The sequence below is a fragment of the Modicisalibacter coralii genome (genome assembly GCF_004117855.1).
Lineage (GTDB): Bacteria > Pseudomonadota > Gammaproteobacteria > Pseudomonadales > Halomonadaceae > Modicisalibacter > Modicisalibacter coralii.
Genome location: NZ_QWBW01000033.1, coordinates 1 through 51,274, shown reverse-complemented (window position 1 = coordinate 51,274; position 51,274 = coordinate 1). Strand labels below are relative to the sequence as shown.

At 67.8% G+C, this 51,274-nt stretch carries 48 protein-coding genes; 37 read left to right on the top strand and 11 right to left on the bottom strand.

Translation table 11 applies throughout. The features are described from left to right. The 4 genes from D0901_RS16885 to D0901_RS16870 form a co-directional block, all read left to right on the top strand. A partial coding sequence (locus D0901_RS16885; protein ID WP_129141469.1) for a TRAP transporter large permease subunit occupies positions 1-701 on the top strand: 701 nt, incomplete at its 5' end. A 10-nt stretch (positions 702-711) separates the two neighbouring features. Beyond that, positions 712-1,860 (top strand): galactonate dehydratase, encoded by a 1,149-nt coding sequence (gene dgoD, locus D0901_RS16880; RefSeq protein WP_129141468.1) that lies wholly within the window; start codon positions 712-714, stop codon positions 1,858-1,860. 166 nt (positions 1,861-2,026) lie between these two features. Beyond that, on the top strand, positions 2,027-2,713 hold the full coding sequence (locus tag D0901_RS16875; protein WP_129141467.1) for a 2-dehydro-3-deoxy-6-phosphogalactonate aldolase: 687 nt from the start codon (positions 2,027-2,029) through the stop codon (positions 2,711-2,713). Further along, positions 2,710-3,630, top strand: a complete 921-nt coding sequence (locus D0901_RS16870; RefSeq protein WP_129141466.1) for a 2-dehydro-3-deoxygalactonokinase — start codon at positions 2,710-2,712, stop codon at positions 3,628-3,630. The genes D0901_RS16875 and D0901_RS16870 overlap by 4 nt, the downstream gene beginning before the upstream one ends. 152 nt (positions 3,631-3,782) lie before the next feature. Here the strand turns inward: D0901_RS16870 and D0901_RS16865 are convergent, their stop codons facing one another. Continuing rightward, on the bottom strand, positions 3,783-4,295 hold the full coding sequence (locus tag D0901_RS16865) for a gluconokinase (RefSeq protein ID WP_129141465.1): 513 nt from the start codon (positions 4,293-4,295) through the stop codon (positions 3,783-3,785). A 377-nt stretch (positions 4,296-4,672) separates the two neighbouring features. Here D0901_RS16865 and D0901_RS16860 point away from each other — a divergent pair, with 377 nt between their 5' ends. From D0901_RS16860 to hrpB, 3 genes are all read left to right on the top strand, one after another. Beyond that, positions 4,673-5,551, top strand: coding sequence for an HAD-IIB family hydrolase (locus tag D0901_RS16860; RefSeq protein WP_129141464.1), 879 nt, complete (start codon positions 4,673-4,675; stop codon positions 5,549-5,551). Beyond that, a complete protein-coding gene (locus D0901_RS16855) occupies positions 5,548-6,768 on the top strand; it encodes a glycosyltransferase family protein (protein ID WP_129141463.1) in 1,221 nt (406 codons plus the stop codon). Before D0901_RS16860 ends, D0901_RS16855 begins: the two co-directional genes overlap by 4 nt. A 254-nt stretch (positions 6,769-7,022) precedes the next feature. Continuing rightward, positions 7,023-9,521 (top strand): ATP-dependent helicase HrpB, encoded by a 2,499-nt coding sequence (hrpB, locus tag D0901_RS16850; protein ID WP_129141462.1) that lies wholly within the window; start codon positions 7,023-7,025, stop codon positions 9,519-9,521. On the opposite strand, the gene D0901_RS16845 is transcribed toward hrpB, so the two are convergent. The 3 genes from D0901_RS16845 to D0901_RS16835 are packed head-to-tail and all read right to left on the bottom strand — an operon-like array spanning position 9,518 to position 11,754. Continuing rightward, the gene (locus D0901_RS16845; RefSeq protein ID WP_129141461.1) at positions 9,518-10,264 is read right to left on the bottom strand and encodes an amino acid ABC transporter ATP-binding protein; all 747 of its coding nucleotides are present in this window, start codon (positions 10,262-10,264) and stop codon (positions 9,518-9,520) included. The genes hrpB and D0901_RS16845 overlap by 4 nt on opposite strands. After that, positions 10,261-10,935 carry an amino acid ABC transporter permease gene (locus D0901_RS16840; protein ID WP_129141460.1) on the bottom strand — a complete coding sequence of 225 codons (675 nt, stop codon included), beginning with the start codon at positions 10,933-10,935 and terminating at the stop codon, positions 10,261-10,263. The genes D0901_RS16845 and D0901_RS16840 overlap by 4 nt, the downstream gene beginning before the upstream one ends. Before the next feature lie 60 nt (positions 10,936-10,995). Beyond that, complete coding sequence (locus tag D0901_RS16835) at positions 10,996-11,754, bottom strand: amino acid ABC transporter substrate-binding protein (RefSeq protein WP_129141459.1); 759 nt, start codon at positions 11,752-11,754, stop codon at positions 10,996-10,998. Between the two features lie 236 nt (positions 11,755-11,990). Between D0901_RS16835 and D0901_RS16830 the strand changes: the two genes are divergently transcribed. The 4 genes from D0901_RS16830 (at position 11,991) to D0901_RS16815 (ending at position 15,179) form a co-directional block, all read left to right on the top strand. Beyond that, positions 11,991-12,857 (top strand): MBL fold metallo-hydrolase, encoded by an 867-nt coding sequence (locus D0901_RS16830; protein WP_129141458.1) that lies wholly within the window; start codon positions 11,991-11,993, stop codon positions 12,855-12,857. A 77-nt stretch (positions 12,858-12,934) separates the two neighbouring features. Continuing rightward, positions 12,935-14,221, top strand: coding sequence for an NAD(P)/FAD-dependent oxidoreductase (locus tag D0901_RS16825; RefSeq protein WP_203234888.1), 1,287 nt, complete (start codon positions 12,935-12,937; stop codon positions 14,219-14,221). A 98-nt stretch (positions 14,222-14,319) separates the two neighbouring features. Further along, positions 14,320-14,781 carry a YeeE/YedE family protein gene (locus D0901_RS16820; protein WP_129141456.1) on the top strand — a complete coding sequence of 154 codons (462 nt, stop codon included), beginning with the start codon at positions 14,320-14,322 and terminating at the stop codon, positions 14,779-14,781. After that, positions 14,778-15,179, top strand: coding sequence for a DUF6691 family protein (locus D0901_RS16815; RefSeq protein ID WP_129141455.1), 402 nt, complete (start codon positions 14,778-14,780; stop codon positions 15,177-15,179). The genes D0901_RS16820 and D0901_RS16815 overlap by 4 nt, the downstream gene beginning before the upstream one ends. A 4-nt stretch (positions 15,180-15,183) precedes the next feature. Here D0901_RS16815 and D0901_RS16810 read toward each other — a convergent pair whose 3' ends face one another. Both D0901_RS16810 and D0901_RS16805 read right to left on the bottom strand, forming a co-directional pair. Further along, positions 15,184-16,665 carry a sensor domain-containing diguanylate cyclase gene (locus D0901_RS16810; RefSeq protein WP_129141454.1) on the bottom strand — a complete coding sequence of 494 codons (1,482 nt, stop codon included), beginning with the start codon at positions 16,663-16,665 and terminating at the stop codon, positions 15,184-15,186. 475 nt (positions 16,666-17,140) lie between these two features. Next, positions 17,141-18,943 (bottom strand): sugar phosphorylase, encoded by a 1,803-nt coding sequence (locus D0901_RS16805; protein ID WP_129141453.1) that lies wholly within the window; start codon positions 18,941-18,943, stop codon positions 17,141-17,143. Positions 18,944-19,268: 325 nt separating this feature from the next. On the opposite strand from D0901_RS16805, the gene D0901_RS16800 reads away from it, so the two are divergent. Genes D0901_RS16800 through D0901_RS16785 form a run of 4 tightly spaced genes read left to right on the top strand, consistent with a single transcriptional unit; the run spans position 19,269 to position 22,511 of the window. Next, positions 19,269-20,177: a beta-keto acid cleavage family enzyme gene (locus D0901_RS16800; protein ID WP_129141452.1), complete on the top strand. Its 909-nt coding sequence runs from the start codon at positions 19,269-19,271 to the stop codon at positions 20,175-20,177. Further along, positions 20,174-21,127, top strand: a complete 954-nt coding sequence (locus D0901_RS16795) for an L-carnitine dehydrogenase (RefSeq protein ID WP_129141451.1) — start codon at positions 20,174-20,176, stop codon at positions 21,125-21,127. Before D0901_RS16800 ends, D0901_RS16795 begins: the two co-directional genes overlap by 4 nt. 29 nt (positions 21,128-21,156) lie before the next feature. Further along, complete coding sequence (locus D0901_RS16790) at positions 21,157-21,630, top strand: thioesterase family protein (protein ID WP_129141470.1); 474 nt, start codon at positions 21,157-21,159, stop codon at positions 21,628-21,630. Between the two features lie 44 nt (positions 21,631-21,674). Then, positions 21,675-22,511, top strand: coding sequence for an alpha/beta hydrolase fold domain-containing protein (locus D0901_RS16785; protein WP_129141450.1), 837 nt, complete (start codon positions 21,675-21,677; stop codon positions 22,509-22,511). A 12-nt stretch (positions 22,512-22,523) separates the two neighbouring features. Here D0901_RS16785 and D0901_RS16780 read toward each other — a convergent pair whose 3' ends face one another. Both D0901_RS16780 and D0901_RS16775 read right to left on the bottom strand, forming a co-directional pair. Continuing rightward, positions 22,524-23,510 carry a GlxA family transcriptional regulator gene (locus D0901_RS16780; protein WP_129141449.1) on the bottom strand — a complete coding sequence of 329 codons (987 nt, stop codon included), beginning with the start codon at positions 23,508-23,510 and terminating at the stop codon, positions 22,524-22,526. Positions 23,511-23,531: 21 nt separating this feature from the next. Next, complete coding sequence (locus D0901_RS16775; protein ID WP_129141448.1) at positions 23,532-24,473, bottom strand: ABC transporter substrate-binding protein; 942 nt, start codon at positions 24,471-24,473, stop codon at positions 23,532-23,534. A 174-nt stretch (positions 24,474-24,647) separates the two neighbouring features. Here D0901_RS16775 and nrdR point away from each other — a divergent pair, with 174 nt between their 5' ends. The 15 genes from nrdR to D0901_RS16700 all read left to right on the top strand — a co-directional run bounded on the left by nrdR (position 24,648) and on the right by D0901_RS16700 (position 41,591). After that, complete coding sequence (gene nrdR / locus D0901_RS16770) at positions 24,648-25,130, top strand: transcriptional regulator NrdR (RefSeq protein WP_129141447.1); 483 nt, start codon at positions 24,648-24,650, stop codon at positions 25,128-25,130. A gap of 37 nt (positions 25,131-25,167) precedes the next feature. Beyond that, complete coding sequence (gene ribD / locus D0901_RS16765) at positions 25,168-26,301, top strand: bifunctional diaminohydroxyphosphoribosylaminopyrimidine deaminase/5-amino-6-(5-phosphoribosylamino)uracil reductase RibD (protein ID WP_129141446.1); 1,134 nt, start codon at positions 25,168-25,170, stop codon at positions 26,299-26,301. A gap of 195 nt (positions 26,302-26,496) precedes the next feature. After that, positions 26,497-27,681 carry a bifunctional 3,4-dihydroxy-2-butanone-4-phosphate synthase/GTP cyclohydrolase II gene (ribBA, locus tag D0901_RS16760; protein ID WP_129141445.1) on the top strand — a complete coding sequence of 395 codons (1,185 nt, stop codon included), beginning with the start codon at positions 26,497-26,499 and terminating at the stop codon, positions 27,679-27,681. Between the two features lie 26 nt (positions 27,682-27,707). Then, complete coding sequence (gene ribH / locus D0901_RS16755) at positions 27,708-28,190, top strand: 6,7-dimethyl-8-ribityllumazine synthase (RefSeq protein ID WP_129141444.1); 483 nt, start codon at positions 27,708-27,710, stop codon at positions 28,188-28,190. Beyond that, positions 28,187-28,687 (top strand): transcription antitermination factor NusB, encoded by a 501-nt coding sequence (nusB, locus tag D0901_RS16750; protein WP_129141443.1) that lies wholly within the window; start codon positions 28,187-28,189, stop codon positions 28,685-28,687. The genes ribH and nusB overlap by 4 nt, the downstream gene beginning before the upstream one ends. A gap of 13 nt (positions 28,688-28,700) precedes the next feature. Further along, positions 28,701-29,657, top strand: coding sequence for a thiamine-phosphate kinase (thiL, locus tag D0901_RS16745; protein WP_129141442.1), 957 nt, complete (start codon positions 28,701-28,703; stop codon positions 29,655-29,657). Beyond that, on the top strand, positions 29,654-30,127 hold the full coding sequence (locus D0901_RS16740; protein WP_129141441.1) for a phosphatidylglycerophosphatase A family protein: 474 nt from the start codon (positions 29,654-29,656) through the stop codon (positions 30,125-30,127). Before thiL ends, D0901_RS16740 begins: the two co-directional genes overlap by 4 nt. Positions 30,128-30,303: 176 nt before the next feature. Beyond that, positions 30,304-31,578 (top strand): DUF945 family protein, encoded by a 1,275-nt coding sequence (locus D0901_RS16735; protein ID WP_129141440.1) that lies wholly within the window; start codon positions 30,304-30,306, stop codon positions 31,576-31,578. Positions 31,579-31,678: 100 nt separating this feature from the next. Then, positions 31,679-34,108 carry an endopeptidase La gene (gene lon / locus D0901_RS16730; RefSeq protein WP_129141439.1) on the top strand — a complete coding sequence of 810 codons (2,430 nt, stop codon included), beginning with the start codon at positions 31,679-31,681 and terminating at the stop codon, positions 34,106-34,108. A gap of 112 nt (positions 34,109-34,220) precedes the next feature. After that, entirely contained in the window at positions 34,221-35,225 is a 1,005-nt protein-coding gene (gene thiB, locus D0901_RS16725) for a thiamine ABC transporter substrate binding subunit (RefSeq protein ID WP_129141438.1), read from the top strand. Further along, positions 35,201-36,919 (top strand): thiamine/thiamine pyrophosphate ABC transporter permease, encoded by a 1,719-nt coding sequence (thiP, locus tag D0901_RS16720; protein WP_129141437.1) that lies wholly within the window; start codon positions 35,201-35,203, stop codon positions 36,917-36,919. Before thiB ends, thiP begins: the two co-directional genes overlap by 25 nt. Then, positions 36,912-37,571 carry an ATP-binding cassette domain-containing protein gene (locus tag D0901_RS16715; protein WP_129141436.1) on the top strand — a complete coding sequence of 220 codons (660 nt, stop codon included), beginning with the start codon at positions 36,912-36,914 and terminating at the stop codon, positions 37,569-37,571. Before thiP ends, D0901_RS16715 begins: the two co-directional genes overlap by 8 nt. 166 nt (positions 37,572-37,737) lie before the next feature. Then, positions 37,738-39,582, top strand: coding sequence for a dihydroxy-acid dehydratase (gene ilvD, locus D0901_RS16710; protein ID WP_129141435.1), 1,845 nt, complete (start codon positions 37,738-37,740; stop codon positions 39,580-39,582). A gap of 386 nt (positions 39,583-39,968) precedes the next feature. Further along, positions 39,969-41,033, top strand: a complete 1,065-nt coding sequence (locus D0901_RS16705) for an oxidoreductase (protein WP_129141434.1) — start codon at positions 39,969-39,971, stop codon at positions 41,031-41,033. 225 nt (positions 41,034-41,258) lie between these two features. Continuing rightward, positions 41,259-41,591 (top strand): hypothetical protein, encoded by a 333-nt coding sequence (locus tag D0901_RS16700; protein ID WP_129141433.1) that lies wholly within the window; start codon positions 41,259-41,261, stop codon positions 41,589-41,591. Between the two features lie 79 nt (positions 41,592-41,670). Here the strand turns inward: D0901_RS16700 and nudE are convergent, their stop codons facing one another. Beyond that, positions 41,671-42,249, bottom strand: coding sequence for an ADP compounds hydrolase NudE (gene nudE / locus D0901_RS16695; RefSeq protein ID WP_129141432.1), 579 nt, complete (start codon positions 42,247-42,249; stop codon positions 41,671-41,673). 126 nt (positions 42,250-42,375) lie between these two features. Here nudE and yrfG point away from each other — a divergent pair, with 126 nt between their 5' ends. The 5 genes from yrfG (at position 42,376) to msrB (ending at position 46,817) form a co-directional block, all read left to right on the top strand. Beyond that, positions 42,376-43,029 carry a GMP/IMP nucleotidase gene (gene yrfG, locus D0901_RS16690; protein ID WP_129141431.1) on the top strand — a complete coding sequence of 218 codons (654 nt, stop codon included), beginning with the start codon at positions 42,376-42,378 and terminating at the stop codon, positions 43,027-43,029. Between the two features lie 18 nt (positions 43,030-43,047). Then, positions 43,048-43,443, top strand: coding sequence for an RNA-binding S4 domain-containing protein (locus D0901_RS16685; RefSeq protein WP_129141430.1), 396 nt, complete (start codon positions 43,048-43,050; stop codon positions 43,441-43,443). 56 nt (positions 43,444-43,499) lie between these two features. Next, the gene (hslO, locus tag D0901_RS16680; protein WP_129141429.1) at positions 43,500-44,375 is read left to right on the top strand and encodes an Hsp33 family molecular chaperone HslO; all 876 of its coding nucleotides are present in this window, start codon (positions 43,500-43,502) and stop codon (positions 44,373-44,375) included. A 212-nt stretch (positions 44,376-44,587) separates the two neighbouring features. Then, a complete protein-coding gene (locus D0901_RS16675; protein WP_129141428.1) occupies positions 44,588-46,168 on the top strand; it encodes a phosphoenolpyruvate carboxykinase in 1,581 nt (526 codons plus the stop codon). Between the two features lie 145 nt (positions 46,169-46,313). Then, entirely contained in the window at positions 46,314-46,817 is a 504-nt protein-coding gene (msrB, locus tag D0901_RS16670; protein ID WP_129141427.1) for a peptide-methionine (R)-S-oxide reductase MsrB, read from the top strand. 8 nt (positions 46,818-46,825) lie between these two features. Here msrB and D0901_RS16665 read toward each other — a convergent pair whose 3' ends face one another. After that, complete coding sequence (locus D0901_RS16665) at positions 46,826-48,508, bottom strand: methyl-accepting chemotaxis protein (RefSeq protein ID WP_129141426.1); 1,683 nt, start codon at positions 48,506-48,508, stop codon at positions 46,826-46,828. A gap of 142 nt (positions 48,509-48,650) precedes the next feature. Then, the gene (locus tag D0901_RS16660) at positions 48,651-49,505 is read right to left on the bottom strand and encodes a LysR substrate-binding domain-containing protein (protein ID WP_129141425.1); all 855 of its coding nucleotides are present in this window, start codon (positions 49,503-49,505) and stop codon (positions 48,651-48,653) included. 115 nt (positions 49,506-49,620) lie between these two features. On the opposite strand from D0901_RS16660, the gene D0901_RS16655 reads away from it, so the two are divergent. Together D0901_RS16655 and D0901_RS16650 are read left to right on the top strand one after the other, a co-directional pair. Beyond that, positions 49,621-49,872, top strand: a complete 252-nt coding sequence (locus D0901_RS16655; protein ID WP_129141424.1) for a DUF1127 domain-containing protein — start codon at positions 49,621-49,623, stop codon at positions 49,870-49,872. 177 nt (positions 49,873-50,049) lie between these two features. After that, on the top strand, positions 50,050-51,274 hold a 1,225-nt coding region (locus D0901_RS16650; protein WP_325051848.1), incomplete at its 3' end, for a Tex-like N-terminal domain-containing protein.

The following is a 51,274-nucleotide window of genomic DNA, read 5'->3' as shown; positions in this document are numbered from 1 at the left end:
ACCCCAAGCTCGGCCCGCCGCTGACCGACGCCGATCGCGACGAGGGCTTCTCGAGCCGCGGCCAGGCGCTCAAGGCGATCGTCGTCCCGGGGCTGATCGCCTTCCTGGTGCTGGGCTCGATCTACGGCGGCGTGGCCTCGGTCACCGAAGCCGCGGCGATGGGCGTGTTCGGCGTGCTGCTGGCGGTGATCGGGCGCGGCGAGTTCTCGTTCAAGACCCTGCACGAAAGCCTCGGCCAGACGCTGATGACCTGCGGCATGATCATCTGGATCGGTATCGGCGCGGCGACCCTGGTCGGGGTCTACAACCTGATGGGCGGCAACCGCTTCATCTCGCAGCTGATCCTCGGCCTCGACGTGCCGCCGATCGCCATCCTGCTGGTGATGATGGCGATCCTGCTGGTGCTGGGGATGTTCCTCGACTGGATCGGCGTGGCGATGCTGACGCTGCCGATCTTCGTGCCGATCGTCGACCAGCTGGGCTACAGCCCGATCTGGTTCGGCATCCTGTTCGCGGTCAACATGCAGGTGTCGTTCCTGTCGCCGCCGTTCGGCCCGGCCGCCTTCTACTTGAAGGGCGTGGCGCCACCGAGCGTGAGTCTCAAGGACATCTTCGTCTCGCTGTTGCCGTTCATCGCCATCCAGCTGGTGGTGCTGTTCGCGCTGCTGTTCTTCCCCGAGATTGCCATGTGGTTAGTCTAAAAGGACCATCATGAAAATTACCCAACTCAAGACCTGGCAGGTGCCGCCGCGCTGGCTGTTCCTCAAGATCGAGACCGATGAAGGGTGCTACGGCTGGGGCGAGCCGGTGGTCGAGGGGCGCGCGGCGACCGTCGAGGCCGCGGTACACGAACTCGCCGACTATCTCGTCGGCCAGGACCCGCACCGCATCGAGCACCTGTGGAATACGATGTACCGCGCCGGGTTCTATCGCGGTGGTCCGATCCTGATGAGCGCCATCGCCGGCATCGACCAGGCGCTGTGGGACCTCAAGGGCCGCGACCTGGGTGTGCCCGTGTATCAGTTGCTGGGCGGCAAGGTGCGCGACCGCATGCGCATGTACGCCTGGACCGGCGGCGACCGGCCGAGCGACGTGGGCGAGGGCGCCAGGGCGCTGGTCGAGCAGGGTTTTACCGCCTTCAAGATGAACGGCACGCCGGAGCTTGCCATCGTCGACTCGCATCGCAAGATCGACGAGGCGGTGGCCCGGGTCGCCGAGGCCCGCGAGGCGGTGGGGCCCGACGTGGGCATCGGCATCGACTTCCACGGTCGTGTCCATCGGCCCATGGCCAAGGCGCTGCTGCGTGAACTCGAGCCCTATCACCCGATGTTCGTCGAGGAGCCGGTGCTGCCCGAGCACCTGCCGAGCCTCAAGCAGATCGCCACCGGGCTGGGCTACCCGATCGCCACCGGCGAGCGGCTGCATACCCGCTTTCAGTTCCGCGACCTGCTCGCCGAGGGCATGGTCGATGTGGTGCAGCCGGACCTGTCGCACTGCGGCGGCATCAGCGAGGGCATGAAGATCGCTTCGCTGGCCTCCTGCTACGATGTGGCGCTGGCGCCGCACTGCCCGCTGGGGCCGCTGACGCTGGCCGCCTCGCTGCACGTGGATGCCGTCAACCACAATGCCTTCATTCAGGAACAGAGCATGGGCATCCACTACAATCGGGACAACGACGTGCTCGATTACCTGGTGGACAAGTCCGCGCTGTCGATCCACGACGGCTTCTGCGCGATCCCCGAGGGTCCGGGGCTGGGCGTGGAAATCGACGAGGCCTTCGTCGAGGAGCGCGCCAAGGTGGGGCATCGCTGGCGCAATCCGGTGTGGACGCATGAGGACGGGTCGATCGCCGAATGGTGACCGATGGGCGTGAGCCATCTGCGCTCGGTCATGCGGCGTTGAAAACGCCCCAGGCTTACTCATTTACAAGAGTAAACTCCGTCGTCTGGGTCGTTTTCTCCTTGTCTGACCTTCGCTCGAAAGGCTCACCCTCCATCGGTGAGCCTTGAAAAACTTGGAGGCAACTATGAACGAGACGCGCCGGGCCGCCCTGCAGGCGGCTCTCAAGGACCTGCCGCTGGTGGCGATTCTGCGTGGCGTGCGGCCGGACGAGGTCGACGCCATCTTCGACGCGCTGGTGACGGCGGGTTTTCGGATGATCGAGATTCCGCTCAACTCGCCGCGCCCCTGGGAGAGCATCGAACGGCTCGCCAAGCGCTGCCCGGATGACGTGGTGATCGGCGCCGGCACGGTGCTCGACCCCGAGGCCTGCCAGCGGCTGGCGGATCTGGAAGCGCCGCTGGTGATCACCCCCAACACCGATCCGGCGGTGATCGGCGAGGCGGCCTCCCAGGATTTGGCGCCGATGATCGGCTGCATGACGCCCACCGAGGCGCTGACGGCGGTCCGCGCCGGAGCCACCACGCTCAAGCTGTTTCCGGCCGGCAAGCTGGGTACCGGCTACTTCAAGGACATCAAGGCGGTATTGCCGCCCGACCTGCCGGTACTCGCCGTGGGGGGCATCGATCTCGACAACATGGCCGAGTGGGTGGCCGCCGGGATCGACGGTTTCGGCTTCGGCGGCAGCGTGTACAAGCCCGGCTGGTCGGCCGACGAGGTGGGCGAGCGAGGCCGCGCGCTGATCGCCGAATGGCGCCGTATCAATGAAGGCCTCAACCAGGCCTCGGAGCTCGAGCGTGAGGCGGACGCATGACGGCCGGTGACGAGCGCCTGATCGCCATCGACTGGGGGACCAGCAACTTCCGCGCCTTCCTGGTCGACCGCGCGAGTGGCGAATGCCTGGAGACCCGGCGCTCCGATGCCGGACTGCGTTCGCTGTCGAGTGCCGAGTTCCCCCACTACTGCGCCGCGCAGGTGGCGGCATGGCGCGAGGGCGCGGGCGCCAGGAGCGTACCGATCTATCTCGCCGGCATGGTCGGCTCGAAGCGTGGCTGGAGCGAAGCGCCGCAGCTCGACCTGCCGGTGTCCGCCGAGGACTTGGCCGCAAACGTGGTCGCCGCGCCGGGCCTCGACAACGCCTGGATCGTGCCCGGCGTCAAGGTGGTCCGCGACGACCACGTCGACGTGATGCGCGGCGAGGAGATCCAGGCCTTCGGCGCCCTGGCGCTGTGCGAGACCGACACCGCCCTGTGCTGCCTGCCGGGTACCCACAGCAAGTGGGCCCGACTCGAGGCCGGGCGGATGATCGACTTCATCACCGCGATGACCGGTGAGCTCTACCATGCGGTGCGTTTCCACACCTTGCCCGGCGAGCCGGCCCGCGAGTCCGCCGAGTTCGATGCCGGGGCCTTCGACCAGGGGCTGACGGCGGCCGCGCACCCGGCGGGACTGCTGCATGCCTTGTTCGAGGCGCGCAGTCGGCACCTTTATGCCGGGCTTCCCGCCGAGCGGGTCGGCAGCTTTCTCTCCGGGGTGATGATCGGCAGCGAAGTGCGTACCCAGCGCCGGATCCACCCCACGGCCGGCGAAGTCCTGCTGGTCGGATCGACGACACTCAATGCGCTCTATCGGCGGGCGCTGGAAGCCAGTGATTTCACCGTGCGCGAGATCGACAGCGACGCGGCGACCCTGGCGGGGCTGTGTGCACTGGCCGACCGACATAAAGTCTGAGGAGCTGGACGGAATTTGTGGGAGGGAGCTTGTTCCCGACGATATCGGATCATGGTGCAAAAACGGGCGATACCAAAGATCACTTGCCGATACCCCCGATACGAAAAAGGCGACGCATGAGGCGTCGCCTTTTTCGTGAATAGCGCCGTGGGTCAGTGGCGTTTCAGATGCTCGATGAACCGCGAAACGATCATGGCGGGATCGGTGCGAATATCGATGCGAAAGGCCTCGGTCTCGTCGGGCATTTCGAGCGTGCTCAACTGGTTGTCGAGCATGTGCTCGCCGGCGAAGAAATGCGCGCCGCGGGAGTTCAGCCGCTCCAGAAGGACCTCGCGAGTGCCGTGAAGATAGAGAATCTCCAGGTCCGGCGCGCCCTCGCGCAGGCTGTCGCGGTAGCGATGCTTGAGCGCCGAGCAGCCGATGACCAGCGGTTTTCCCGCCTCGCGGTAACGCCGATAGAAATTCGCGAGTGTCTCGAGCCAGCCCTCGCGGTCGGCATCGTTCAACGGCTCCCCGCGAGACATCTTGGCGATACTGGTCGGGCTATGATGATCGTCGGCATCGATGAATTCGGCGCCGATGGCCGAGGCGAGATCCCGGCCGATGTGCGACTTTCCCGAGCCGGAAACGCCCATGACCAGAATGCAGGGTGAAGTGTTTTTCATGCAGAAACGTCCGCGGTCGAATGGCGACTTTTCAGCCTGATGATAGCATTTTTCACGTCGGGATATGAGACGATTCCGGTGCTTTTACACGTTGGTTGATGCCCGGCTTGGATCCTGGATGCACCATCATTGTGCAACGGAGCCCGTTCAGGCGCTCGCCGCACCGGACGGGGGCGAAGTCTGCCCGAAAAGAGGGTGCCTTGGGGGGAGCCGGGCCGCATCGACTATCGTGAGGGATGGTGCAAGGGCCTGGACTGGCCCGGCTCAGGCCCGCCCCAAGGCCCGATCGGGCCTGAGTGGCACAATCTGTGCTAGGACGCATTACCACGATGCGCGACCGTCGGCGACGGATCGTCGGTCGTTCATGGAGGACCGTGATGACAAACGCCATGGCAGCCCAGCGATTACGCCTGATCTTCACCGATCTGGATGGATCCCTGCTCGATCATTACACCTACGACTGGTCGCCGGCGGAGCCCTGGCTACGACGCCTGCGCAAGACCGCCGTGCCGGTGATTCCGGTCAGCAGCAAGACCCGCGCCGAGCTGGTGCCGCTGCGCCGTGAACTGGCGCTCGAGGATGCGCCCTTCATTGCCGAGAACGGCGCGGTGATCGGCCTGCCGCCCAGCTGGCAGCATGCCCGTCTGGATCGCGACCCCGCCGACCCCAGCGGGTTGTGCATCAAGACCCCGGGGGTGGACAACGATTTTCTGCGTCAGCGCCTCGAGGTGCTGCGCGACCGGCTCAAGCTGAACTACCGCACCATGAGCGAAATGACCCTCGACGAGGTCGTGCGTGCCACCGGCCTGAGCGAGGAGGGCGCGCGTCTGTCGCGTCAGCGCGAGGGCAGCGAGCCGCTGATCTGGGACGATAGCGACGCGGCCCTGGAGACCTTTCGCGGCGCCCTGCAGAACGACGGCCTGACGCTCACTCGCGGCGGGCGCTTCTGGCACGTCATGGGTAACGTCGACAAGGGCCAGGCGATGCGCTGGCTGGTGGCACGCTTCGAGGCGCTGCGCGGCGACACGCCGACCACGCTGGGGCTGGGCGACGGGCCCAACGATATCGCGCTGCTCGAGGCGGTCGACCAGGCGGTGCTGATCCGCGGCGAGCATCGCCACCCGGTGGACGTCGCCAACCCCGCGTTGTATCGCACCCGGGCCTCGGGGCCGCAAGGCTGGTGCGAGGGGCTGGACCACTGGCTGGGCAAGACCTTCTTCGAGCCATCCGCCCCGCATGAGGACGAGCCTCTATGAGCGATTTTTATCAGAACGGCATCATCACCAACTTTCACAACCTGACGCATCGGCCGGTGGAGGCGCTCGAGGCGGATCTGAAGCGCTTCGCCAGGCGGCGGCCGATGGGGTTGATCCTGCCGTCGCTGTTCTCGGAACTGGAAGGGCCGGCGCTGGGGCGGATCGTCGACGAACTGGCCAAGGTGGAGTATCTCGACGAGATCGTCATCGGCCTCGATCGCGCCGATCGCGAGCAGTTCCTCCACGCCCGCGAGTTCTTTTCCCGGTTGCCGCAGCACCATCGCATCCTGTGGAACGACGGGCCGCGCCTGCAGGCGCTGGATGCCGAGCTGGAGGCCGAGGGCATATCGCCCCAGGAGCCGGGCAAGGGGCGCAATGTCTGGTACTGCGCCGGCTACATGCTGGCCTCGCGGCGTACCCAAGCGGTGGCGCTGCACGACTGCGACATCGTCACCTACGACCGGGGGCTGCTGGCGCGGCTGATCTACCCGGTGGCGCATCCGCAGTTCAACTACGAATTCTGCAAGGGCTACTACTCGCGGATCGCCGGCGGCAAGCTCAACGGCCGGGTGGCTCGGCTGATGGTCACGCCGATGATCCGCGCGCTGAAGAAGGTCTTCGGCCCGCTGCCCTACCTGGATTACCTGGACAGCTACCGCTACCCGCTGTCGGGGGAGTTCTCGATGCGTACCGATGTGCTCGATGGCATCCGCATTCCCAGCGATTGGGGGCTGGAGATCGGCGTGCTCTCCGAGGTGCATCGCAACTATTCCACCAAGCAGCTCTGTCAGGTCGACATCGCCGATATCTACGATCACAAGCATCAGCCGGTCTCCGAGGTCGATCCCCACGCCGGGCTCAACCGCATGAGCCTGGATATCGCCAAGGCGCTCTATCGCAAGCTGGCGACGCTGGGCGTCGAGATTCATGCCGAGACCTTTCGCACCATCAAGGCGACGTACTATCGCATCGCCCTGGATTTGATCGAAGCCTACGACAACGATGCCGCCATGAACGGTCTCAAGCTCGACCGCCACAGCGAGGAGCAGGCGGTGGAGCTGTTTGCCGCCAACATCATGGAAGCGGGGGCGGCCTTTCTCGACAACCCGCGCGACAAGCCGTTCATCCCCAGCTGGAATCGGGTGCAGGCGGCGATTCCCGATCTGCTGGAACGCATGCACGAGGCGGTGGAGCTGGACAACCAGGGTCGCGTATAGCCAGGCGTCGGGGTCGGCGCCGCCATCGTCGGGAACGAGTTCCCTCCCACCAGAAGTCGGTACCTGTCAACGTTGTGGGAGCGAACTGGTTCGCGATGAAACAGCCACCGCTGTAGGAAACGAGTTGCCTCCCACGAAACCAGCAAGGACTCGCTCTTGTGGGGCGAATTCATTGGCGATGCGGCTGGCGCGTTTTTCCCTGTCGGCAGACGATGGTAAAAGTAGCGCTCCCGTCGAACCGACCCGGTAGGCCGATGACCGCTTCCGACACCTCTTCTTTCGATGCGCCTGCTGACGGCGCCCTGCCCATCGACGCGCACCTGGCCGAGATCCGGGGCGCGCTGGATGCCCACTCCCGTGCGCTGCTGGTCGCCGAGCCCGGGGCCGGCAAGACCACTCGCGTGCCGCTGGCGCTGCTGGATTCTGCCTGGTGCGCCACGGGCAAGCTGTTGCTGCTCGAGCCGCGACGTGTCGCGGCCCGGCTGGCGGCGCGCTACATGGCCGAACGACTCGGCGAGCCGGTGGGGGAGACGGTGGGCTATCGCATGCGCGGCGAGACCCGGGTCGGCGAACGCACGCGGCTGGAGGTGGTGACCCAGGGTGTGCTGACGCGACTGATCCAGGACGACCCGATGCTCGAGGGCGTCGCGGGCATCGTCTTCGACGAGTTCCACGAGCGCAGCCTGGAAGCGGACCTGGGGCTGGCCCTGACGCTGGACGTCCAGACCGGCCTGCGCGAGGACCTGCGGCTGCTGGTGATGTCGGCGACGCTCGATGTCGGGGCGCTCACCGGCGTACTCGGCGAGGTGCCGCTGGTCGAGTGCCCGGGGCGGAGCTTCCCGGTGACCACCCACTATCGGGCCTTGAACACCCGCGATGCCACGGCGACCCAGCAGGCCGGGGTGGTGCGCGAGGCGTTGGCGCGCGAGGCGGGCGACGTGCTGGTGATCCTGCCCGGGGTCGGCGAGATCCGCCGGCTGGCGCGGGAACTGACCGGGCTGCCGGCCGGCGTCGTCCTCCATGAGCTGCACGGTCGCCTGTCGCTCGAGACCCAGCAGCGGGCGCTGAGCCGCGATCCCGACGGGCGGCGGCGGGTCGTGCTGGCCACGGCCATCGCCGAATCCAGCGTCACGGTGGACGGCGTGCGCATCGTCATCGACAGCGGTTTCGCCCGCGAGCCGGTCTTTCAGCCGCGCCTCGGGCTGACGCGGCTGGCCACCCACCGGGTCAGCCGGGCGAGTGCCGATCAGCGCCGTGGGCGTGCCGCCCGCCAGGGCCCCGGTGTCTGCTATCGGCTGTGGGCCGAGGAGCAGCCATTGCCCGCTCACGCTGATCCCGAGATCCGCCAGGCCGATCTGGCCCCGCTGGCCTTCGAGCTGGCCCGCTGGGGCATCGTCGAGCCCGACGCGCTCACCTGGGTGACGCCGCCGCCGGCCGCGGCACTGGACGCCGGGCGTTCGCTGCTCAAGCGCCTGGGCGTGCTCGACGACGCCCATCGTCTCACCGCGCTGGGGCGGGCCTGCGCGCATTACCCGGTCCACCCGCGCCTGGCGGTGATGCTCGAACGGGCCGGTGAACTCGACGCGCGACCGTTGGCCTGCTGGCTGGCAGCGCTGCTGGAAGGGCGTGCGGGCGGCGAGGACCGGGATCTGGCCACGACGCTGGCCAGGCTCCCCGATGGCCGGGCCAAGGGCACCGAGCGGCAATGGTATCGCGACGCCCGGCGCCTGGCCGATACGCTCGCCTGCGGCCTGAGCGTCGATTCGCTGGCGCCCCTCGGCGAGCTGCTGGCGCTGGCCTATCCCGAGCGGGTCGCGCTGCGTCAGGCGCCGGGGCGTTTCAAGCTGGCCGCGGGCAGCCTGGCGCTGCTCGATGCGTCACACCCGCTGGCGCATGCCGAGGCACTGGTGGCGGTGGAGCTCGACGGCCAGGCCCAGGGGGCGCGGATATTTCGTGCCGCCGCGCTCGAGCCGTCGCGCCTCGAGGCGCTGTTCCCCGAAACCCGCGACTTTCGTCCCCGCCTGACCTGGAGCGAGACCGAAGGGCGGCTGATCGGCGAGGAGGTCAGGGCGTTGGGCGAACTGACAATCGAGCGCCGGCCGCTGCGCGAGATGCCCGACGCGGCGATTCGCGAGGCGCTGCTGGCGGCGGTGCGCCGCCGTGGCCGGCTGGCGTTCGACGCCGGGGCCGAGCAGTTGTGCGCCCGGGTGGCGCTGCTGCGTCGCGAGTTCGGCGAGACGTGGCCGGACTGGTCGCGGGAACGGCTGCTCGCGACCCTGGAGGACTGGCTGAGCCCCTATCTCGACGGCATCCGCCGGCTCGAGCGTCTCGATGCGCTGCCCTTCGCGCGGATCCTGCTCGACCGGCTCGACTGGTCGAGCCGCCAGGCGCTCGACGAGCTGGCACCGACCCATCTGCCGGTGCCCAGCGGCTCGCGCATTCGCCTGGATTACGTGAGTGGCCGAGCCGGCGGCGCTCTCGATGCAGAGCCGGTGCTGGCCGTGAAGCTCCAGGAGCTGTTCGGGCTCGGCGAGACACCGCGCATCGCCGGCGGGCGCGTGCCGGTGGTGCTGCACCTGCTGTCGCCGGCCGGGCGGCCACTGCAGGTGACCCGCGACCTCGCCAGCTTCTGGAAGCGGGGTTACTTCGAGGTGCGCAAGGACATGCGCGGGCGCTACCCCAAGCACCCCTGGCCCGAGGATCCGCGAACGGCGGTCGCCACCGCGCGGACCCGGCGGCGGGCGCCGGACTAGACGGCCGCCTGGGGCAGGATCTTCCGCAAAAACTGCCGGGTGCGTTCGTCGCGGGGCTGGGTGAACAGCTCGTCGGGCGGGGCCTGTTCGACGATGCGTCCCTCGTCCATGAACACCACCCGGTCGGCCACGTCGCGGGCGAATTGCATCTCGTGGCTGACCACGATCATCGTCTGGCGCTCGGCGGCGAGCTGCTTCATCAGGCCCAACACCTCGTCGACCCACTCCGGGTCGAGCGCCGAGGTCGGTTCGTCGAAGAGTATGACATCGGCATTGGCGGCCATCGCGCGGCCGATGCCCACGCGCTGCTGCTGGCCGCCGGACAGCGAGGCCGGGTAGGCGTCGGCCTTGTCGGCCAGGCCGATGCGCTCGAGGATCTCGCGGGCCCGGGCGTGGGCCTTTTCCTTGGGTAGACGGTCGACCACGATCATTCCTTCGCTGATGTTCTCCAGCGCCGTCTTGTTGGCGAACAGCGCATAGTTCTGGAAGACGAAGGCGGTGCGCCGGCGCAGGGCGAGGATGTCGCGCTGCGTCGCCCGGGTCACGTCGACGCGCAGGTCGCCGACGGTGAGATGCCCGGCGTCGGGGCGCTCGAGGAAGTTGATGCAGCGCAGCAGGGTCGACTTGCCGGTGCCCGAGGGGCCGACCACGACGATGATCTCGCCGCGTTCGAGCGACAGGTCGATGTTCTCGAAGACCGTCTGTGCGCCGAAGCGCTTGGTGATGCCCTGGAGTTCGATCATCGCTGATAGGCTCGGTTGAGACGGGTTTCCAGCCGACGCTGCAGCCAGGAGAGGGCTTCGACGACCACCCAGTAGATGATCGCCACGACCAGGAACGCCTCGAAGTAGAGGAAGCTGCTCGCGGCTTCCTTCTGGGTGGCGCCCATCAGTTCGGTGACCCCCAGCGTGAAGGCCAGCGAGGTGGCCTTGATCATGTCGATGAAGTAGTTCATCAGCGTCGGGGTGGCGATGCGTGTCGCCTGGGGCAGCACGATGCGCCGCATCAGCTGGCCCTGGGTCATGCCGATCGACAGCGCGGCTTCCGTCTGGCTGCGATCGACGCCGACGATGGCGGCGCGGATCGATTCGGCCATGTAGGCCGAGAAGTGCAGGGTCAGGCCCATGATGGTCGCGGTGACGCCGTTGATCGCCACCAGGAAGGTCAGCAGCTGTGGCAGGCCGTAATAGAACAGGAACAGCTGCACCAGCAGCGGCGTGCCGCGGAAGAAGGAGATGAACAGCATCGCCAGGGCGTTGAGCCCGCGCAGCCGGCGCACGCGCACCACGGCCAGCAGGCAGGCCAGCACCAGGGCGAAGATCATGCCGGCGACGGCCATCTCCAGCGTCAGCGGCAGATAGCCGAGCAGGATGGGCACCAGTCCCAGCATGTAGTCGAGATCGAGCGCGTGCATGGCGGTCAGCCTGAACCTTGAATAGGGGAAGGGCGACCGGCGGGGCCGGTCGCCGTGTCATCAGGGTCGGGTGATGTCGGTCCCGAACCACTTCTCGGAGATTCGCGTCAGGGTGCCGTTGTCGCGCAGCGTGTCCAGCGCCGCGTCGATACGGTCGCGGTCGGCCCGGCCGGCCTCGTCGTCGCGGAAGGGCAGCGCGTTCTCGATACGCGAGAAGGGCTTGCCGGCGAGCTGCAGCGGCAGCGGCTTGTCCTTGATCACCTGGGTGGCGCTGACCCGGTCCATGACGAAGGCATCGGCACGGCCCAGGGCGACGTCCTGCTCGATGTTGGACTCGTAGGTCTTGATGTCGATCTGATCGGCATAGGGCAGCTCGCGCAGCAACTGCTCGTAGTTGGAGCCGAGGTTGACCGCCACGGTCTTGCCCTTGAGATCCTCGACGCCCTGGATGGCGTCGTTGCCCTTGCGCACCACCACCTGAGCGCCGTCATAGACGTAGGGATCGGTGAAGGCGTACTTGGCCTTGCGCTCCGGGGTGATGGTGATCTGGTTGGCGATGGTGTCGATACGCCCGGAGTCGAGCATGCCGGCCAGGCCCGAGAAGCTCGCGGTGACGAACTCGATGTCGTCGCCGGTCTGCTCGCCGATGGCGTTCAGCACGTCCACTTCGAAGCCCTTGAGCTGATCCTGCTCGACGAAGGTGAAGGGATAGTACTTGCCGGACATGCCGACCCGCAGGGTGTCGGCCTGGGCAATGCCGACGCTCGCGCCGAGCGCCAGGGCGATGGCGGCGGATTGGACGATGCGTGTCAGGGTCATGGACCGCTCCTCGTGGATGGAATGCAGGGAGTGTAGCGCAAATGGCCAATTTGGAATAATAGGAAGAGTCTATATTCCTTTTGGTTTTCTTAAATCGGCCGCATGCCCCTGTCGGGCGATCGGCTGCCGTCCGGGTGGTGAATAGCCGGGATTTCATATATTCAAAAAAAGAATAATGTTAGAACTTAAAATGCGTTATGCTGGTGGCATCTCGATCGCGTAAGAGGAGTCATCTCATGCGCTCTCCCGTCGTTACCCACTTCTTCGACGAGCCCACCAACACCTTCAGCTACGTGGTCCGGGATCCGGAAAGCTCGGCCTGCGCGATTCTCGACTCGGTACTCGACTTCGATTATGCCGCCGGACGCACCGACGTGCGCTCCGCCGACGCGATCATCGAGTTCGTCGAGCGCAAGGGGCTCACGGTCGAATGGATCCTCGAAACCCACGTTCACGCCGACCATCTCTCCGCGGCGCCCTACCTGCACGAAAAGCTCGGCGGCAGGACGGCCATCGGCGCCCATATCACCGAGGTCCAGGAGATCTTCGGCAAGGCCTTCAATGCGGGCACCGAGTTCGCCCGCGACGGCAGCCAGTTCGACCGGCTGTTCGCGGAGGGCGATACCTTCGCCATCGGTCATCTGGAAGGTCGTGTGCTGCATACGCCGGGGCACACGCCGGCCTGCCTGACCTACGTGATCGGCGACGCGGCCTTCGTCGGCGATACCCTGTTCATGCCCGATTATGGCACCGCGCGCTGTGATTTCCCCGGTGGCGATGCACGCACGCTGTATCATTCGATCCAGAAGGTGCTGGCGCTGCCCGACGAGACACGGCTGTTTCTCTGTCACGACTACAAGGCGCCGGGCCGGGATACCTATGCCCACGAGACCACGGTGGCCGACCAGCGGGCCGGCAACGTGCACGTGCATGACGGGGTCAGCGAGGAACAGTTCGTCGCCATGCGCCGCGAGCGTGATGCCACCCTGGGCATGCCGCGGCTGATCCTGCCCTCGGTGCAGGTCAACATGCGCGCCGGCCATCTGCCCCCCGCCGAGGACAATGGCCAAGTATATCTCAAGGTGCCCATCGACCGCTTCTGAACCCGCCGATGCCTCGTTCGGCCCCACGGTGGCCGGGCGAGGCATGGCCACGAGAACGATCATTCCCGGAGTTCGCCATGTCTTCCAACGAATCCGCCGCGGTCCCCGCCGGCCGTCACGACGTGCTGATCATCGGTGGCGGGGCCGCCGGCATCGCGCTGGCCGCCAGTCTGCACAAGCGCCGTGAGAGCCTGGATATCGCCATCATCGAGCCCGCCGAGATCCACGATTACCAGCCCGGCTGGACCCTGGTCGGCGGTGGGGTCTTTACCCCGGAGCAGACGCGTCGCGCGATGCGCGATGTCATGCCCGATTTCGTGACCTGGTACCGGCATCGCTGCGATCAGGTGGCCCCCGACGCGCATCGGGTCGTTCTCGATGACGGTCGCGTCCTGGGCTATCGCAGTCTGGTGGTGGCCCCCGGGCTGGTGATCGACTGGTCGGCCATCGACGGGCTCGAGGCGACCCTGGGCGAGCATGGCGTGACCTCCAACTATCGCCGCGATCTGGCGCCCTATACCTGGTCGCTGGTCCAGTCGCTGTCGTCGGGTCGTGCCTTGTTCACCCAGCCGCCGATGCCGATCAAGTGCGCCGGGGCGCCGCAGAAGGCAATGTATCTGGCCTGCGATGCCTGGCGTCGCCGGGCCGTGCTCGGCGGCATCGACGTCAGCTTTCACAATGCCGGTGGCGTGCTGTTCGGGGTGGCGGACTACGTGCCGGCGCTCGAGCGCTATGTCGAACACTACGGCATCGACCTGCACTACCAGGAGAACCTGGTGGCGGTGGATGGCCCCAATCGAGTCGCCCGCTTTCGGGTCACGCGCGAGTCGGGCGAGGAAATCGTCGAACGGCGCTTCGACATGTTGCACGTGGTGCCGCCGCAGCGCGCTCCCGACCTGGTGCGCCGCTCCGTGCTGGCCGATGCGGCGGGCTGGCTGGATCTCGACGAGGCCACGCTCCAGCACCGGCGCTACCCCGATGTCTTCGGCCTGGGCGATGCCAGCGGTACCGGTAATGCCAAGACCGCGGCGGCCGTGCGCAAGCAGGCCCCGGTGGTCGCCGAGAACCTGTTGGCCCGGCTCGACGGTCGTGCCTTGGAGGCGGGTTACCTGGGCTACGGCGCCTGCCCGCTCACGGTCGAGCGTGGCCGGGTGGTGCTGGCGGAGTTCGGCTACGGGGGCAAGCTGCAACCGACCCTGCCCCATTGGCTGGTCGAGGGCACGCAGGCGACCCGCATTGGCTGGATGGTCAAGGCACACTTGCTGCCCCGCCTGTACTGGAACGTCATGCTCAAGGGGCACGAGTGGCTGGCGGCGCCGGCCACGCTGGAGAAGGTGGCCGGACGGGTCGCCGAAGAGCGTTAGGCCATGGCGATCGGGCGCCCATGATGCCCGTGGCGGACGCTTCACGGCGTGACGCCACCGACAACGACACGTCAAGACCCACAAGGGAAGGAACCAGAATGGACACGATGGCGAGCCTGCAAGGGCTGATCGGCGGCGTGCTGATCGGTCTTTCGGCGGTGTGGCTGATGGCGACGCTGGGCCGCATCGCCGGTATCAGCGGCATTCTCTCGGGGCTGCTGTGGGAACGTCCCGCCGGTGACACTGCCTGGCGGCTGGCGTTTCTGGTCGGGCTGATCAGCGGGCCCTCGCTGGTGATGCTCGCCGGCGGCGGGGCGGGCAACGTGGTCGCTGAGCCGGGCGCGGTGATCGGCGCCCCCGTCGGCGGTGTGACGACGATGCTCGTCGCCGGCCTGCTGGTGGGACTGGGCACCGGGATCGGCAGCGGCTGCACCAGCGGCCACGGGGTGTGCGGCATGGCGCGACTGTCGCCGCGTTCGCTGGCGGCGACCGTGACGTTCGTGGCCGTGGCGATGGCCACGGTCTATGTGGTGCGTCATTTCCCGGGAGGAACGCCATGAAGACGCTGCCGGGCTACGTGGCCGGGCTGCTGTTCGGCCTGGGGCTGGCGATCGGCGGCATGACCGATCCGACCCGAGTGATCGGTTTCCTGGATGTCGCCGGCGACTGGGACCCGACGCTGATCTTCGTGCTCGGCGGCGCCGTGATGACGACCTTCATCGGTTACCGTCTGGTCTGGAAGCGTGGCGTGCCCTGGCTGGCGCCGCGCTTCGCGTTGCCCACCCGCCGCGACCTGGATGCCCGCCTGCTCGGCGGCGCGGCGCTGTTCGGTGTCGGTTGGGGGCTCTCCGGCTACTGCCCGGGGCCGGCCGTGGCCTCGCTCGCCGGGCCGAGCCTGCCGCTGGTGGCGATGCTGGTCGCCATGGCCGCCGGCTGGTGGCTGGCCCGCCGGGTGTGAGGGCTCAGCCGCGGTCCGCGGTCCTTTTGGCGTTCGACGGTGCCGCGGCCGATCGCTGCCGCTTGGCCTCGAGCAACCGGTGGTCGGCCCGGCTGAAGGCCTGGGCCACGGTTTCGTCATCCGTCAGGGTGACCACGCCGAAGGTGGCCGATAGCCCATGACGCAGCGGCGGGACGTGGACCTCGCCGAGGCGCTGCTGTAACCGGTCGGCCAGGTGGCGGGCGGCCTTGCCGTCGTGCCCCGGCAGCAACAGCAGGAATTCATCCCCGCCGAAGCGGCCGAAAAGGTCCTTTGCGCCCAGCGCGGCGCGCACGGCCTGACACAATCGGATCAAGGCCTTGTCGCCCACGTCGTGGCCATGGGTGTCGTTGATGGCCTTGAAGTGGTCGAGGTCGAACACGATCAGCGACACGGGGCTGCCGCGGCGCCGTGCCTCGGCGTGGATCCTGACGGCGCGTTCGAAGAAATGGCCACGGGTGACGACGCCGGTCAGGCCGTCGCGGAAGGCCAGTTCGCTGAGCTGGCGGTTCTGGGCGAGCAGGGCGGGAACGGCGAAGCCGAAATAGCCGCTGGCAGCGATCACGCAGATGGCGAACTGATAGGTCAGCGACTGTTCGATCAGCCCCAGCGCCGCGACCCACAGGGCCGTCAGGGTACTGAACAGCGCAATGCTCGTCGCGCCGCGAAGCGGCGTTTCCGTGTAGACGATCCACATCTGCGGGATGATCAGGAAGAACACCCCGAAGGCGATCTCGGGCGAGCGAAAGTGCGCGTCGAGCAGCATGACCAGGCTGAGTAGGGTCAGGCTGATCAGCAGCTTCCCCAGGAACCCGCGCCGGCTCGTCGTCGCGGTGGCGAACGTCAGTCCACCGAACCACGTTTCGACGCCGGGATAGCGCCAGCTCAACAAGGCCAGGAACAGGGGCGTCAGGACCAGCACGCCGGCCATGTCGCCGACCCACCAGGGCAGCCACAGTTCCTGGAGGACGACGCCCTCCAGCAGGCCGGCCGTGCACAGCGCGGCCACGCCGAGCAGCGTCGCGCACAGCGCCGACAGGCAGCCGACGATCAGGAACAGCGGCACCACCACCGGTACCGAGACCGTCTCGCGGGTACGGATCAGACTCTTGAGCAGCCAGGCACCGAGGCCGTAGCTGGCGCAGTGCGCCAGCCCGAACAGCACGCCGGCGTACAGCAGTTCCTGCCAGGGCAGGTGCGAGGCGTAGAGGCGATCGACCCAGAAGGTGGCGACGATCGCGCAGACCATCAGGGCGGGAACGGCGCGCCGGCCCAGCATCAGCAAGGCGGCGAAGCTCAGCCCGGCCGGGGGGAACCACAGGCTGGCGTGGGGGGCGAATTCCATCAGCGTGGAGAGCCGCCAGACCAGCAGCCAGACCAGAATCAGGCAGAGCTGGCGCAGGCGGCGCGCGGCCGCGAGGTCGGCCTGGCGCCAGCGACATGCTTGCCAGGAGGCCCATGGTGACATGAGTGACGGTCCTCGGAGGGTGTTTACAAAATGCCTGCGCTCGACAATACGGCGTTAAAATCGGCCTCAAAATGCTCATTTACCCCGTGTAAACTCCGCTTTTTCGGTCGATTTTGCCTTGTCTTGCCTTCGCTCGCCTAATTTGTAAACACCCTCTCGGTGTGACGATATGGCCGGCAGCGCCAGGGTGGCGGATTGAGGGCACTTTACCGGCAAGCCGGTGGCTCTGGCGACCCGAGTGCGCCAATCTTTCGTGAACGTTACCGTGGTCGGGACGCTGGCACCGGGCGGGCGTGCTCCCGAGCCGGCAAGACCCCGCTTGCGGCATCGACCGGGGGACGTGATGAATGGGGGCGTGCCCCCGCCGTCGGGAACGAGTTCCTTCCCACGGGCTATCCCGTGCCCGGGCCCTAGGCGGGCGCTCGAGGCCGGGGCGGGTGGGGGCGAATTGATTCGTGACGGCTGTGAACGGGGCTCATGTCGGGGTCTGCACCAGCCACAGGCTGCGGTAGGGGCGCAGGATGTCGCGCTCCTCGGGCCGCGGCCGGTACGGTGCGCCGTTCTTCAGCACGTCGCGCCACTCGCCGTCGGCGAGTTCCGGCAGGCTCAGCGGCTGACGCTTGTCGCTGATGTTGTAGATCGCCAGCAGCCGGCGGCCGTCGGGCAGTGGCCCGCGTTCGACGGCGAACAGCCCGTCGGGGGTGTCAAGCACGCGCTGCGGCGCCTCGGGGTGAAAACAGGGCTCGCCGGCACGCAGCTTGAGGCGGCGCTTGAGCGAGAAGAAGGCCTCGCGGGTCGGGGTGCTGCGGCTGTCGATCAGTTCGTCGAGTTCCTCGCGAGCCCAGTGCCGCCGGTTGATGGCGCGCAGGTGGCCGCTGCGCTCGACGCCTTCGTGGTCGTTGAGGGTGGCGGTCAGCGAGTGGAAGTAGATGCCCGGGATGCCCTGCAGGGCGAGCAGCAGGTTCTGGCTGCACAGGAAACGTTCCACCTGCCAGGCGTCGGCGCCGCGCCGGGTGCCCTTGAGGGCGTCGAAGTAAGTGATGTTGATCTCGTAGGGCGAGTCCTTGCCGTCGGGATTGGCCTTCATGCTCACGTAGCCGCCGAAACGGTGCATCAGCTCGAGCAGGACATCGACCTCGTGCTGCGGCAGCAGCCCTTCGAGGGCGCGCACGCCGATGCCGTCGTGGCTGGCCGTGAAGTTGAAGTAACTGCAGCCGGCGGGCAGCGTCGGCAGGCCGCTGGCCCAGGTCTTCAGGGCGGTGGCGTCGCCGCTGGTCAGGGTGTGCACCAGTAGCGGCGGCAGCGTGAACTGGTAGATCAGGTGCGCCTCGTCGGGCGTGTCGTCCGGGCCGAGCCGCTCGAGGCCGAAGTAGCTCATGTTCTCGCGGTGCGGCACGTTGGTCTCGGTGATCAGCAGCGTCCCCGGTGCGACGTGATCGAGGATCGCCCGCAGCAGGCGCACGATGGCATGGGTCTGCGGCAGGTGGATGCAGGCGGTGCCGATCTCCTTCCACAGGTAGGCGATGGCGTCGAGGCGGATCATCCGCGCGCCCTGCTCGACGTAGTAGAGCATGATGCCGACGAACTCGAGCAGCACGTCCGGGTTGGCGAAGTTGAGATCGATCTGGTCCTCGGAGAAGGTCGCCCAGACATGACGGGTGCCGCGACGGGTCGACACCGGCACCAGCAGCGGCGAATTGCGCGGCCGGGTGACCTGGGAGACGTCGGTGGTGGGATCCATCTCGATGAAGTAGTCGCGCCCCGGCTGAGTGCCGGCCAGGTAGTCGACGAACCACAGCGACTCGCGGGAGACGTGGTTGATCACCAGGTCGACCATCAGGTCCCGCTTGTCGGCCAGGCGGCGAATGTCCTGCCAGTCGCCGAGGCTCGGGTTGACCTCGCGATAGTGGACCACGGCGAAGCCGTCGTCGCTGCTCCAGGGGAAGAAGGGCAGCACGTGCACGCCGCTGAAGGTGTTCGACAGGCGTTCGTCGAGGAAGTCGTCGAGCACTTCGAGCGGGGGGCGCTCGCCGTCGAGCAGGGTGTCGCCGTAGGTGATCAGCCACTGGTCGCGTTCGCTCCACAACGGGCGCGGGGCGGCATGGGCGGCACCGTGGTGGTGCGACAGCAGGGTCAGCAGGCGGCGCAGCACCTCTTCGGTGCGCTCGCCATAGACCTCGCCGAGGCGCGCCCGCGCCCGTTCGACGAAGGCGGCCTCGTCCAGCGCGCCGGCGGGAGTGGGAGGTAGCGCCCTGGGCGCCGGATCGTCGTTGGCCATCGGCTGTTTCTCCTGTGTTGTGCCCTCCGCGCCGCATCGTCGGGGGCTCGTGTCAGGCTCGCGGGATCGGTGCCATTTGGCAAGCGCGCCCGATGGGCGGGGCGTGTTCGGTCGTCGCCATTGCACTAGCCCATTGCAGAAGCCGTGCCAGATCCCGGGGCCCTTCGGCAATCGGCGTCGCAAAGACGTCAACGGCGTTCAGGAGGGCGGATCCCGTCACGCTCCGTGCTGTCGTCTGGTGTGGGTGAGTCGTCGCCAGGGGTCAAGTCGCTTCCGTCGCGTGGCGCCACACTGGGGGCGTTTTCTACAGCCAGGAGCGAGCGCCATGCAATCCAGGGTCATTCTCACCTGTGCGGTCACCGGGGCCGGTGACACCACCGCCAAGAACCCCCACGTGCCGATCACCCCCCGGCAGATCGCCGACGACTGCATCGCCGCCGCCAAGGCCGGCGCCAGTGTCGCCCACATCCACGTGCGCGATCCCGAGACCGGCGGCATCAGCCATTCCCGGGAGCACTTCCGTGAAGTCATGGAGCGGGTCCGCGAGGCGGATACCGACATCGTCATGAACATCACCGCCGGCGGCGGCGGCGACTGGGTGCCGGATGCCGAGGACCCCTACCGGGGCGGGCCGGGCAGCGACATCCAGACGCCCGCCGAGCGCCACGCGCCGGTCGGCGAGTTGCTGCCGGAGCTGTGCACGCTGGACTGCGGCAGCCTCAACTTCGGCGACAGCGTCTACATCAATACCGCCGACTGGCTGCGCGAGCATGCGCGGCTGGTGCAGGCGGCCGGCGTCAAGCCGGAGCTGGAATGCTTCGATCTGGGCCACGTCTGGTTCGCCCGTCAGCTCCAGGCCGAGGGCCTGATCGACGGCGATCCGCTCTATCAGTTGTGCTTGGGCATCCCCTGGGGCGCCGAGGCCGATACCGAGACCATGCTGACCATGCGCAACAAGCTGCCGTCGAACGCCCAGTGGGCCGCCTTCGGCATCGGGCGCGCGCAGATGCCGATGGTCGCCCAGGCGGTGCTGCTCGGCGGTCATGCGCGGGTCGGCCTGGAGGACAACCTGTATCTGCGCAAGGGCGTGCTGGCGCGCAACGCCGATCTGGTCGAAAAGGCCGCCGATATCATCGAAAACCTCGGCTCGCGGGTCATGACCCCGGCCGAGACGCGCGCGCATCTCGCGCTGCGCGACCCGGTCACCGGCAAGCAGGCAGGAGGTGAGGCATGACGTGTCTGGCCGTCATCGGAACCGGGGTGATCGGCAATGGCTGGATCGCGCGAGCCCTGGCACAGGGCTGGGACGTGGTCGCCTTCGACCCGGCCGCGGGCGCCGAGGGGCGCACCCGCGACGCCGTGGCCCGGGCCTGGCCGTCGCTGACCCGCCTGGGGCTCGCCGAGGGCGCGGACCCGGGTAGGCTCGCCTTCGTCGACAACCTGGAAGCGGCGGTGGCGAACGCCGACCTGATCCAGGAGAACGTCCCCGAACGGCTCGAACTCAAGCGCGAGATCCTCGCCGCGCTGGACGCCGCGGCGCCGGCGGGAGTGCCGATCGGCTCGTCGACCTCCGGCTTCAAGCCCAGCGATCTGCAACAGGATTGCGCGAATGCGCCCGGCCGGGTGATCGTCGCCCACCCCTTCAACCCGGTCTATCTGCTGCCGCTGGTGGAGCTGGTCGGCGGCGAGGCGACCGGCGCGGATCACCTGGCCCAGGCCGAGGCGCGCTACCGCGAGCTGGCGATGCGCCCGCTGGTGGTGCGCCGCGAGATCGAGGGCCATATCGCCGACCGGTTGATGGAGGCGCTGTGGCGCGAGGCGCTGCACCTGGTCAACGACGGCGTGGCGACCACCGAGGAGATCGACGCCGCGGTGGTCTACGGCTGCGGGCTGCGCTGGTCGCTGATGGGTACCTTCCTGACCTTCCACCTGGCCGGCGGCGAGCAGGGCATGCGCCACATGCTCGAGCAGTTCGGCCCGGCGCTGAAGCTGCCCTGGACCAAGCTCGAGGCGCCGGAGCTCACCGACACTCTGATCGATCGCGTGGTCGAGGGTTGCGAGCATCAGGCGGCGGGCCGCAGCGTCGATGCGCTGGAGTCGCGGCGCGACGAGTTCCTGGTGCGCCTGCTAGCCTTGGTCGAGGAGTACTGGCCGGAAGCCGAGGGCCTGGAGGGGCGACTATGAGCGAGGCGGCTATGAGCGAGACGTCGGCGTTGCGCGTGCTGGAGACGCGAGTGGCACCGGAATGGGTCGACTACAATGGCCACATGAACGACGCCGCCTACGCCAGGGTCTTTTCGCTGGCGGTCGAGGCGTTGATGGAGCGGCTCGACCTGGGGGAGGCGGGGCGCCGGCGCCATGCCTACACCCTCTATACGCTGGAAACGCACCTGTGCTATCGCCGGGAGGCGCATCGCGACCAGCCGCTGGTCGTCAGCGTGAGGGTGCTGGACCGCGACGCCAAGCGGCTGCATCTGTTCTTCACCCTCGACGATGTCGATGGGCAGTGTCTGGCGACCAGCGAGCAGATGCTGATGGGCATGGCCACCGACAGTGGCCGGCCGGGGCCGTTTCCGCGGGACGTCGAGGCGTGCATCGCCGGGCTGCCGGGGTGCGATCCCGCCGACTGGCCGACGCTGGCCGGTCGGCGCATCGGTATCCCGCGGCGCGGCGACGCCGCATCGTGAACGACACGGCGCTGTCCGGCAGCGCCGCCGCCGAGGAGGCTGCCATGACCGTCGACGACTTCATCCGGCGTTTCGAGCAGGGTCTGCGCGAGGTCGGCGCGGCCGACGACATGCTCACCGCGCGCCGCCGCTACGAGGCCCTGTGCCGTTCCTTCGCGCCGCAGGATCCCGCGGGGCTGGTCTGGGAAGATGATCAGGTCGACGGTGTCGGGGTGCGCCGCTACCGACCCGACGCCGCGACAGCGGGTATCGTGCTCTATCTGCATGGTGGCGGCTGGAATCTGGGCTCGATACACAGCCATCACGGTATCGCCGCCGATCTGGCGCGGCGGCTCGGCCATGTGGTGGTGAGCGTCGACTACCGCCTGGCGCCCGAGGCCGACTACGGGCAGGCGCTGGACGACTGCCACGCGGTCGTCGAGGGTATCCGCCCGGTCGCGCTGATCGGCGACAGCGCCGGGGCGCGGCTGGGGCTGGATCTGGCGCGCCGTCTCGGCTGGCAGCGCCCGCTGGGGCTCATCTACCCGCCGGTGGGCACGCCCGATGCCGAGACGCTGGGGCCCGATGCCCCGCTGCTCGCCCGCGACGAGCTCCTGGCGAGCTGGCGCGCGATCGCCGACGATGTCCCCGCGCTCTGCGAGGCGCATCCACCGGCGATGCGCATCGAGGCCTTGGCCGTGGAGCACGACCCGCTCACGCGCCCCTTCGAGGCGGCGATCGAGCATTGGCGGGCGCAGGGGGCCGAGATCCGCTATCACCGCGCCCCCGACATGGTCCATGGCGCGCTGCATGCCCATGCGCAGCTTGCGGGGATGAACCGGGCCTGGGCGGCCTTCTGCGAGGGGCTGCGCGAGGCGTTGGTCGCGACCGGGTCGCGGTAGCGCTCGCCTCATTCAAGCGGTGGGGCGCTGGCGGCTCTGGCGCGGCGACAGGCCGTAGTGCCGGCGGAAGGCCCGGGCGAAGCTCGAACTCGAGGTGAAGCCGCTGGCCAGCGCCACGGCGAGGATGTCGAGGTCGGTCTCGGCGAGCAGGTGCCAGGCCCGGTCGAGGCGCAGCGCCAGGTACCAGGCGCTGGGGGTGCTGGCGAGTTCCTCGTCGAACAGGCGCTGCAGTTGGCGCAGCGACACCCCGCAGTGGCGAGCGATGTCGGCGATCGGTCGCGGCTGTTCCAGATGGCGTTCCATCAACGCCACGGCTTCCACCAGGTCCCGCTTGTGGGTGCCCAGGCGACGCGCCAGCGTCATGCGCTGCTGGTCGTCGCGGGCGCGCAGGCGTTCGTGAACCAGCTGCTCGGAGACATCGATCGCCAGTTGGCTGCCGTGGCGCCGGGCGATCACGTCGAGGGCCATGTCCATGGCTGCGGTCCCGCCGGCGCAGGAGAAGCGTCGCGCCCCCAGCTCGAAGAGTTCGTCCGAGGTGCTGATCATCGGGTAGCGCTCGCGAAACGCCGGCAGGCTCTCCCAGTGCAGGGTGACCCGTTCGCCGGCCAGCAGGCCCGCCTCGGCGAGCAGGAAGCAGCCGGTATCCACCCCGCCCAGCACGCAGCCGGCGGCATCCAGGCGGTGCAGCCAACGCATTACCGCGCGGCTCAGGCGCCGTTCGGGGGCGAAACCGCTGCACACCGCCAGCGAGGGCAGGCTGTGCAGCGTCTCGATCGACGCATCGACGAGCAGGGTCATGCCGTTGGAGGCGGTGACCGGCTCGCCGTCCTCGCTGATCAACGCCCAGTCGAACAAGGGCGGTCCGGCGCCCTGGCGGCCGGCGATGCGATTGGCGATGCGCAGCGGTTCGACGGCCGAGAAGAAGGCCATCATCGAAAACTGCGGCAGCAGCAAAAAGCCGATCGTCTCGGGGAGGGGGCCGTCATGCTCGAGGCGCATCGCGTTCCTCCCCGCCGGCGCTCAGTCGAACCGGGCCCTCACTGTGTCGATCGCCGGCTCGCCGTTCTTGGCCTCGACGCCCTCGAGCCAGCGGCCGACGGTGTCCAGGTGCGTGGCGATCCACTGGCTGGCCACCGCGTCGGCGTCCTTTTCCTGATAACTGTGGGCGTAGACCCATTGGTTCTGATCCTCGATGTCCACCACGAACTGCGAGAAGAAACGATAGACGTCCGGGTCGCGTTGCTCGAGATCGGCGGGCAGCACGGTCCACACGGTGCTCTCGATGCCGGCCACCCCGGCGCCGTCGCTGTCCTCCAGGTAGCGCAGGTCGTAGCTGATGTTCATCCAGTGCGGTTCCCAGCCGATGAAGGTGACCCACTCGTGGTTCTCGATCTTCTGACCGGCCTGGGCCAGCATCGCCGCCGTGGAACTCTCGCGCAACGACCAGTCGCCGAGCCCGGCGAGGTCGCCGTCGATCGCCGCGTTGACGGCGTTGTTGATGCCGGTGCCGGCCTCGATGCCGAGGATCTCGCCGTCGAATTGGTCACGGTGCGCGGCGAGGTCGGCCACCGTGTGCACCCCGGCGTCGTAGACATAGTCGGGGACCACCAGGCCGGACATGGCGCCATCGATGTTGGCGGCCGCCTTGACCACCTTGCCCTGCTCGACCAGGGGCTCGACCATGTCCTCCTCGACCGGGTACCAGCCGCCGAGATAGGCCTCCAGATCGCCCTGGGCGACGCCGTTGAGGATCACGCTGACCGCCAGGCCGCTCTGTCGGGTCTGGTAGCCCATCGCCTCGAGCAGCTCGGCGGCGACCTCGCTCTTGACCGTGACCCCGGGCCAGGGCGGCACGCCGAAGCGCACGGTGTCGAGATCGGCCATCGCCGGCAGGCTCATGCCCAGCGGCACGAGCGCGGCGGTGGCGGCGAGGGAACGGGGCAGCAGGGGGCTGATTGTCATGTCGTGTCTCCTGGCTATGAGGGTCATCGTCAGATTACGTGACGGAGGTCCAGGTTTTTGTCCCCAGGCGCCAGATAAGCGACGCAAGGCGCCGAGATCGGCGAGAGACGCGATTTCCGCCTCGTGCGACATCCCGTTACAATGCAGGCTCGTACCGTCGATGGATGCCGAGCGATGCACTGTCCCTTCTGTGGCAAGAACGATACCAAGGTCACCGACTCGCGCCTGGTCGCCGAGGGGGATCAGGTGCGTCGCCGCCGCCAGTGCCTCGGCTGCGGGGAGCGCTTCACCACCTACGAGACCGCCGAGCTGGTCATGCCGCGGGTGATCAAGGCCGATGGCTCCCGCGAGAGCTTCGATGCCCGCAAGCTGCGCGACGGCATGCTGCGGGCGCTGGAGAAGCGTCCGGTGAGTGCCGAGTCGATCGAGGCGGCGGTGGAGCGGATCCGCCAGCGCCTGCGGGCGCGCGGTGAGCGCGAGGTCGAGGCCCGCGAGATCGGCGAGGAGGTGATGCACGCGCTCAAGCGTCTCGACCAGGTCGCCTACATCCGCTTTGCCTCGGTCTATCGCCGGTTTCAGGATCTCGACGAGTTCCGCGCCGAGATCGATCGGCTGGCCCAGGAGCCGAGCTTTTCCCCCAACGACGACGAGCGCTGATCCGCCGGCGTCACGTCGACAACGTCCAAGGATTCCCATGCCCAAGGCGACGCCCGAATCCCGCATGGCGCGTGCGCTGACGCTGGCGCGGCGCGGTCTCTATACCACCGACCCCAACCCCCGCGTCGGCTGCGTGCTGGTCAAGAACCGCAAGGTGGTCGGCGAGGGCTGGCACCGGCGTGCCGGCGAGCCGCATGCCGAGATCCACGCCCTGCGCGATGCCGGCGAGGCCGCCCGCGGCGCCACCGCCTACGTGACCCTGGAACCCTGTTCCCACCAGGGACGCACCGGCCCCTGCGCGCAGGCGCTGATCGATGCCGGGGTCAAGCGCGTGGTCGCGGCGATGGGCGATCCCAACCCGCAGGTGGCGGGGCGGGGCTTCGCCATGCTGCGCGAGGCGGGCGTCACGGTGGAGGTGGGGCTGCTGGAAGGCGAGGCGCGCGCGCTCAACCCCGGCTTCATCGCCCGCATGGAACGGGGCCGGCCCTTCGTGCGGCTGAAGATGGCGATGAGTCTCGACGCCCGCACGGCGATGGCCAGCGGCGAGTCGCAGTGGATCACCGGGCCCGCCGCGCGGCGTCAGGTCCAGCGCCTGCGGGCGCGCTCGAGCGCGGTGATGACCGGCGTCGAGTCGGTGATCTTCGACAATTCGCGGCTCACCGTGCGTGCCGAGCAACTGGGCCTCGACGCCGACGAGGCCGCCCTGGCCGCCAGCCGCCAGCCGCTGCGGGTGATCGTCGACTCGCGACTGCGCCTGCCGCTGGCGGCGGCCTGCCTGCGCGAACCCGGGCGCACCCTGGTGGCGACCTGTGCCCGGGACGAGGCACGCCGCGCCGTGCTGGAAGAGGCCGGCGCCGAGGTGCTCTGCCTGCCGGCGCTGGAGGGACGCGTCGATCTGGACGCGCTGCTGCGCCACCTGGCGGCCGAGGAGGGCTGCAACGAAGTGCTGCTGGAGACCGGTGCGACGCTCGCCGGGGCGATGCTCGACGCCGAGCTGATCGACGAGCTGCAGCTGTTCGTCGCGCCGACCCTGCTGGGTGGCGAGGCACGGCCGCTGTTCGCGCTGCCGGGGCTCGAGCGCATGGCCCAGCAGCGGCCGTTGCGAATCGACGACATCCGCGCCGTGGGCCGCGACTGGCGAATCATCGCGCGGCCCGAGCGCATACGGTGAGCCGTGTCACGAGGACTGGCGCGCTTGCCTGCAGACAGGTACCCTGACCGCCGACCCGAGGGACGCATCGCCCGCCCGGTGGCGCGCTCACGCGACAACCAGGGCCATGAGCGGTGTTCGCCCTGACCCGACGGCGTGACGGCGAAACGCCGGCGTCGCCATTCGACAACGCCGTCCGACATGACCGGAGACCCCATGGCGCTTTCACCCTCTCACTCCTCCGAGCCACAGACCGACGGTGGACTGGCGCGTATCGAAGCGCTGGTCGAGGACATCCGCCAGGGCAAGATGGTGATCCTCATGGATGACGAGGATCGCGAGAACGAAGGCGATATCATCATGGCCGCCGAGAAGGTCGAGGCCGAGCACATCAACTTCATGGCGCGTCATGCGCGCGGACTGATCTGCCTGCCGATGACCCGCGAGCGCTGCGAGCGTCTCAACCTGCCGCTGATGGTGCGCGACAACGGCTCCGGCTTCGGCACCAAGTTCACGCTGTCGATCGAGGCCGCCGAGGGCGTGACCACCGGCATCTCCGCCGCCGACCGGGCGCGCACCGTGCGGGCCGCGGTCGCCCGTGACGCGACGGCCGCGGACATCGTCCAGCCGGGGCACATCTTTCCGCTGATGGCCGAACCCGGCGGCGTGCTGCGGCGCGCCGGGCACACCGAGGCGGCCTGCGACCTGGCGGCGATGGCCGGCTTCGAGCCCAGCGGGGTGATCTGCGAGGTGATGAGCGAGGACGGCAGCATGGCCCGCCGGCCCGAGCTCGAGCGCTTCGCCGCCGAGCACGGCCTGAAGATGGGCACCATCGCCGATCTGATCCACTACCGTATCCACAACGAACAGACCGTCGAGCGCGTCGACAGCCAGCCGGTGCAGACCGCGTTCGGCGAGATGACGCTCAACGTCTTCCGCGATCGTATCCAGGGCGCCCACCACCTGGCCCTGGTCAAGGGCGAACCGCGTGCCGACGTGCCGACCACCGTGCGCGTGCACCTCGCCGACAGCCTGCGCGACCTGCTCTCGCTGCAGAAGTCGGGCCAGGCCAACTGGACCGCGCACAACGCCCTGGCGCGTGTTGCCGAGGCCCAGGCCGGGGTCTTCGTGCTGCTCGACGACGGCCGCGATTCGCTCGACTTCAAGTCCCAGCTCGACATCTTTCTCGGCCGTCAGCGTCCGCCGCGCTCCAGTGATTCCGACGGGGCCGGCAACTACCTGATGATCGGCACCGGCTCGCAGATCCTGCGTCAGCTGGGGGTCGGCCAGATGCGCCTGCTCAGTTCCCCCTGGAAATTCTCGGCCCTGTCCGGCTTCGATCTGGAAGTGGTGGAGCGCCTGGATGCCGATTCCGCCACCGCTGGCGAGTCGCTAGAATAAGCCCCTTTTTTGCCCAGGACATGGCTATGCAACCGATATCCCAAGTCGAAGGTTCCTTCACCGATGTCGACGGTCGTTACGTGATCGTCGTGGGTCGCTTCAACCATCACGTGGTCGACAGCCTCGTCGAAGGGGCCGTGGACAGTCTGGTGCGCCACGGCGTCGACGAGGACAACATCGACATCGTTCACGTGCCCGGTGCCTGGGAACTGCCGCTGGCGGTCAAGCGCGCGCTGCGCATCGTCAAACCCGACGCGGTGATCGCGCTGGGCGCGGTGATCCGCGGCGGTACCCCGCATTTCGAATATGTCGCCGGCGGCTGCAACGCCGCGCTGGGCAATCTCCAGCTCGACTACGAGACGCCGGTCGCCAATGGCGTGCTGACCGTCAATTCCATCGAGCAGGCGATCGAGCGTGCCGGCACCAAGGCCGGCAACAAGGGGGCCGAGGCGGCGATGGCGGCGATGGAAATGGTCTCACTGATGAAGCGTTTCGGAGGCGAGGCATGACGAGTCGCAACCCGACCGGCACGGATGCGCGTCAGGCGCGCCACGCCGCTCGCGAGCTGGCCATTCAGGCGCTCTACCAGTGGCAGATGACCGGCAAGCCGGTGGCCACGGTGGAGGCCGAATTTCGCAGCCAGGTGGCCGACGAGGACCTCGAGGATCACGAGAACTGGCACAAGGTCATGCAGCTCGCCGATCTGGCCTTGTTTCACGAGCTGTTCCACAACGTGGTGCGCCATCGCGAGACGCTGGACGCGACCATCGCGCCGCTGCTCGACCGGCGACTCGTGGATCTCGACAGCATCGAGCTGGCGATCCTGCGCCTGGGCGCCTACGAGCTGTCGCACCGTCTCGAGGTGCCGTACCGCGCGGTGATCAACGAAGGCGTCGAACTGGCCAAGTCGTTCGGTGCCACCGACGGTCACAAGTACGTCAACGGCATCCTCGACAAGCTGGCCAGCCGTCTGCGGTCGGCCGAGGTCAGCGCACGCCGTCGTTGACGTGACGCGTCTCATGCCCAGCGAATTCGAGCTCATCGCCCGCTACTTCGCGCTGCCCTGTCAGGCGGCGGGACAGGGCGTCGTGCTCGGTCCCGGTGACGATTGCGCGCTGCTGTCGCCGAGCCCCGGGTCGACGCTGGCGGTGAGCGTCGACACCTCGGTGGCCGAGGTGCACTTTCCCGGCGATGCCCCCGCCACGGCGATCGGGCACCGGGCGCTGGCCGTGGCCCTGAGCGATCTGGCGGCGATGGGCGCGCGGGCACGCTGGTGCGTGATGGCGATCACCCTGCCGGCGGTCGACGAGACCTGGCTGGAGGCGTTTTCGGCGGGGTTTCATACGCTTTGCCGGCGCAGCGGGGTGGCGCTGGTGGGCGGCGACGTCACTCGCGGTGCGCTGAGCGTGGCGGTGACCGTGCACGGCGAGGTGCCTGTCGATGCGGCGCTGCGACGTGACGGCGGCCGCCCCGGCGACGTCCTGGCGGTGACCGGCACCCTGGGTGGCGGGCGTGGCGGCCTCGACGCCTGGCAGGCCGGGCTGCGCGATCTCGACGATCCGTTGCTGCGTGCCTATCTGCTGCCCGAGCCGCGGCTGGCGGCAGGGGAGGCGCTGCGCGATCTCGCCCATGCGGGCATCGACGTCTCCGACGGGCTGCTCGCCGATCTCGCCCATCTGTGCCAGGCCAGCGGCACCGGGGCTGTGCTGGATACCACGGCCTTGCCGCTGACCGCCGGTCTGACGGGGCGGCTCGGCGAGGCCGACGCCATCGATGCCGCGTTGCGCGGCGGCGACGATTACGAACTGCTCGTCGCGCTGCCGCAATCTTCCCTGGATCGGGCCCGGCAGCGGCTCGCGGCCCGTGACCTGGCCCTGACGCCCATCGGCCATCTGACCGCGACGCCAGGCATCACCGGCGTGCCCGCGTCCTCGCGGCCGAGTGGATGGCAACATTTTCCCGGAGGCATGACATGAATCGGGCCCCCCGGAGTGTCTGGCGTCGTCCGACGCACTTCTTCGCCTTCGGCCTGGGCAGCGGTGCCGTGCCGTTCGCCCCGGGCACCTTCGGCACCCTGGCGGCGATTCCCTTCTATTGGCTGTTCTCCGGCATGCCGCTTTCCTGGTATCTGGGGATGGTGCTGGTCACCGGACTGATCGGCATCTGGCTGTGTGACAAGACCTCGCACGATCTCGGTGTGCACGACCATTCGGGGATCGTCTGGGACGAGTTCGTCGGCTACTGGCTGACCATGGCCGCGGTACCGTTTTCCTGGCAGGCCGCGCTGTGGGGCTTCGTGGTGTTCCGGGTCTTCGACATCATCAAGCCCTGGCCGATCCGCCTGGTCGACCGGCGCGTCGCCGGTGGCTTCGGCATCATGTTCGACGACATCCTCGCCGGGGTATATGCGTGGAGCACCATGCACCTGTGGCTCTGGCTGCATTGAGAGGATGTCTCCAAAAGGGCTGCACTCGGCAATACGGCGTTAAAAATTGACTCAATATGCTCATTTACATGCATGTAACTGGATCGCCAGACCGGTCCTCTTTCTCGTCAATTTTTGCCTTGTCTTGCCGTCGCTCGCCTGTTTTGTAGACACCCTCTGAGAGACAGGGAAAATCGATGCGTAAGCGGTGGCTGGCAGTGGCAGCGGTAGCCGTGCTGGGGGTTGGCGGTTACCTCGCCGCCCTGGCGTACTCGAGCACGCTCTTCGAGCGCGAGCTGGCGCTCGGTCTGGCGCGTGTCGAAGCCCAGGGCGACTGGCGGATCGTCCGCGATGACGTCGAGCGGGGCTGGTTCCACTCCCGCGGGCAGATTGCCGTGAGCGCGGACGCCGGCGAGTCGCCCTGGACGCTGTCGATACCCTACCGGGCCAGCCATGGCGTGCTGCATACCCGTCTTCACGGCAGCCTGCAGGTGCTGCAGTCGGTGCCGGGGTCCGCCGAGATGCGCACCCTGTTCGGTGATCGGCTGACGGCCGCGCGGCCCCGCTGGACGGCGACGGTCGGTCATCTCGATCGGCGCGGCGAGGTGCGCCTCGACGTGCCGGCCTTCGAGCTCACCGGCGATGCCGGGCGCTTCGCCTTCACCGGCGCGGAGCTCGATCTGGAAGGCCGCATCGACGACCTGCGCCTGACCGGGCAGGTCTCGCCGGTGCGCTGGCAGCGGGACGCGACGGAACTCAGCGTCGGGCCGCTGTACATCAACAACCGCTACCGACTCGTCGATCGTCGTCGCATCTATCACCAGCGCAACGAGCTGATCCTCGACCGCCTCGAGTACCGGTCACCGGCCCGGGCGCCGCTGACGCTCTCCAACCTGCGCTATGCCGACGAGACGCGTCTCGATGACCAGTTGCGCCTGGCGGTCAGCCTGTCGCTGGCCAAGGCCGCGCTGGCCGGCCAGCCGCTGCTCTCCGGCCATCTGGACCTGCATCTCGAGCGGATCGACGGCGGTGCAGTGCGCCGTCTGGTCGCCGCCGCGGGGGCGTCCCTGCAGCGTCTCGGCGGTGACCCCGCCGCTCTCGACGACAGGCAGCGACGTCGCCTGCTGGCCGAGCTCGAACCGCGGATTCTCGCCCTGCTCGCCGATTCGCCGCACCTGGTCCTGGAGGGCGCGTCGCTCGACAGTGACCTGCTCGGCATGTCGACCCGCGGCCACGGCGAACTGACCTTCGATGGCCGGGACAGTCGACGCCTGTCGCTGGACGCGCTGGCCGACCCCGCGCGCCGCGAGACATGGCGTCGGCGGCTCGACGGGCGCTTCGTGTGGTTCGACGTCCCGACGCTGGTGGCGATGCAACTGGGCCTGCCGGTGTCGAAAGACAGGGTCGTGCTGACCGTCGAGTCGGGGCGCTTGCGACTCGACGGTCGCCCGCTGTCCGCGGATTTGCTCTGACGCGGGTGCGATTGCCGTGCGACGCGCTTGAAGTTCTTCCTCCGTGCCCGCATTCCATGCCTCATGATGGGTAATTCGACCCAGCGGACAAGGGTGAACGATGAGCGAACGTGATCAGGACGCACCGGACATTCTCCTGGATTCCTCCCGGCAATCGGGCGACGACCAGGCCCACGAGCAGAGCGGCCAGCGTGGCGCCGTGGTGCCCACGCAGGAATATCTGCCCGAACGCATCTACCTGCTGCCGATCCACAATCGGCCCTTCTTCCCCGCGCAGGTCCAGCCGCTGCTGATCCAGCGGCGGCGCTGGGAGGAGACCATGCAGCGCGTCGCCGATACCCCGCATCACGTGGTGGGGGTCGCCTACGTCGGCGACCCCAGCGGCGAGGAGATCGAGCCGGGCGATTTCCCCGAGATCGGTACCGCCGTCAGGGTCCACAAGGCGCAGGGCGAGGAGCAGCAGATCCAGTTCATCGCCCAGGGCATGCGGCGCTTTCGCATCGTGCGCTGGCTGTCGAAGAAGCCGCCGTATCTGGTCGAGGTGAGCTACCCCAAGGAGCCGGTCGACGCCGAGGACGACGAGGCGCGTGCCTACGCCATGGCGCTGATCAACGGCATCAAGGAACTGCTGCCGATCAACCCGCTCTACGGCGAGGAGCTCAAGAACTACCTCAACCGTTTCAGTCCCCACGAGCCGGGGCCGCTGACCGACTTCGCCGCGGCGATCACCTCGGCCAAGGGCGACGAGCTGCAGGGCATCCTCGAGACGCTGCCGATCATGGCGCGCATGCAGAAGGTGCTGCCGCTGCTGCGCAAGGAGATCGAGGTCGCCCAGCTGCAGACCGAGATCAGCGAGCAGGTCAACGCCCAGATGCAGGAGCGCCAGCGCGAGTTCTTCCTGCGCGAGCAGCTCAAGGTGATCCAGAAGGAACTGGGCATCTCCAAGGACGATCGCGAGAACGACGTCGACACCTTCCGGGCCCGGCTGGAGCATCTGACCGTCCCCGAGCGGGTCCAGACGCGCATCGACGATGAACTCGACAAGCTCTCGGTGCTCGAGACCGGTTCGCCGGAATACGGCACCACGCGCAATTACCTCGACTGGCTGACGTCGCTGCCGTGGGGGGTGACCTCCGACGATCAACTGGATCTCCAGCGCGCCCGCAAGGTGCTGGATCGCGATCATGACGGCCTGAACGACGTCAAGGACCGGATCATCGAGTTTCTCGCCGAGGGCACCTTCAAGGGCGACGTGGGCGGTTCGATCCTGTTGCTGGTCGGCCCGCCGGGGGTCGGCAAGACCTCGGTGGGGCGCTCCATCGCCGATGCGCTGGGCCGCGAGTTCTACCGCTTCTCGGTGGGTGGCATGCGCGACGAGGCCGAGATCAAGGGCCACCGGCGCACCTACATCGGTGCCATGCCCGGCAAGCTGGTGCAGGCGCTCAAGGAGGTCGAGGTCGAGAACCCGGTGATCATGCTCGACGAGATCGACAAGATGGGGCAGTCCTTCCAGGGTGATCCCGCCTCGGCCCTGCTCGAGGTGCTCGATCCCGAACAGAACATCGACTTCCTCGACCATTACCTCGACGTGCGCCTGGATCTGTCGAAGGTGCTGTTCGTGTGTACCGCCAACACCCTGGACTCGATTCCTCCGGCGCTGCTCGACCGCATGGAGCAGTTGCGCCTGTCGGGCTACATCGCCGAGGAGAAGGTGGCGATCGCCAAGCATCACCTGTGGCCGCGGCTGCTCGAGCGCGACCGCATCCCCAAGAAGCGCATCAATCTCACCGATGCGGCGCTCAAGCAGGTGATCGAGGGCTATGCCCGCGAAGCCGGGGTGCGTCAGCTCGAGAAGCAGCTTCACCGCATCGTGCGCAAGGCGGCGGTCAAGCTGCTGGAGAACGACCAGCAGACGGTCAAGATTTCGGTCAACAACCTCGAGGAGTTCCTCGGCGCGCCGATCTTCCGCAAGGAACAGGTGCTGCGCGGCGTCGGCGTGGTGACCGGCCTGGCCTGGACGGCCATGGGCGGGGCGACCCTGCCCATCGAGGCGTCCAAGGTTCACGCCCTGACCCGCGGCTTCAAGCTCACCGGCAAGCTCGGCGAGGTGATGCAGGAGTCGGCCAACATCGCCTACAGCTATGCGCTCGGCCACCTGGGCGAATACGATGCCGACCCGGACTTCTTCAACGAAGCCTTCGTCCACCTGCACGTGCCCGAGGGGGCCACGCCCAAGGACGGCCCCTCGGCGGGGGTGACCATGACCACGGCGCTGCTCTCGCTGGCCAAGAACCGTACGATCTCGCGGCCACTGGCGATGACCGGCGAACTGACCCTGACCGGCCAGGTGCTGCCGGTCGGCGGCATCCGCGAGAAGATCATCGCCGCCCGGCGCAGCGATATCTTCGAGGCGATCCTGCCCGAGGCTAATCGCCGCGACTACGAGGAGCTGCCGGACTATCTGAAAGAGGGCATGACCGTGCACTTCGCCAAGCACTACCGGGACGTGGCCAAAGTCGTCTTCGAGTAACGGTCCGATCAGGGGCGATGGCGGGCTATAATGCTGGCCTCGACGCTCGACGCTCGACGCTCGACGCTCGACGCTCGACGCTCATCGCCCATGCCACGACAAGGAACCCGCCATGTCCAATCAGGCGCTCGTCGGCGGCCTGGCACTGACGGCACTGCTCGGCAGTGCCGTGGCCCAGGCCGAGGATACGCTCACCGTCTACACCTATGACGCCTTCGTCTCCGAATGGGGCCCGGGGCCCAGGATCGAGAAGGCCTTCGAGGCGCAGTGCGACTGCCGGCTGCGCTTCGTCGCCCTCGACGGCGGCGTGGGCATTCTCCAGCGTCTCGAACTCGAGGGCGAGGACAGCGCCGCCGACGTGGTGCTGGGCCTGGACATGAATCTGATGGCCGAGGCCCGCGACACCGGGCTGCTCGCGCCCCACGACATCGATCTCGGTCCCCTGGCGTTGCCCGTGGACTGGGACGACGACACCTTCGTGCCGTTCGACTGGGCGCCGTTCGCCTTCGTCTACGATACCCAGGCGCTCGCCGAGCCACCGCACAGCTTCGAGGAACTGATCGCCGCACCCGACGATCTGAAGGTGATCGTCGAGGACCCGCGCACCAGCACCCCGGGCCTGGGGCTGCTGCTGTGGATCAAGCACGCCTACGGCGAGCGCGCCGACGAGATCTGGTGGGGCCTGCAGCCGCACATCCTCACCGTGACCCGCGACTGGAGCGAAGCCTACTTCTCGCTGTTCATGAATGGCGAGGCGCCCATGGTGCTCTCCTATGCCACCTCGCCGGCCTACCACATGGCGGTGGAGGAGACCGATCGCTACCAGGCGGTCGCGTTCGACGAGGGGCACTACCTGCAGGTCGAGGTGGCGGCGATGACCCGGCATACCGAGCATCCCGACCTGGCCCGCCAGTTCCTCGACTTCATGCTGAGTCGCGAGTTCCAGCGCGAGTTGCCGCTGACCAACGTCATGTATCCGGCGGTCGATCTGGGCGATGCGCTGCCCGAGGCGTTCTCGCGGCTGATCGACCCCGAGGTCTATATCTTTTCGCCGCAGCAGGTCCGGCAGCATCGTCGTGAGTGGGTCGACGAGTGGCTGCGCGCCAGCACCCGGTGACGGCGGGGCCTCAGACCGACACCCGCGACTGGCACCGCGCGCGCTGGCCGCTGTGGCTGGGCGGCCTGGCCTGGCTGATCGTGGTCGGGCTGGGGGCCGGCAGCCTGGGGGCGCTGCTCTGGCGGGCGCCGGCGGTCGACCCCGGCGCGCTGTGGCACGACCCTTACCTGGGCAGCGTGCTGCGCTTCACCCTGACCCAGGCGACGCTGTCGAGCGTGATCAGCCTGGGGCTGGCGATACCCGTTGCCGTGGCGCTGGCGCGCCGTCCGAGTTTCCCCGGGCGACGCCTGCTGCTGCGGGCCATGGAACTGTCGCTGGTGATCCCCACCCTGATCGCATTGTTCGGACTGGTCGCCGTCCACGGCCGGCAGGGCTGGCTGGCGCCGCTGTGGCGGGCCGTGACCGGCGAGCCGGCCGGTTATCTCTACGGTCTCTCGGGGATCGTCCTGGCACATGTCTTCTACAACCTGCCGCTCGCCGCGCGCCTGATGCTGCAGGCGCTGGAGCGTCAGCCCGAGGCCCACTGGCGGCTCGCCGCCCAGCTGGGCATGACCCGCCGGGCGATCTGGCGCTGCCTGGAGTGGCCGGCGTTGCGCCGGACGCTGCCGCGACTGGCGGCGCTGGTGTTCACGCTGTGCTTCACCAGCTTCGCCATCGTCATGACGCTGGGCGGCGGGCCGCGTGCGACCACGCTGGAGGTGGCACTCTATCAGGCCCTCAAGTTCGAGGGAGACCTGGGTCGGGCGGCGCTGCTGGCGCTGACCCAGCTGGCCTTCTGCCTGGTACTGTGGGCGGTGGCGCTGCATCGCGGTCCGGCGACCTCGCTGGTGGCCACCGGCGGCCAGCGTCTGCCGGCCGGGCGCTGGTGGCGGCGCGATGCCCTCGGGCCATCGCGACTGGTGGACGCCGCTTGGCTCGCGGGGCTGGCGCTGCTTCTGCTGCCACCGCTCGGCGCGGTGGTGATCGCCGGGCTCGGCGGCCTGCCGGCACTACCCGATAATGCGGCCTTGTGGTCGGCCACCGGGCTGAGCCTGGTCATGGCCCTGACGGCGGCGTTCGGCGCCCTGACACTGGCGGTGGCCCTGTTGCTGGGCAGCGAACGGTTGCGGCAACGCGGCGCGGCGCTGTCGGCGGGGCTGATGGAAGGCGGCGGCCAGGTGATCCTGATCCTGCCGGCGATGGTGCTGGGCACCGGGTTGTTCCTGTTGTTGCGTCCGAGCTTGGGGGGCGGCTGGCAGGGCTACGCGCTGGTCGTGCTGGTCAACGCCTTCATGGCGTTGCCGTTCGCCATGCAGGTCCTGCAGGGCGCGCTGCTCGAGGCCTCGCCGACCCGGCGGCGACTCGCCGATCAGCTCGGCATTCCCGCCCGGGCACGCTGGCGCTGGCTGGTCTGGCCGCGGCTGCGGCGTCCACTGGGCCTGGCACTGGCCTACGCGATGACCCTGTCGCTGGGCGACTTCGGCGTCGTCGCGCTGTTCGGCAGCCCCAGCCGGCCGACCCTGCCGATGCTGCTCTATCAGCAGTTGGGCGGCTATCGCTGGCAGGGGGCGGCGGCCACCGCGCTGATGCTGCTGGTCGTGGTGGTGGCGGTGTTCGCGCTGCTCGATCGGCTGTCGCGGCGCCGGCCGCGCTACCCGCAATCCCGTTACTGGCCGACATCTGCCGGCAAAGACCCCGAGTCCGACCATGCTTGAATGCCGCGACCTGCAGTTCCATTACGATCGCGCCGACCCCGGCGAGACGCCGGATTTCGATTTCTCGTTGCGCCTGGCGCCCGGCGAGTGCCTGGCCGTGCAGGGGCCCTCGGGCTGCGGCAAGAGCACGCTGCTCAGCCTGATCGCCGGCTTCCTGGAACCGGCCGCGGGCTGGCTGGGCTGGTCGGGCGAGCCGTGGCGCGACCTGCCGCCCTGGCAGCGGCCGCTGACCACGGTGTTTCAGGAGAACAATCTCTTCGAGCATCTGCCGGTATGGGCCAACGTCGGCCTGGGGCTGGCGCCCGACCTGCGCCTCGACGCCGCCGCCCACCGGCGCATCCGCGCGGGGCTGACGACGATCGGCCTCGACGGTCTGCACGACCGGCTGCCGGAGGCGCTCTCCGGCGGCCAACGCCAGCGGGTGGCGCTGCTGCGGGCGCTGTTGCGCGAGCGGCCGTTGCTGCTGCTCGACGAGCCGTTCAGCGGGCTGGACGCCGACAACCGCCGGGCGCTCTGGGGGCAGGTCAGGGAGCAGCGCGAGCGTGGCGTGGCGGTGCTGCTGGTCAGTCACGACAGCGAGGACATTCGGGCCCTGGCCGACCGCCGCTACCAACTGGACGACGGGCGACTGGTCGACGCCACGGCGATCTGACAGAATCTCAGCTTCGCTGGACAGACCCCAACAGACCATCGGCGCCGCCGTGTTAAGTTCGTCTGGCTCGGACGGCTTTTCACGATGTCCAAGAGGGGGATGACAAACGTCGCGAGTACCGCCGTTCGTCCCCCCTCCGAGATGGCTAGCTTCTTCGAGGAATACCATGCCCGAGTATCGCTCCCGTACCACCACCGCCGGACGCAACATGGCCGGCGCCCGCGCCCTGTGGCGTGCCACCGGGATGAACGACGACGACTTCCACAAGCCGATCGTCGCCGTCGCCAACTCCTTCACCCAGTTCGTCCCCGGTCACGTGCATCTCAAGGACATGGGCCAGCTGGTGGCGCGCGAGATCGAGAAGGCCGGCGGGGTGGCCAAGGAGTTCAACACCATCGCCGTGGACGACGGCATCGCCATGGGTCACGACGGCATGCTCTATTCGCTGCCGAGTCGCGACATCATCGCCGACAGCGTCGAGTACATGGTCAACGCCCACTGCGCCGATGCGCTGGTGTGCATCTCCAACTGCGACAAGATCACCCCGGGCATGCTGATGGCGGCGATGCGTCTCAACATCCCCACCATCTTCGTCTCCGGCGGTCCCATGGAGGCGGGCAAGACGAAGCTCCTCGATCACGGTCTCGACCTGATCGATGCCATGGTCTCCGCCGCCGACGACAAGTACAGCGACGAGGAGATCGCCGAGATCGAGCGCAGCGCCTGCCCCACCTGCGGCAGTTGCTCGGGGATGTTCACCGCCAACTCGATGAACTGTCTGACCGAGGCGCTGGGCCTGGCGCTGCCCGGCAATGGCACCATGCTGGCGACCCACGGCGATCGCCGCCGGCTGTTCGAGACCGCCGGCGAGCGTATCGTCGGGCTGGCCAAGCGCTACTACGAGGGTGACGAGGCGCACCTGCTGCCGCGGGCGATCGGCTCGAAGGATGCCTTCAAGAATGCCATGACCCTGGACATCGCCATGGGCGGCTCCACCAACACCATCCTGCATCTGCTGGCGGCCGCCCAGGAAGCGGAGATCGATTTCGGCATGGCCGACATCGACAAGCTGTCCCGCGAGGTGCCGCAACTCTGCAAGCTGGCGCCCAATACCCAGCAGTACCATATCGAGGACTGTCACCGCGCCGGCGGGATCATGGGCATCCTCGGCGAACTCGACCGGGCGGGGGTGCTCAACACCACGGTGCCGACGGTCTACGGCGACAGCCTGGCCGAGGCGCTCGAGGCCTGGGACATCATGCGCTCGCCGAGTCCGGACGTGGTCGAGTTCTTCAAGGCCGGTCCCGGCGGCGTACGCAGTCAGCAGGCCTTCTCGCAGTCGGCGCGCTGGCCGAGTCTCGACGGCGATCGGGCCGCCGGCTGCATCCGCGATCTCGAGCACGCCTTCTCCCGCGAGGGGGGGCTGGCGGTGCTCTACGGCAATATCGCCCGTGACGGCTGCGTGGTGAAGACCGCGGGCGTCGACGATTCGATCCTGGTGTTCGAGGGGCCGGCGCACGTGGTCGAGTCCCAGGATCAGGCGGTCGAGCACATCCTGGGCGGTCAGGTGAAGGAGGGCGAGGTCGTCGTCATCACCTACGAGGGGCCCAAGGGCGGACCGGGCATGCAGGAGATGCTCTATCCGACCTCGTATCTCAAGTCCAAGGGCCTCGGCAAGGCCTGTGCACTGATGACCGACGGGCGTTTCTCGGGCGGCACCTCGGGGCTGTCGATCGGCCACGTGTCGCCGGAGGCGGCGGCGGGCGGCGCGATCGGCCTGGTCGAGAGCGGCGACGTCATTCGCATCGACATTCCCAACCGGCGTATCGATGTCCAGCTCTCGGACGACGAACTCGCACGCCGTCGCGAGGCGATGGCGGCGCGTGGCGATCAGGCCTGGAAACCGAGCATCCAGCGCGTGCGCCGTGTCTCGGCGGCGCTCAAGGCCTATGCGCTGCTGGCCACGTCGGCCGACAAGGGCGCGGTGCGCGATCTGAGCAAGCTCGACTGAGCGCGGCGCGCCTGATTCCACACGCCTGAAAAAGGTCGAGGCCCGTGCCAGGCACGGGCCTCGATGATCGAGACGGTCGCTCTCTCGCCGACGTTCTACCTCAGGCCGCTTCCTGCAGGGCCTCGGCGATCTCTTCCTCGAGTGCTTCCAGTTGGCACTCGGTGACATACCAGAATTCCAGAAACTCCACGCTCTCTTCCGAATAGCACATCGTCGCCGCTCCTCCTTTGGTATCAGGTGGGTGACAATCGTGACAGAACCAGTATGGTCGATTAGACGAAAGTCGCCATGACGTTTCTTTGACCGTTTTTTGATACGCATCACAGACTCATGACCCGGCGCGATGATGGCCGGGCATGGGCGAGCGCCGGCTTCAAGGAGGAAACATGAAGGAATCGTTCACTGTCGGCCTGGTGGGCTATGGATTCGCCAGCCGGACCTTCCACGCACCGTTGATTCAGGCGACGCCGGGGCTGGAACTGGCGGCGGTATCCTCCAGCGATGCCGACAAGGTGAGGGCCGACTTGCCCGAGGTCACGGTCGACGCCTCTCCCCAGGCGTTGTTCGCGCGCAGCGACATCGACCTGGTGGTGATCCCCACCCCCAACGAGAGTCACTTTCCGCTGGCCAAGGCGGCGCTCTCGGCCGGCAAGCACGTGGTCGTCGACAAGCCGTTCACGGTGACCCTGAGCGAGGCCCGCCAGTTGCGCAGTCAGGCCGAACGGGCGGGCAAGCTGCTCTCGGTCTTCCACAATCGGCGCTGGGACAGCGACTTCATGACCGTGCGCGATCTGTTGCGCGACGCCACCCTGGGCCGGGTGGTGCATTTCGAATCGCACTTCGACCGTTTTCGTCCCGACGTCCGGCCGCGCTGGCGCGAGCAGGCCAAGCCGGGTGGCGGCATCTGGTACGACCTGGGCCCGCATCTGCTCGATCAGGCGCATCAACTGTTCGGCATGCCCCAGGCGATCCTCGTCGATCTGGCCATGCGCCGCGACGGCGCCCAGGTCGACGACGACTTCCATGCCCTGCTCGACTACGGCGACATGCGGGTGGTGCTGCACGCCGCGGCGCTGGTCGCGGCAGAGTCGCCGCGTTTCGTCGTCCACGGTACCCGGGGGAGTTACGTGAAATACGGTCTCGATCCCCAGGAGGCGCGGCTCAAGGCCGGCGAGCAACCGTCGCCCCGGTGGGGGAGCGATCCGCGTGACGGCACCCTGACCCTGGCCGACGAACAGGGGGGGCTCGACAGTCGTGTCCAGCCCACGCAACCCGGCGACTACCTGGCCTACTACGCCGGGGTCCGCGATGCCCTGCGCGGCGAGCAAGGCAATCCGGTGGCGCTCGACGATGCCCTGGCCGTCATGCAACTGCTCGAGGTGGGGCTCGACAGCGCCCGCCAGAAGCGCTGGGTGCGGCTGAAGGAAGGGGCGTGGCGCAAGTCGACGTGAATGCCGTTTGTGGACATCTTGTAACAAAAATTGTTAGCAAAGCATTTGTTAGAGCTTTTACTGTTTTCTAGGCTGGACGATGTAATTGACGGCACGCGCAAGAGTCGCTTGCCAATCATCAATGATCAGGAGGATCGCATGAAGGCAATTTACGGAGTTCTGTTGGCAAGCCTGCTGGGCCTTTCGGCAGGCGGCGCCCTGGCCGCTGGCGATGAGGATGGCGCCATGACGAATGGCAAGATCGGTTCGGCCAATACCGAGGCGGACAGCATGAAGCCCGAGGGCGGTACTGCTGCCGATGGCGCCGCCCGCCAGGGGGGCAGCACTCTCGACGAGACGACCTCCGGTCCCGACGCGAACCTGAGTACCGAAACCGGGTCCGCCAATACTCAGGTGGGTAGCGTCAAGCCCGAGGGTGGCAGCGCCGCCCAAGGCTCGACGGGCGCCGTCGTGGGGGAACCCGCCACCGGCCCCGACGCGGACCTGAGCACCCAGACTGGCTCCGCCAACACCCAGGTCGGAGACACCAAGGTGCAGGGTGGCAGCGCCGCCCAGTAACGCGCCAGCCGATATCACGATGGTTCAGCCGCTCGTCACGCCGTGACGAGCGGTTTTTTTCGTCGGTGTCGAGCCCGGTTCACCACCAGCGCTCGGTGCTCCGATCGGCGCGCAGCTTGTCGCGGGCGATGTAGAGGGCGGCGATGGCGCGGGCTTCGTGGAAGTCGTCGCGGGTGAGCAGGGCGGGCAGTTCCTCGAGAGCATGCGTCTCGACGATCAGGGGCTCGGGTTCGTCACCCGGCAGGCGCTTGGCGTAGAGATCGCTGGCGAGCAGCACCTGCATGCGGTGATTCATGTAGTTGGGCGCCAGCGACAGTTCGACCAGCGGCTCGATGTTGTGGGCGCCGACGCCGCATTCTTCCATGAGCTCGCGGTTGGCGGCGGTGATGATGTCCTCGCCGGGGTCGACCAGTCCCTTGGGCAGGGTCAGGGCGTAGTCGTCGAAGCCGGCGGCATACTCGCGAATCAGCAGGACATGCTCGGGGTCGGGCATCGCCACGATCATCACCGCCCCGGCGCCGCTGCCCTTGAGGCGCTCGAAGGTCCGCTCTTCGCCGTTGGAAAAGCGCAGGTCCATGCGCTCGATGGTGAACAAGCGGCTGCGCGCGACCTCCTCGCGATCGAGGACCTGCGGCTTGCTGGGGGTGGTGGACGACATGGGGCCTCCGTGCGTGGGTCGGGCGTATCCCGTACAATCCAGGTTCTCTACGAAAACTGCTGCGCTCGCCGACTTTTTCGTACAAACCCAGGTTCTTTTTTACCACCGCCGTGGAGCTTCTGGCCAATGATCGATTGGCACGACATCGACACCGTCCTGCTCGACATGGACGGCACGCTGCTCGACCTGCATTTCGACAGTCACTTCTGGCTCGAGCACCTGCCACGTCGCTACGTCGAGCTGCATCACCTCGACGAAGCGTTCCAGGAAGAGATCCGTGAGCGGATCGTCCGCGAGCAGGGCACGCTCGACTGGTACAGCCTCGATTACTGGCAGCGCGAGCTGAACGTCGACATTCTCGCCTTGAAGCGCGAGGTGCAGCATCTGATCGGCCTGCGCAGCGATGCCCTGGACTTCCTGACCTGGCTCAGACAGGCCCACCCGCGGGTGATACTGGCGACCAATGCCGACCGCGGGAGTCTCTCGCTGAAGCTGCCGCTGACCGGGCTGGAAGACTACCTGGATGCGATCGTCTCGTCGGCGGATCTCGGCGTGCCCAAGGAGCATCAGGAATTCTGGTTCGCCCTGCAGGAGGTCGAGCCCTTCGACCCGCTGCGCACGCTGTTCATCGATGACAATCCCGCCGTGCTGGAGAGCGCCCGGGAATTCGGCATTCGCCACCTGCTGGGGATCAAGCAGCCCGACAGCCGGCGGCCGGAGCGTGAGCTCGAGGAATTCGTCGCCCTCGACCGCTTCTCGGCCTTGTTTCCACGCGACTAAGTCCCCATTTTCGTGAACATGGAACAGCAATCGGTACGTATCGACAAATGGCTCTGGGCGGCGCGCTTTTTCAAGACCCGCGGCCTGGCCAAGAAGGCCATCGACGGCGGCAAGGTCCAGGTCGACGGGACCCGCGTCAAGACCAGCAAGATGATCGCGCCCGGCGCCCTGATCAAGGTACCGCAGGGCTGGGATCACTGGGAGGTCGAGGTGGTGGCCGTTTCCAACCAGCGGCGCGGGGCGCCCGAGGCGCGCGAACTCTATCGCGAGACGCCGGAGAGCCTCGCTCGGCGCGAACGTGAAGCCGAACAGCGTCGTCTCGCCAACCAGACCATGCGTGCGCCCAAGGGGCGCCCCGACAAGCGCGACCGCCGCGATATCCAGCGTTTCCAGCGCCAGCGCCCCGACGAGTGACGGACCGCCCCGAAGCTCGTCTTTCCCAACCGTTTTCCCTTATTTCGAGTGAACCCATGCCCGATCAGATTCAGCGATTCCTGTTCGACGATACCAACGTGCGCGGCGAGATCGTCTCGCTCGAGAGTGCCTACGCCGAGGTTCTCGAACGTCACGCCTATCCGGCGGTGGTCAGTCAACTGCTGGGGGAAATGCTGGCCGCGGTGGCACTGCTCACCGAGACCGTCAAGCTCGATGGCACCCTGAGCCTGGAAGTGCGCGGCCGTGGCGCGCTGAGCCTGCTGATGGCCGAATCCAACCCGGGCGGCGAGCTGCGGGCCATCGCCCGGGTCGACGACGAAGCGCCGCTGCCGGCGGAAGGCGCCTCCTTCCGGAGCCTGGTCGGTGACGGCCAGATCGTTATCACCCTCGACCCGCGCGAAGGCAATCGTTACCAGGGCATCGTCGCCACCGACGGCGATGATCTCGCCGCCTGCCTGGAAGAGTACTTCGCCCGTTCCGAACAGTTGGCCACGCGCCTGTGGCTGGCGGCCGATGGCGAGCGTGCCGGTGGCCTGTTGCTTCAGCAACTGCCCGACGACGCCAGCAACCAGGACGCCGACGCCTGGGACCGGGTCGTGCATCTGGCGAGCACCGTGAGCGACGACGAGCTGCTCAATCTTTCCCAGCGCGACCTGCTGTATCGCCTCTATCACGAGGAAACGGCCCGGGTCTTCGACCCCAAGCCGCTGCGCTTCGGCTGCACCTGTTCGCGGGAGCGCATCGCCCAGGCGCTGCTCAGCCTGGGAGCCGACGAACTGCGCGACATCCTCCGCGAGCAGCAGGCCGTGGACACCCAGTGTCACTTCTGTCACACCCGCTATCACTTCTCGGCGGCCGACATCGAGTCGTTGATCGATTCGCCAGAGGCCGGCTCGCCGACCGTGCACTGAGGCCGGCAAAAGGGGAGCGTCGGCTACCGTGGTATGAAGCGCGTCATATCAACACGTCGAGGAAGCCGGCGTTTTGCCCCCCGGGGGTTTTTGCCATAATGTTTCCGCCCGCATCGTTTCGACACAAAGAGACGGCACACCGTCCGGACGATGCGCCGGAAGCTTTTTTGGCTAACGAGAGAGAAATGGCCCCCCGGGCCCAGGACACCCCAATGACCATGAATCAAGCAGCCCCCCGGGCGACGACGGAACGTCGCGCCCGTACCCACACCAACCTGAGTGCCGCCGAACTGATCGAGCGGGCCATTGCCGCCGGTGAGGGTCGCCTCGCCGACAATGGCGCGCTGGTGGTGAACACCGGCGAGCGCACCGGTCGCTCGCCGGCCGATCGCTTCATCGTTGACGAGCCGTCCACGTCCGAATTGATCGACTGGGGTAGCGTCAATCGGCCCTTCGACGGCGAGCGCTTCGATGCCTTGTGGGAGCGGGTCGAGGACTATCTCGCGGAAGGGGACTGCTACGTCGCCGAGCTGCATGTGGGGGCCGACCCCGAGTACTATCTGCCGATCCGCGTGACCACCGAGACCGCCTGGCACAACCTGTTCGCACGGACGCTTTTCGTGCGCCCCGAGACCTTCAATGCCAAGGGCAAGAACGAGTGGACGATCCTCAACGCGCCGCACTTCACCTGCGAGCCGGCGCGTGACGGCACCCGCTCCGAGGGCACGGTGATCATCAACTTCGCCCGTCGCCGGGTGCTGATCGCCGGCATGCGCTATGCCGGCGAAATGAAGAAGGCGATGTTCTCGGTGCAGAACTTCCTGCTCCCCGAGAAGGACGTGCTGCCCATGCACTGCAGCGCCAACGTTGGCGAGGACGGCGAGACCACGCTGTTCTTCGGTCTCTCCGGCACCGGCAAGACCACGCTCTCCGCCGACCCGGCGCGCTATCTGATCGGTGACGACGAGCACGGCTGGGGCGAGGGCACGGTGTTCAACATCGAGGGTGGCTGCTACGCCAAGTGCATCGACCTTTCCGAGAAGAACGAGCCGGTGATCTGGCAGGCGATCCGATTCGGCACGGTGCTCGAGAACGTGGTGCTCGACGATCGCCGTACCCCCGACTATGCCGACGACAGTCTGACCCAGAATTCCCGCGCCGCCTATCCGCTCGAGCACGTCGAGAAGCGGGTCGAGGAGAATCGCGCCGGCGAGCCCAACGCGATCATCTTCCTTACCTGCGACATGAGCGGCGTCCTGCCGCCGGTATCGATCCTTTCCAAGGAAGCCGCGGCCTACCACTTCCTGTCCGGGTATACCGCCAAGGTGGGCTCCACCGAGATGGGTTCCTCGTCGGGACTCGAGGCGACGTTCTCGACCTGTTTCGGGGCGCCGTTCTTCCCGCGTCCGGCCCGCGAGTACGCTGACCTGCTGATCAAGCGCATCGAGGCCTTCGGCTCGCGCGTCTATCTGGTCAACACCGGCTGGACCGGGGGCAGTTACGGCCACGGTGGCAGTCGCTTCAGCATTCCCACCACCCGCAGCATCATCGGCGCCATCCAGGCCGGCGTTCTCAAGGATGCCGAGACCCAGCGCATCGATGGTCTCAACCTGGCGGTGCCCACGGCCGTGCCCGGTGTCGATTCGCGCCTGCTCGACCCGCGCGAGACCTGGGACGACAAGGCGGCCTACGACCGTCAGCGTCAGGAACTGATCGCCAAGTTCGTCGAGAACTTCAAGAAGTTCGCCGGCGTCGACGAGGCGATCGTCGCGGCGGGGCCATCGTTCAACTGAGCCGCCCACCGGGCATTGCCGATCGCCGAGGGCGCGTCACTGGACGCGCCCTCGGTGTTTTTGGGCGGCTCGCTGCATCCGCAACGCCATACCTGACGTATGCTCGAGGCGAGGATACCCACAATGCGCGAGGGGAGGGCAGGTCATGCAACGACGCCGATTTCTGGGACTGCTAGGTGCCGGCGGTCTGATGGGGTTGCTCCCGGTCTGGGCGCTGGCACGTCCCCAGCTGGATCTGTCGCGGGGTGCCGACGTCGAGCCGCTCGAGCTCAGCGAGTCGGCGTGGCGTGAGCGGCTCAGCGAGGCCCAGTTCAAGGTGCTGCGCGAGGCGGATACCGAGCCGGCGGGGAGCAGCCCCCTGAACGATGAGAAGCGCCGCGGCGAGTACCGTTGCGCCGGTTGCGGCCTGACGCTGTTCACCAGCGACATGAAATACGAGTCGGGGACCGGCTGGCCGAGCTTCTTCGACCATGTGAAGGGACACCTGCTGACCCAGCGTGATTTCGTGCTGTTGATTCCACGCACCGAGTACCACTGCGCGCGCTGCGGTGGGCATCAGGGCCATGTCTTCGATGATGGCCCCGAGCCCACCGGGCTGCGCTGGTGCAACAACGGGGTGGCGTTGCGCTTCGTGCCGGATGGCGCTTAGCGACGCATCTAGAAGGTCGCCCACTCCTCGTCGGTGCTCTCGTCAGCACCGCGCCGTGCCACCGGGCGGGCTTGCCCGGTGGCCGCGGTCTGCGGGGCGTTCAGGCGCGGGGCCGATGACGCCTCGGGCACTTCGCCGCTCAGGCGGAACGAGGCGATCAGGGCATTGAGGCGCTCGGCCTGTTCGCGCATCTCGCCGGAGGCCGCGCTGAACTGCTCGACCATTGCCGCGTTGTGCTGGGTCATGTTGTCGAGTTCGCTGACCGCGGTATTGACCTGGCCGATGCCCTGACTCTGCTCCTTGGCGCCGGCGCTGATCTCGCCGATCACGTCGGTGACCTGCTCGATGCTCGCGACGATCTCGCCCATGGTGCGGCCGGTGCGCTTGACCAGCTCGTTGCCGGACTGGGTGCGGCTCACCGAGGTGTCGATCAGCTCGCGGATGCTCTTGGCCGCCTCGCCGGAGCGGCTGGCCAGGGTGCGGACCTCCTGGGCGACGACGGCGAAGCCGCGGCCGTGTTCGCCGGCGCGGGCCGCCTCCACCGAGGCGTTGAGCGCCAGGATGTTGGTCTGGAAGGCAATGCCGTCGATCATGCCGATGATCTCGCTGATCTGCGTGGCCGAGGAATTGATCTCGTCCATGGTGCGCTCGACCTGCTGCATGGCCTCGCGGCCCTCACGGGCGATGTCGGACGTCGAGTGGACCAGCTTGTTGGCCTGCTGGGCGGCATCCGAGGTGTTGCTCACGGTCGCCGAGATCTGCTCCATCGACGCCGAGGTCTCCTGCAGATTGGATGCCGCCTGTTCGGTACGCGAGGCGAGATCCACGCTGCCCTTGGCGATCTCGTCGGAGGCGGTGGTCACCCCCAGGGTACTGGCGCGGACCGACTGCAGGGTCGTGTCGATGTAGGCGATGAAGCCGTCGAACTGATCGGCCAGCTCGCCGATCTCGTCGCGGCGGGTCGACTCGATGCGCGCGGTCAGGTCGCCGTCGCCCTCGGCGATCTCCTTGATGCGTGCGGTGACGTTGCGGATCGCCCGCGACATCATCAGTGGACCGACCAGCGCGATCGTCATGGCGGCGACGAACACGACCAGCGAGAACACCCCGATGATCCAGGTCTTGGTATTGGCCATGGCGACCGAGGCGTCGTGGAGTTCGGTGATTTTTTTGTCGGCTGCCTCGCCGGCGATGTTGTAGACATCGCGCAGGGTGCCGAAGGCCGCCAGCGAGTCGCCGTTGGAAAGCGCCGCCGCCGCCCTGGTGTCGCCCGCCGCCTGCAACTCGAACACCCGTGACGACTGCTGCGCCCAGGTCTTGTAAAGCGTGTCGAAGGCGGTGAGCTTGTCGATCACGTCCGGGTAGCCGGCCAGCAGCGTCTTGAACTGCTGCATGCGATCGAAGGCCTGCTGAGCGTTTTCCCGATAGTCGCTGCGGGCGCTCTGCGACGCCTCGCTACCCGGGGTGGCGTCCAGCATCTCCATCTCGGCCACGCGAGCCTGGTAGAGGTCGCGGTCGGCGTTGAGCACTTCCGAGACCGCCTTGTTGAAGGTCGAACTGAATTCGCTCATTCGCCCCTTGAGCGATTCGACGAGGAAGAAGTCGGCGACGACGACGACGAGCAGTGACAGCGCCACGCCGATGAAGGCGCTGGCGTACTTGACGCTGATGCGGTGCATGTTCTTGAGCATGGTCTTGGCCCTCGGAAGCCCTGTGTCTGGAGTCTGGGTTGGTGAGTCTTTTTTATGAGTGTTGTGGTTCGAACATTAATGAGCTTCGGGGAGGGCGTCGACGTTTGGGCCGGGAGTGTCACAGTTGTTCACGTTCAATGCGTCAGTGCCTGAATCCCTCGACGATGTGCTGGGCGAGTTCGGCGACCACCGGCGAGTTCGCCTCCGGGGCCCGCAGCAGCACGATCGAGGCGGCCGGCAACGGCGGGAAGCCATCCGTCTCGCCGAGGATGCGCAGGCCCGGGGTGACCAGGCTCTTCATCCACGCCGATACCGCCAGCCCGGCGCCGACCACCGCCTGCAGGGTGGCCAGGCTGGGGCTCGAGTAGGCGACGCGATAGGCGTGGCCGGCCAGGGCCAGGGCGTTGCAGGCATGGCTCCGGCAGAAGCAGGGCTCCTCGAACAGCGCCAGTGGCATCGGGCTCTGCCGGTGCGGGGCGTGGTGCTCGGCAGTGACCCACACCGTCTCGTCCTGGCGCAGGATCTCGCCGATCTCGTGACCCACCTCGCGGGTGACGATGCTGAGATCGAGACTGCCCTGCTGGCGGCTGAGCAGGGTGGTCGAGGGCGCGCAATCGACCTCCACGTCGACCAGTGGCCAGCTCTGCGAGAACGACTTGAGGATCCCCGGCAGAAAGCGCATCACGTAGTCGTCGGGCACCCCGAGTCGCACGCGGCCGACCATGTCCGGCTGGCGCAGCACGTTGAGCGCTTCGCCGTGCAGGTCGAGAATCCGCCGGGCGTAGCCGAGCAGGGTGTTGCCTTCGCTGGTCAGGCGCATGCTGCGCCCCTCGCGGACGAACAGCGGGCGGCGTATCACGTCCTCCTCGAGACGCTTGACCTGCATGCTGACCGCCGACTGGGTGCGGTTGACCGCCTCCGCGGCACGGGTAAAGCCGCCGTGATCGACGATGGCCACGAAGGTGCGCAGCAGTTCGTGATCGATGGTCTGCAACATGGTGGTGTTCTCCATCAAATTGCGTGATGTCTTGAATCAATAACATTCGTTGGATTGATTATGCGCCGCCGGCGAGACTGCTTCCACACCCTCGAGACATCCTGTGGAGGCGATCATGAAAACGCTTATCGGTACCTGGTTGTGCAATGCGTCGTCCGTCGCCGGCTGGCCGGATCGGGCTCCCGCACGTCGTGACAGGCTCGCGCGCTGGCGCCGCCGGCTCGCGCGCTGGTCGCGGTTGCGCCACGAGCGTCAGCAACTGCGTCATCTCAGCGATGCCATGCTGCGCGACATCGGCCTGACCCGTGACGACGTCGAGCGCGAGGCGAGTCGCCCCTTCTGGGACGACGACGGCACTCGCTGGTAAGTCGGCGGCGTTCGTCGACCTGCGTCGCCGGATGGCTTTGTGGTACCTTGTCGCCATTTGTCGCGCCCCCTCTCTCGACAGACGCTACGGAGCGGGCACCGGCCCGGCCGACGCGGCGGGCGCGACCGATGGCGGCCCCGTTCGGGCCGCCGGTTGGAGACATGACGCAAGGATCCCATGGACGCCCAGACCACGATCACCGCTCGCCTCGCCGAGGAACTCGCCGTACGTCCCGCCCAGATCGCCGCCACCGTCGAGCTGCTCGATGGCGGCGCCACGGTGCCCTTCATCGCCCGTTACCGCAAGGAGGTCACCGGCGGCCTCGACGACAGCCAGTTGCGTCAGCTCGAGGAGCGCCTGCGTTACCTGCGCGAGCTCGAGGAGCGCCGCGCGGCGGTGCTGGCGAGCATCAACGAACAGGGCAAGCTGAGCGACGCGCTCGCCGCCCAGATCCGCGAGGCCGACACCAAGCAGCGCCTCGAGGATCTCTACCTGCCCTACAAGAAGAAGCGGCGTACCAAGGCACAGATCGCCCGCGAGGCGGGGCTCGAGCCGCTCGCCGATACCCTGCTGGCCGATCCGACCCGCGATCCCGAAAGCGAGGCGCAGGCCTATCTGCGCCCGGCGGAAGGCGACATGCCCGGCGTCGAGGACACCAAGGCGGCGCTCGATGGCGCCAAGCAGATTCTCATGGAGCGCTTCGCCGAGGATGCCGAGCTGGTCGGCCGGCTGCGCGACCGGCTCTGGGAGGAGGGCGAGCTGTGTGCCCGGGTGGTCGATGGCAAGCAGCGCGAGGGCGCCAAGTTCGCCGACTACTTCGAACATGACGAGCGCCTCGCCAGGGTGCCGTCGCACCGCGCACTGGCGATGTTCCGCGGCCGCAACGAGGGCGTGCTGAGCCTGACCCTCAAGCTGCCGGGCGAGGACGAGGCGGCGGTGCACCCGGCGGAGGTGGCGATCGCCCGCCACGCCGGCATCGACCTGGCCGGCGAGAGCGCGGGGCGAGGCGCCGATCGCTGGCTGCGCGAGGTGGTGCGCTGGACCTGGCGGGTCAAGCTCTACACCCATCTCGAGACCGAATTGATGGGGCGGCTGCGCGAGCGCGCCGAGGGCGAGGCGATCGATGTCTTCGCCGCCAACCTCAAGGATCTGCTGCTCGCCGCGCCGGCCGGCCCGCACGCCACCCTGGCCATCGACCCGGGGCTGCGCACCGGCTGCAAGGTGGCGGTGGTCGACGCCACCGGGCAGTTCCTGGAGCAGGCGGTGATCTACCCCCATGCACCGCAGAACCGCTGGGACGAGGCGCTGGCGGTGCTCGGCAGGCTGGTCGACAAGCACAGTGTGACGCTGATCGCCATCGGCAACGGTACCGCCAGCCGCGAAACCGACCGCCTCGCCGGCG

Coding starts and splice junctions, on each gene's coding strand:
- dgoD (WP_129141468.1), top strand. CDS start 712: ATGAAAATTACCCAACTCAAGACCTGGCAGGTGCCGCCGCGCTGGCTG.
- D0901_RS16875 (WP_129141467.1), top strand. CDS start 2,027: ATGAACGAGACGCGCCGGGCCGCCCTGCAGGCGGCTCTCAAGGACCTG.
- D0901_RS16870 (WP_129141466.1), top strand. CDS start 2,710: ATGACGGCCGGTGACGAGCGCCTGATCGCCATCGACTGGGGGACCAGC.
- D0901_RS16865 (WP_129141465.1), bottom strand. CDS start 4,295: ATGAAAAACACTTCACCCTGCATTCTGGTCATGGGCGTTTCCGGCTCG.
- D0901_RS16860 (WP_129141464.1), top strand. CDS start 4,673: ATGACAAACGCCATGGCAGCCCAGCGATTACGCCTGATCTTCACCGAT.
- D0901_RS16855 (WP_129141463.1), top strand. CDS start 5,548: ATGAGCGATTTTTATCAGAACGGCATCATCACCAACTTTCACAACCTG.
- hrpB (WP_129141462.1), top strand. CDS start 7,023: ATGACCGCTTCCGACACCTCTTCTTTCGATGCGCCTGCTGACGGCGCC.
- D0901_RS16845 (WP_129141461.1), bottom strand. CDS start 10,264: ATGATCGAACTCCAGGGCATCACCAAGCGCTTCGGCGCACAGACGGTC.
- D0901_RS16840 (WP_129141460.1), bottom strand. CDS start 10,935: ATGCACGCGCTCGATCTCGACTACATGCTGGGACTGGTGCCCATCCTG.
- D0901_RS16835 (WP_129141459.1), bottom strand. CDS start 11,754: ATGACCCTGACACGCATCGTCCAATCCGCCGCCATCGCCCTGGCGCTC.
- D0901_RS16830 (WP_129141458.1), top strand. CDS start 11,991: ATGCGCTCTCCCGTCGTTACCCACTTCTTCGACGAGCCCACCAACACC.
- D0901_RS16825 (WP_203234888.1), top strand. CDS start 12,935: ATGTCTTCCAACGAATCCGCCGCGGTCCCCGCCGGCCGTCACGACGTG.
- D0901_RS16820 (WP_129141456.1), top strand. CDS start 14,320: ATGGACACGATGGCGAGCCTGCAAGGGCTGATCGGCGGCGTGCTGATC.
- D0901_RS16815 (WP_129141455.1), top strand. CDS start 14,778: ATGAAGACGCTGCCGGGCTACGTGGCCGGGCTGCTGTTCGGCCTGGGG.
- D0901_RS16810 (WP_129141454.1), bottom strand. CDS start 16,665: ATGTCACCATGGGCCTCCTGGCAAGCATGTCGCTGGCGCCAGGCCGAC.
- D0901_RS16805 (WP_129141453.1), bottom strand. CDS start 18,943: ATGGCCAACGACGATCCGGCGCCCAGGGCGCTACCTCCCACTCCCGCC.
- D0901_RS16800 (WP_129141452.1), top strand. CDS start 19,269: ATGCAATCCAGGGTCATTCTCACCTGTGCGGTCACCGGGGCCGGTGAC.
- D0901_RS16795 (WP_129141451.1), top strand. CDS start 20,174: ATGACGTGTCTGGCCGTCATCGGAACCGGGGTGATCGGCAATGGCTGG.
- D0901_RS16785 (WP_129141450.1), top strand. CDS start 21,675: ATGACCGTCGACGACTTCATCCGGCGTTTCGAGCAGGGTCTGCGCGAG.
- D0901_RS16780 (WP_129141449.1), bottom strand. CDS start 23,510: ATGCGCCTCGAGCATGACGGCCCCCTCCCCGAGACGATCGGCTTTTTG.
- D0901_RS16775 (WP_129141448.1), bottom strand. CDS start 24,473: ATGACAATCAGCCCCCTGCTGCCCCGTTCCCTCGCCGCCACCGCCGCG.
- nrdR (WP_129141447.1), top strand. CDS start 24,648: ATGCACTGTCCCTTCTGTGGCAAGAACGATACCAAGGTCACCGACTCG.
- ribD (WP_129141446.1), top strand. CDS start 25,168: ATGCCCAAGGCGACGCCCGAATCCCGCATGGCGCGTGCGCTGACGCTG.
- ribBA (WP_129141445.1), top strand. CDS start 26,497: ATGGCGCTTTCACCCTCTCACTCCTCCGAGCCACAGACCGACGGTGGA.
- ribH (WP_129141444.1), top strand. CDS start 27,708: ATGCAACCGATATCCCAAGTCGAAGGTTCCTTCACCGATGTCGACGGT.
- nusB (WP_129141443.1), top strand. CDS start 28,187: ATGACGAGTCGCAACCCGACCGGCACGGATGCGCGTCAGGCGCGCCAC.
- thiL (WP_129141442.1), top strand. CDS start 28,701: ATGCCCAGCGAATTCGAGCTCATCGCCCGCTACTTCGCGCTGCCCTGT.
- D0901_RS16740 (WP_129141441.1), top strand. CDS start 29,654: ATGAATCGGGCCCCCCGGAGTGTCTGGCGTCGTCCGACGCACTTCTTC.
- D0901_RS16735 (WP_129141440.1), top strand. CDS start 30,304: ATGCGTAAGCGGTGGCTGGCAGTGGCAGCGGTAGCCGTGCTGGGGGTT.
- lon (WP_129141439.1), top strand. CDS start 31,679: ATGAGCGAACGTGATCAGGACGCACCGGACATTCTCCTGGATTCCTCC.
- thiB (WP_129141438.1), top strand. CDS start 34,221: ATGTCCAATCAGGCGCTCGTCGGCGGCCTGGCACTGACGGCACTGCTC.
- D0901_RS16715 (WP_129141436.1), top strand. CDS start 36,912: ATGCTTGAATGCCGCGACCTGCAGTTCCATTACGATCGCGCCGACCCC.
- ilvD (WP_129141435.1), top strand. CDS start 37,738: ATGCCCGAGTATCGCTCCCGTACCACCACCGCCGGACGCAACATGGCC.
- D0901_RS16705 (WP_129141434.1), top strand. CDS start 39,969: ATGAAGGAATCGTTCACTGTCGGCCTGGTGGGCTATGGATTCGCCAGC.
- D0901_RS16700 (WP_129141433.1), top strand. CDS start 41,259: ATGACGAATGGCAAGATCGGTTCGGCCAATACCGAGGCGGACAGCATG.
- nudE (WP_129141432.1), bottom strand. CDS start 42,249: ATGTCGTCCACCACCCCCAGCAAGCCGCAGGTCCTCGATCGCGAGGAG.
- yrfG (WP_129141431.1), top strand. CDS start 42,376: ATGATCGATTGGCACGACATCGACACCGTCCTGCTCGACATGGACGGC.
- D0901_RS16685 (WP_129141430.1), top strand. CDS start 43,048: ATGGAACAGCAATCGGTACGTATCGACAAATGGCTCTGGGCGGCGCGC.
- hslO (WP_129141429.1), top strand. CDS start 43,500: ATGCCCGATCAGATTCAGCGATTCCTGTTCGACGATACCAACGTGCGC.
- D0901_RS16675 (WP_129141428.1), top strand. CDS start 44,588: ATGACCATGAATCAAGCAGCCCCCCGGGCGACGACGGAACGTCGCGCC.
- msrB (WP_129141427.1), top strand. CDS start 46,314: ATGCAACGACGCCGATTTCTGGGACTGCTAGGTGCCGGCGGTCTGATG.
- D0901_RS16665 (WP_129141426.1), bottom strand. CDS start 48,508: ATGCTCAAGAACATGCACCGCATCAGCGTCAAGTACGCCAGCGCCTTC.
- D0901_RS16660 (WP_129141425.1), bottom strand. CDS start 49,505: ATGTTGCAGACCATCGATCACGAACTGCTGCGCACCTTCGTGGCCATC.
- D0901_RS16655 (WP_129141424.1), top strand. CDS start 49,621: ATGAAAACGCTTATCGGTACCTGGTTGTGCAATGCGTCGTCCGTCGCC.